Below are 57,671 nucleotides of genomic sequence, written 5' to 3' on the forward strand. Positions count from 1 at the left end.
TTGATTTAAGTCTTCAGGTGTTTTAATACTTTTAGCTGCTTCTTTAGCAAAAGCTTCAATATCTTTTATGTTCATGAGTATATGCCTATCCTTGACTCTTTTTAGAGTACAGTTTGATAAGCAGTTACACAAAGTTAGTTACAGTCTCCAGTACCGTTCTAGAAGTGAGCCTGTGAGCGCTCTATCTTTACGCTGTGAGCCTGCGAACGCCCTAGGACCTAGAACCTAGAACCTAGGACCTATCAGGACGTAGTCCGTCCTTTCTTTTAATAACAAAAAAGCCGCAGTTAAGCGGCTTTTTGTCATCTAAATTCAGTGAATTTATTTAGCAGTGCTGTGCATGCCTTCCCAAACGATTTGACGGTAACGGTCTGGGTTAGTGTCGCCTTCAGTGCTGAACAGCATGATAACCGCATCTTGGTCTAGGCCAAGCTGTGTACGGTACTCGCTGTACTCTTCTCGGCTTGCTAGCATGTAAAGTAGACCTAGCGTTAGTGCGCCTGACTCACCGCTAACCACTTTAGTATCGCCAGCTAGTGGGTTACCAAGCACGCGCATACCTGTTGCAGTCACTTCGTCTTCAACTGATGCGAAGAAGCTGCTGCACTGCTTTAGGATTGGCCAAGTCACAGGGTTAGGCTCGCCACATGCAAGACCTGCCATGATAGAGTTTAGCTCGCCAGTAACAGCAACCATTTCGCCTTTAATGCCTGAGTTGTAGATACAATCCGCTTTTGCAGGCTCTGCAATAATAGTCTTGAAGTTAGCTGCGCCAACTTTGTCAGCGAAGTAGCCTAATAGGCCGCCAGCCATAGCGCCAACACCAGCTTGTAGCATTAGGTGAGTCGGCTTAAGGCCCATAGCTTCAACTTGCTCTTGCGCTTCAACAGCCATAGTCATATAGCCTTGCGAGATCCATGTTGGGATCTTGTCGTAGCCTTCCCAAGCGGTATCTTGCACTAGCATCCAACCATTTTCAGTTGCAGTCTGGTTAGCAATACGTACCGTATCGTCGTAGTTACAGTCAGTAACGATACACTCAGCACCCAAGTTCTTAATGCGAGTCACACTTGCTTGAGATGAACCTTTTGGCATGTAAACAACAGCCTTTTGACCCATTTCACGTGCAGCCCAGGCAACACCTGTTCCGTGATTACCAGCAGTTGCTGTAGCGAAAACCAATGGCTCGCTTAACTTAGCTGCTACGGTTTTCATATCAATTTCACTGATATCTACATTTAAGTGCTCAGCAAGTTGCTTACCTAAAGCGTAAGAACCACCCAGTACTTTAAAAGCATTTAGACCGAAACGGTAAGATTCGTCTTTAACCAGAATCGCTTTAACACCAAGACGCGCCGCTAGCTGCTCTAGAGAGATAAGCGGAGTCGGTTGGTAAGCTTCGATCTGCTGGTGGAATTGACGAGTTTGTTCAGCGATCTGAGCTGTAAAAAGATCAGAAGTCTCGCCGTTAAAGAAATCATTTTGAGTCAGCTTTAGCATGGTAACCACTATAAATTATGAACAAGGAGGCATTTGTCCACTCACTAAAGGTAAGTGGACAGCAGGGCTTACTTTAAAACTAAATTATTTGATGAAGGCGATTGCTTCAACTTCAACTAACGCGTCTTTTGGAAGACGAGCAGCTTGTACACAAGAACGAGCAGGAGCTGCTTCAGTACCGAATACTTCAGTGTAAACTTCGTTGAAAACAGCAAAGTCTTCCATGTTAGCTAGGAAACAAGTTGTTTTAAGTACGGTGTCAGTACCTGCGCCAGCTTGCTCTAGAACCGCTTTAAGGTTCTTTAGAGATTGGTAAGCTTGCTCTTTAACGCCGCCTTCAACGAAAGCCATAGTCACAGGATCTAGTGGTAGCTGACCTGAGGTGAATACTAACTTGTCGAAAGCAAGAGCTTGAGAGTATGGACCAATTGCAGCAGGAGCATTTTCAGTATGGATTACAGTTTTCATAGCGTTGTTATCTCGATAATTAGGATTTAAATTCACGGATGTACTTGTACACCGCATGTTTGGTAATACTTAAATGGTTAGCAACAATGTTAGTTGCTTCTTTTAATTCAAAGATGCCGTTATCAAACAACACCTTAGTAATAGCTTTATTGCGACCTTTCAGGTTAACGCTGGTATCAGCTTCAACTTCTGAAATCGCGTGGTTTAGCGCTTGCTCAACCACATCTCCAGCTGATGCGCTGAAGTTTTCGGTCATATCAAAACTGTGATGCTGGCTTGTATCTGGCATCAGGGTCTTAATAATCTCAGGGAACGGATACGACAAGTTCATATTGACGCAAAACATGCCAATCGGTCTGCCTTTCTCACCCTGTAATATGCAGGTGCTCGACTTCAACATCTCGCCACCTTTGTTATTACTAAAGTAACTCTTAGGGGTCAGCTCGCCGGTTTGTTCGTACTGGCGCAGCATCTTTAAGCCTAAATCTGTTATCGGCGAGCCCACTTTTCGACCGGTGTGATGACCATTAACGATTTTCACCACTGACTGTTCAAAGCTTTCTAAAGAATGGATCACGACTTCGCAGTGAGGCCCTATTAGATCGGCCATGCTTTCAGCTAGATGGAAATAGCTTTGCAGTAGCGCACGATCTCTAGCTGTAAATTCTGTTTTGAATGCCTGTTCTGCCGCTTTGATCATTTCAGATTACTTTTGTGAACTATAGATGCTGTTATTGTCAACTTTTTGAGTTAACAATTCAACCCTTGAATCAACTTTATGTAACTATGGGACGTTTTTTAGGACTTTTACGCAAGTAATATTTAACTGTGGTTCAAAATATTTGACTTTGGTCATGAAATTTCAGTTTGATGATGCATCTTGAGTTAACAGATTTTGACTATGAGATATGTGTCACATTTTTAAATTCTGCAAACAGTATGATGCGCACCAAGTTAACGATAGTTGACTAAAACAGGTTTCCGGTCACTTTAGTGACCTTTTGGCAAATAGGCCAGTTGTGTGGGATGTGGAGATAAAAATGAAAAGCATATTACAGCGTGGATTTACAACAGCAGAATTTGAGATGCGTGCAACTAAAGCTCAGCAGAAGATGCGCGAGCTAGAAGTTGATGCGATTCTGTTAACTACTGAGCCTAATGTGCGTTACTTTTCAGGCTTCCACACTCAGTTCTGGCACAGCCCGACTCGTCCATGGTTTCTAATCCTACCTGCTGAAGGCAAGCCAATTGCCGTTATTCCTGAAATCGGTGCAAGCGGCATGGCAGGTACATGGGTTGATGACATCCGCACTTGGGCTTCACCACGTCCAGATGACGACGGTATCAGCATTGTAGCTAGCGTGCTTAACAGCCTACCTTCACGTTTTGGTCGTGTGGGTGCCACGCTAGGTATTGAGTCTCACCTACGTATGCCTGTTGCTAACTACTTACAGTTAACCACTTTAGTAAGCAAAGAGTTCGTTGACGTTTCACTAGCGATTCACGACATTCGCCAAGTTAAGTCAGTGACTGAAATTGAAAAGGTGCGTGAAATCTGCCGTATCACTAACGTCGGTTTCGACAAAATCCCAGGTTATGCCAAAGCCGGTATGACTGAGCGTGAAATTTGTAAGCAGTTCGGTATCGACATGCTGATGGAAGGCGCTGATGAATGTCCATACATCATCGCAGGTTCAGGCCAAGACGGTTACGACAGCATCATTATGGGTCCAACTGACCGCGTAATCGAAGATGGCGACGTGCTAATCATCGACACCGGTGCAGTACGTGACGGTTACTTCTCTGATTTTGACCGTAACTGGGCATTTGGCCACGCAAGTGAGCAAACTAAAGCCGCTTACCGCGCAACTTACGAAGCAACCACTATGGGCTTTGAAGCTGCACGCCCAGGTAACACCACTTCAGATATCTACAACGCAATGTGGAAAGTACTAGAAGCTAATGGCGCGCTAGGTAACGACGTAGGTCGTCTAGGTCACGGCCTAGGTATCGAGCTAACTGAGCGTCCATCAAACACGGCAACAGACAACACGATATTAGTACCAGGTATGGTGATGACACTAGAGCCAGGCATGGTTTACGCACCAGGCAAGTCTATGGTTCACGAAGAAAACATCGTGATCACCGAGAACGGTGCAGAGTGGTTAAGCAAGCGCGCTGAACCAGAACTATTGATTATTAAATAACTTAATATAGCCAATGATTTCTCCAAAGGGAGCTGGAGAAATCATACTGAAGAGAATCTCATTATGATGAGTTTTGAAGCCTTTACCTCGTTTGAACAGCCGCTTGAACACAAGCAGGCACCAAGAATTAACCGTGTACACATCGGCTTAGTGCAGTTAAGCACTGACCACAGTTTAGAAATGGACTGGGCTAAGTTACTCGGCACACAAGCAGGCGTATTTAGCTCTCGCGTCTACTACTCAAGCGAAATGACCCCTGAAGCACTTGATCAAATCGCTAGCGGAATCGTTGAAGCGTCTGACTTGATCGCAACAGGTCTACCTATGGATGTGATGGCATTTGGCTGCACATCAGCTTCAATCATTATCGGTGAAGAAAAAGTCGCAGATTTATTGACTCAAAACCGTGGTGACATCCCAGCGACTAACCCATGGACAGCAGCAAAAGCTTCATTCAAGCACTTGAATGCGAAAAAGATTGCTGTGTTCTCTCCATACCCAACTAGCGTTAACTACCCACTGTACCAGCAGTTAACTGATGCAGATTTTGACGTAGTAACACTAGGTTCACTTGGTATCGAACGCGATACCGACATCACTCTAGTCGCTAAAGAATCAATGTTCGCAGCGCTTGAGCAGATGCTAAAAGATTCTGACGCAGAATTAGTATTTATGTCATGCACTAACTTACGTGTACTTGATTATATTGAAGAGATCGAAGCGAAATTCGGCATCCCAGTAGTGTGCAGCAACTCTGCAATGTTCTGGCATGCAATGCACCTAACCGGCAACGTGGCTCAATGCCCAGGTTACGGCAAGCTACTTAATAACCAAACAGCTTAAGCTGTTGACTACCAATTACAAATTGTTGGAAAAATAATAATGACTAATACACAAAAAGGTTGGATGGCTGCTATTTTCGTAGGTCTACTTTGGGGTATTCCGTGGATTGTTGGTACGCCTATTCTTGAGGTGATGGATCCTCAAGTACTTGTTTGGTTACGTTACACTGTTGCATTTATTACACTAGGTTTGATTTTCAACATCGGTCTTGCAACGGGCAAGATGACTAAGAAAGCCGATTTCAAACTTAACTGGGAAAACCGTAAGGACATCTTCTGGGCTGCATGTTGCGGTATCATTGGTCAAGGTTCTTTCAGCTTCCTATCATTCCTATCTTTGGATTATATTACCGCCTCTGAAAACGGCGTGATCCAAGGTTTGATCCCAATCCTAATCTTAAGTGTTGGCTTCTTACGTCACGGTGAGCGTTTCACTGTTATGCAAATCATGTGTGCGCTAGGTGCTTTCCTAGGTGTGGCGATTCTAGTGATGGACCCACAGTCAGAGACTCAAGGCTTCAACATTGGTCACCTAATCTGTTTCGGCTCAGCAGCAAGCTTTGCAACAATGGCTTACGCTCGTGCCAAGCTAGCAGAGAAATACGGTTCAGTTGCGACTATGTTCCACCAGTTTGTATTCGCAGCACTAGGTTTTGGTTTGTACCTGCTAGTTGTAGGCGCTGACTTTAGCTCTGCATTGAATGTATTTAGCTCGCCACTACGCATTATGTGTATCGTTATCTTAGGTGTGTGTATCTCTGGTATGAGCTACCTAGTTTACATCTACGGTATGGAACGTGTAGGTGTTGACGGTACGGGTATGGCGCTAAACCTAATGCCACTGTCTTCATTCATCCTAGCGGTATTTGCACTAGGTGAGCAGGTAACACCGATGCGCTTAATCGCAATCGCAGTGGTTATCACTTCAATGATTGCCTTCATGAAGTTAGGTAACAAGAACAAGGTGAAAGCAGAAGAGGTTGAAGTTGAATTACCTTTAGCGCCAAAGCCTTGCCGCAGCCAATAACTGAGTTATTCAGTTAGCAAATAAAAACCATTTTTATCACCGGTGACCTAGTCACCGGTGCTTGTTAGAAGAGATAAAGAATATGAATATCGAACAGAAAGTTATCGAGTGGCGTCATCACATTCACCAGCACCCAGAGTTTGGTACCCAAGAGCACGAGACTGCAGCATTTGTAGCAAGCAAACTAGAAGAGTTTGGCATTGAAGTACACACAGGTATCGGCGGCACTGGCGTTGTAGGTATTTTAAAGTGTGGTGACAGCGAGCGTTCAATTGGTCTACGTGCCGACATAGACGCCCTGCATATTCATGAAGAAAATACCTTTGATTACGCATCAGTAAACGAAGGCGCAATGCACGCTTGTGGTCACGACGGACACACGGCAATGCTACTTGCTGCAGCGCACGAGCTGGCACAAACTAAAAACTTCGACGGTACGGTTTACTTCATCTTCCAACCTGATGAAGAGCGCGGCACAGGCGCTAAAGCGATGATCGCTGACGGCCTATTCACCCGTTGGAAAATCGACGGCGTGTACGCGATGCACAACCTACCAGGTATTGAAGCAGGTCACTTTGTGACGCGCCCACACTCAGTAATGGCAAGTGAAAGTAGCTTTGAAATCGAAGTACTAGCCACTGGCGGCCACGCGGCTATGCCACACATGGGCACTGACCCTATCGTTGTTGGCGCGCAAATCGTGACTGCAATCCAAACGATCGTATCGCGTAACCTAAGCGCGATTGATGAAACTGCAGTTATTTCGGTAACTGAGTTTGCCACTAACGGTACGGTTAACGTTATCCCAACTAAAGTGACTATCACGGGTGATACTCGTAGCTTTACTGATATCGCGTTAAACAAGATTGAAAAAGCACTTGAACGCGTCGTTGCTGGTCAGTGTATGTCTGCAGGCGTTGATTACACTTACAAGTTTAACAACAGTTTCTTATCGACTATCAACACCCCAGCTGAAACGGCTTTCGCGATTCGCGCGGCTGAAACAGTGGTTGGCGAAGATAAAGTTAACGGCAGCTGTCAGCCATTCACTATCAGTGAAGATTTCTCGTTCATGCTACGTGAAGCACCAGGTTGTTACATCCTAGTAGGTAACGGCGCAGGCTGTGATTGTGGTAGCGTAGCGCTACACAAGCCAACTTACGACTTCAACGACAATATCTTGGTATCTGGTCTGAGATACTGGCAGACGCTTGTTGAGCAGTGTTTGGCTAAGTAATTTGCACATTACTTGATGGTGCTGATTAACGCTTAAGGCTGTGTTTTGAGTTAGTGTCTTGAGGTTTAGGGTTAGCATTGTTAAGTAATCATGCTGAGATTAAGAAGGCTATGAGCTTAGGTTCATAGCCTTTTTTGTTGCTTGGTTTTTGCGCCAAGCGGGCGCAAGGGGAGGAGTTAGACTTCGTCTAACGACTAAAGCAATCAAACTTCGTTTGATAATTCTATCAGGCTGCGCTTGACCAAAGTCGTGAGCTTCCAGCTCACACTCGGGCAAAAGGAGGGTAACAGCTTCCCCCTCTTGGCCATTTCTTTCATAAAGAGTCCTAGCCGCCCCGACGAAGTTACATGCATTAGATACGGGCCTCATACTCCAATAAAAATCACCTAACGACTCAGATGGGACATCCATGCCCCCCCCGAGCCTGAACCATCATCCATGATGGCTCTACGGCATTCTTGAAAGTAAAAAGTTATCTACGTACTTCGGCAACTTCGATGGGGAATTTGGTATTTTCTGTTGCTTCAGTATGTACGTCAGTCTCGCATTTCTATTGAGAACTCAATGGGTGAAATGATTATGCTTTTCTAACTCGGTGCAGATACGGCTTAGGCCTTCGAAAACATGGATGTTTTCGCAGAGCGGTCAGGGATGACGAAAAGCGAGCCTAAGAAGTGTCTGCACATGCGCCGGCTGCAGGCCATTGGAACCATTGATGTTGGAAGATACATCAAATGCTTCCTAAGCATTGATGAAGAAAAGGTTCTCCGCTTTGGGTGAACTTCTAACCTCTGCACATGCGCCGGCTGCAGGCCATTGGAACCACTGATATTGGAAGATACATCAATAGTTACCTAAGAATTAATGAAGTAAAGGTTCACTGCTTTGGGTGAACTCCTAAGTTCTGCACATAAGGTCGTTAATTCACATCGATGTGATCACGACATTCGGGCACCCTGTCCAGTACCCGCTGCAGGCCATTGGAACAACAGGTGTTGTAAGATACATCAACAGCTGCCTAAGAGTTGATGAAGAAAATACGGCATTTTTATCTGCGTACTTCGGTAACTTCGATGGGGATTGGTGTTTTCTGTGAGTTATGAGTGAAACGGTAATTACACTTCCACTTTATATCCTAAGATTATGGTTGCATTTATTAATTCAATATCAACAAGTAAATGATTTTATTTCATCTGTTGCTGCGGGATATTAGCCTTAGTTGCTAGCTAAGGCAGTGAACGTGAATGTTTTTCATTATTACAGTGTTGCAGTAAATGTTTTTTTGCTTAGAATGTTGCCAAATTGTTGTGGCGTGTTTTGAGACGGATTTCAAACACTATAAATAATGTTTTAATACATGGAAGTTATATGTCAGGGTTATTTCGTCAGCAGGCCGTTGAGGCGCAAAAGCAAAAGTTACATGGTGATGTGTCATTGGCGCAACCAATAAGTATCTATGTGTCTGCTACTGTTTTGCTTTCTATTATCATCGCCATTATCTTTTTCCTCTCTTTTTCTCATTACGCTCGTAAAGAAACCGTTCGTGGTTATTTAGTGCCAGATAAAGGTTTAATTAAAACCTATGCTAATCGCAGTGGCAATATCGATGTATTGCATGTGTCTGAAGGCGACATCATTAAAAAAGGCTCGCCGTTAGCTACCATAGTGTTAAGTCGCAGCATGCTTTCAGGCGAAGAATTGAGTGAGTCGTTAATAGATGAGCTTAAGCTACAGCTTACTTTATTAACGACCGAGAAAAAAGTTAACCAGTCTTTATTAGCTAAAGAGACCCAGCGTCTAAAAAATTCCATTACAGATAATAAGCAGGCATTAAATGTGTTTGTAAATTTAGAGGCATTATTAACTGAAAAATTGGCGCTGCAACTTAAGCAACAGGCCCAGCATCAAAAGCTATTCGATGATGGTTACTTATCGACGCTAGATTATCAATCTCAACAACAAAAGCTAATCACTGTAAGACAAGAAATCGAAAACCTTAAATCGAACCAAGTACAAATACAAAGCCAACTTAATGGCGCTCTATCTGAATTAGATATTTTACCTAGCCAATACGCACTTAAAGGCGGTGATATTGAAAGACGCCGCTCTGAGCTAAAGCGTCAAATTGATGAAACAGAAAACAGCTATCGCTTTGTTATTCGTGCAGCTGAAGCGGGAACCGTTGCCTCAATTCAAATTGTCGAGGGAGAGTTTATTGCGACAAATCGCCCCTTAATGAGCCTTATCCCTCAAGGAGCGCAGCTAGTTGCTGAGTTACTGCTTCCTACTCGAAGCGCGGGTTTTGTTAAATCAGGCGATGAAGCAAGGCTGCGTTTCGATGCCTTTCCCTATCAACGTTTTGGATTTTTAGAAAGCCGAGTTTCTCGCATCGATAAAGCATTATTGCTTGATGGTGAGGCTAAAGTGCCCGTTGCTTTATCTGAACCGGTATACCGCATTAGAACCCAGCTATCTAAGCAAGATATGTTGGCTTATGGCGATAGCTTTCCCCTAAAAAGCGGTATGTTACTCGAAGCCGATATTGTGCTTGATAGACGTAGTTTGCTGGATTGGCTACTGGATCCAATCTATAGCTTGCAAGGGAGGGTTGGCTAATGGTTGCTAAGTCTACAGATAACATCAATCCTCCATCCGATCCTATAGAGCTATTAGAGTTTTCGGGGAAAAAGCGCGTACCACTCATTTTGCAGGCGGAAATGGCTGAGTGCGGCCTTGCTTGTATGGCAATGATTGCTAGCTTTCATGGTCACAAGCTCGATATGGCAGCGTTAAGAAAGCGCTTCACCGCAGACTTAAAGGGCATGAACTTACAGCAACTCATCGCGCTCAGTGACAATATGGGGCTAGCCAGCCGAGCACTGAAATGCCCAATAGAAGAGGTCGGTAAACTGTCTTTGCCTTGCGTGCTGCATTGGGACATGAACCATTTTGTGGTGCTTACAGGTGTGACCAAATCAGGTGTGACGATTAATGATCCGGCTCTAGGCAAAAGAAAGTTAACCCTAAAAGAGTTCACCGAGCACTTTACCGGTATTGCGCTTGAACTTACGCCAACAAAGGGCTTTCAGCAACAAGATGAGCGTCAGCAGATGCGATTATCGCAGCTGTGGAGCAAAATGACTGGGTTAACTAAAACCTTAGTCACCCTATTTGTGTTATCGATCTTGCTGCAAGTATTCGCCCTAGTCACACCTTACTACATGCAATGGGTGGTCGATGAAGTATTGATTAGCCACGATAAACCACTTTTAGTGGTACTCGCCATCGGCTTTGGCTTATTAGCCATAATAAATGTGGTAACGACAGGTGTGCGCAGTTGGTTGGTGCTTAGAGTCTCAAGCTTACTCAATATGCAGATGGGCGTGAACTTATTGCAGCACCTGTTGAAACTGCCAATGAGCTATTTTGAGAAGCGCCACATTGGTGATTTAGTTTCACGCTTTGGCTCGTTGGCTCAGGTACGTGAACGCCTAACAACAGGCCTAGTGGAAACCGTAGTTGACGGTGTTATGTCAATTGCCGTGTTAATCATGATGTTAGTTTATAGCGTGAAACTAACGTTAGTCGTAGTTGCAGCTATTGCCATATACGCAATATTGCGCCTTGCACTGTATCGACCATTACACCGCGCAACGGAAGAGTCGATTCAAGCAAGCGCCAAAGAGCAGACTAACTTTTTAGAAAATATTCGCGGTATACAAACCATCAAGCTATTCACCTGCGAGCCACAAAGACAAAGTGTGTGGCAAAACCGCTATAGCGAAGTGATAAATGCAGATATTCGCCTAGGCAAGCTCAATATTAGCTTTGATGCTGCCAATAAACTGCTATTCGGTATTGAGAACATTATCGTTATCTACCTAGCCGCAACCATTGTGATGAGTGGTGGCTTAACCATTGGTATGGTTTTGGCGTTTATCGCTTACAAAAATCAATTAACAGCACGTTTTGCCAGCTTAATTGAGCAGCTTATTTTGTTTCGTATGCTGCGCCTGCACCTTGACCGTATTTCAGATATCGCTCTGCACGACCAAGAAGCAAATCGTGATAGCAACCTGCAACTAAATGACGTGGTCGGTAAGCTAACGCTCGAGCGGCTGAGTTACAGTTATGCAGATAACGAGCCCAATGTCATTAACGATGTGTCGTTAACCATCAATGCCAACGAGTCGGTTGCCATTGTGGGCGAATCGGGCTGCGGTAAAACCACCTTAGTTAAATTGATGTTAGGGCTATTAACCCCGACCAAAGGGCGCATCTTGCTCGATGGTCAAGACATCACTCAAATCGGTTTAACTCAATACCGTCAACAAATTGCGGCGGTGATGCAAGATGACACGCTCTTATCGGGCTCTATCGCCGACAACTTAACCTTTTTTGACCCTGAGCCGAATTATTTACGTATGCAACAGTGTGCACAATTGGCTGCAATTGAATACGACATTAGTAAGATGACCATGGGCTATAACACGCTAGTAGGGGATATGGGCAGTCAGTTCTCGGGTGGGCAAGTGCAGCGGTTATTGCTCGCTAGAGCCTTGTATCAGCAACCAAGCTTACTGTTTATGGATGAAGCGACTAGCCATTTGGATATCGACAATGAAGCCAAGATCAGTGAACAAATTAAACAGCTTAATATGACCCGAGTCATCATTGCTCACCGGCCAGAAACCATAAAACAAGCGCAGCGAGTTGTCGTGATGCATCAGGGGAAGGTGTATACGCCCGAAGAAATGCAGCAATTAGCGGAAGGCGGGCAATAGCACATCTAAAGGGGAAAAGAATTTTAAACGATGGGGTATTTGGCTCAAAAAGAGCGAAATAAATGATCGGTTAAAAGCAAGGGCGCGGCAACTTTAGCGGGAAACCGCGCCCTTGGTCAGCCGCTTAAGGTTTGGTAACTCTTATCGAGCAGCTAAGCACTTAGGCAAACATAACGTTAAGTAGTTTAAATTAGGGAAGATATTATGCAAGAGTTAACACAAAAAGAGCTCCAAGAGGTTAATGGTGGTGGATGGTTTGGGTTTGGTAGTGGCTGGGGCTCTTTTTTTGGAACTAGGATGAGCTTATTACCAATGCCTGGTACCCCATCAGTTCCAATGGCTTAAATTATGAAACCTCCCTTTGATGATCAATGTCCTTCTTGTGGGTCTAGAGAGACTTATATCGCATGGAATATCACTACGATAGTGTTGTTTCCATTGTTGTTAATTATTTTCTTTTTTTTTGGTGTGCAACTTTTACCATTAAAAATGCACTGCAACAATTGTAAGAGTACATTTGATAATCAAAGGTGATGTTTTAAGTGAAAGCATATGCTCAGTTGTTTAAGGTTTGGTAACTCTAATCAAGTTGCTAATAACTTAGGCAAACATAACGTTAAAATTTAAATTAAGGAAGATATTATGCAAGAGTTAACACAGAAAGAAATTCGGAAAGTAAATGGTGGCTTTGTTGCTCTTTATTGGGTGGGGGTTGATGCCGTACATGCTTACAGGACATATAGCGCCGTACGATTTGTTACTCACGCAACAGCTGGAGGAGCGCTTTGGGATGAAATAAAAGAGATTGCTAAGGGAGAACCTGCTGCGAACTGATTCTTAATTAATTAATAAGTGTAAGGTCTCTATAGGAGCCTTACATTTATTATGCGAGGGATAGACAAATGTTAACTAATTATTGTCCAAATTGCGGTGACTCAATTAGCTTTAAACATAGACTTGTTTTTATTTATAGGGAAATAATTGAGTGTAATAGTTGTGGGGCTACAGTAACACCAACTATTACCGGCGGTTTTATTGGTGTGCCTTTTGGAGCTATAACTTGGTATTGGGTTGATGTTAGCCTGCAAGCTGTAGGTACTCCTTCAGTTTTATCTGCTTTTTTCGGATTTTTATCTTGTATGTTAATAATTAGGCTGGGTTATGTTTTTTCTACAATTATCACTTTCGATAATTGAAGAATAAATAAAGATAAAATAACTAAGACACAGGAAAATAACTAAAAATAACTAAGACACCCAGAATCGTGCTGGCTAGAGCTTTGTATCAGCAACCGAGTTTGCTGTTTATGGATGAAGCGACTAGCCATCTGGATATCGACAACGAAGCCAAAATTAGTGAGCAAATTAAACAGCTTAAAATGACCCGAGTCATCATTGCTCACAGGCCAGAAACCATTAAGCAAGCGCAGCGAGTCGTCGTGATGCATCAGGGAATAGGATCAATTAGGCCACCCATTGTTAATTGTGCATTTTTCACCTTACCACTAAACTTTAGTGATTGCTGAAATGGGAGGTGATTATGCCCCGTGCCAGAAACAATAATTAAAAACAATAATTAAGACACCCAGAATTGTGCTTACAGGTTTCCTCTACTAGGCTTTAGTTATGGCTGAATAGAGGAGCTTGTTATGCCTACACCAAGAAAGGCGTTAGTGAGCTTAGAGGATACGCCATTTTATCATTGCATATCTCGCTGTGTTAGAAAGGCATTTTTATGTGGTGTTGATAAGCATACAGGCCAATCCTATGAGCATAGGCGTGAAAATAACTAAGACACCCAAAATTGTGCTTACAGGTTTCCTCTACTAGGCTTTAGTTATGGCTGAATAGAGGAGCTTGTTATGCCTACACCAAGAATGGCGTTAGTGAGCTTAGAGGATACGCCGTTTTATCATTGCATATCTCGCTGTGTTAGAAAGGCATTTTTATGTGGTGTTGATAAGCATACAGGCCAATCCTATGAGCATAGGCGTGACTGGGTTGAACAACGTTTGTTGCAGCTTGCAAAGGTGTTTGCCATTGATATCTGTGCGTTTGCGGTTATGAGCAATCACCTGCATCTTGTATTACGGGTCGATGCAGAATTAGCGAAGTCTTGGTCAGATATCGAGGTTGTCACGCAATGGCAAAAACTGTTTAAAGGCGACAGCCTGAATCAGGCTTTTATCAAAGGTCAGCCACTTGAGTCCTATCAGCAAGCCATCATCAACAATCGGGTTAAAGAGTACCGTATAAGGTTGATGGACATCTCGTGGTTCATGCGAGCGTTGAACGAACCCATAGCCCGAAAGGCTAATGCAGAGGATAAGTGTAAAGGGCGCTTTTGGGAGGGGAGATTTAAGTCTCAAGCACTGCTTGATGAGGCTGCAGTCTTGGCTTGCATGGCATATGTCGACTTAAACCCTATTCGAGCCAGGATGGCTAATTCACCAGCAACCTCAGACTTCACTAGTATTCAATTACGTATAAAAGCAGCCTTGAAAGGGAAGCAGCCAGATTCGTTACTGTCTTTTGTGGGAAATGAACATCAAGACATACCTAAAGGATTAATGTTTAATGCCAAAGATTACCTTCAACTGATTGATGATACAGGTCGTATCCAACGGCATGATAAAAGAGGGTCGATCAGTCACTCCTCTCAGCAACTGCTTCATCGTTTGAATATTCCGGCTGAAAACTGGCTTAAAATGACCGCAGAGTTCACGACAATCTTCAAAGGTCCTGTGGGCAATACACAAGAGCTGACGACTTATTGTGAACACCTTGAACGTAAAAGGCGACAAGGTGCCGCCAATTGTCACCGATGGTTAGATTGTAGTTAGTCTTTTTTAACTTACTCAACTTTTCAAATTACCAAACAGTTGTTTGGCGTTTCTGCTGTGTGAAATTCACTCAGGTTGTCAATCGTCTACTCGTAAATCATGTTCAGCTCGTGCTAGCGTGCTTATGAGACAGCCATGGACGTTTTAGGTGAGTTGGAAACAACCAAGTTCAATGCTTAGTTCTAGCTAGCTGTGAAGTAAATAATAATGGATGTCTAAATTATATTTTTGACCTAGTAATGGAGTTTTACTCCATTAGCTTAAGCTGACTCTTACCGTATTCGGTGGCAAACGGCATCGCCTCTTGGGGGCTGAGTGTGAACTCGTTTTCACAGCCGCTGCCGTTAGGTGTTTCCCATAGCTCGATGCCTTTTGGGCTGAGGGTGAGGTAGAAATAACCTGAGCCGTCTGAGTTATCGCAATCCTCAAAAACTTCCATGTCGGCAAATAGCTTTTCGCGTAGGGCTGGTGGCAGTTGGTGACACATTTCATCAAGGGCTGCATCGTCTCTAAACCATTGCCATGGGTTGAATGGTTGGCCATCACTAAGATTGAAGCTAGTGAAAGTACGGTTGATGCCACCAGCGCCATAACCTGCTGCCCAGCGGTAAAATCGTACGCTTAGCCAATCTTGGTTAATAAAATCGATTTCAGCTCCAGTTTCATCTGTGATTGGCAGGCCGGTTTGCGCCAACATTCTGCGGCGGGTTTCAAAGGTTTCTGCAAGTTGAGTCTTACTCGTTAGTTTCTGCTTTAGCCACTGGTTAATCGCCGGTATGCCTGCTTGCTCGCCTTTAAGCTCCAAGCTGATTTCTGTGCCATAGCTGAGTTGGCGATAGCTAGTCTGCTGAGATCCTGATAACTGAGGATTAGCTTGGTCAGAAGTAGATGACTCAGAGTCTTCATTCTCAAATGGCTGCCATTTACCACGGCTAAGCTTTGGCGCTGTTTCTAGTGGCTGGTTGAAAGCATCGCTGCTGCAGTCATTGATGCCATCAGGACTGATTTGGCGTTCAAGCGTAATGGCTAATGATTTTGTGGGCTTATTTTGAGAGGGCTCAGTATTGGACAACTCTTTATTGAACCTCTCGGTTTTAAAGCGTTCTTTATTGAACCAGAGCCCCGTAAGTTGCTGATCGCTGACATTATCAAACTGCCAGAAGTCAGTTTGCTTGTCTTCTTGCCAATGGTTATCGACCTGCTCGAGTCTAATTGGCGTTAAGTAACGCTGATAGTAATAACTGCCTGTGCCGTATTCATTAAAGCAGACACGAATTTTGCTCTTGCCTAAGGTGCCTTGCCAGATCCCGCTTAAGTCATCGGCGGCGAATACTGGAAAAGCAATACTTGAAACTAGTGAAGCGAAAATACAAGGCAACATCCGAGTGTACATAGGGCTTGTCTCTGGGTGTGACTAAAAAAACGTCAATCAAGCTGAATGATAGGCTTGGATTTAAAGCGACACATTAGCGGATTAGTGATTTTAAATCAAAGTGTTCAGCAAGAATAACCAAGACGGCTAGAATCATATACTTCAATATTTCTCGTTAATGGACCCAATTCATAACATCAAGCCTTTTGCACTTTCATGTTCGATTTTGAGCTGAAAAGGTTTCATGATTTTGCTGGGTTAGCGTATGCAATAATGCATCGTCAAAGTCGCAATGCTTATCCTCGATAAACGGCTGCAGCGTCTTGACGCAATCAACATCTCGCTGCTGAACAGCACATCAAGATAACAATATTAGGATCTGTATATGAATAACAATGAGATCGCCGAACTTTACCCGCCAATAGAACCTTATCATCAAGAAATGCTGAGAGTGTCTGATGTTCACGAAATCTATGTTGAGCAATCAGGTAACCCTAATGGCAAGCCGGTGATATATCTGCACGGTGGGCCTGGTGCTGGTACCGATCCTCAGTGTCGACGTTTATTCGACCCTGCCTTGTATCGTATTGTTATTTTTGATCAAAGAGGTTGCGGTAAAAGTACCCCAAAAGGCTGCCTCGAAGATAATACAACCTGGGGTCTTATTAGCGATATGGAGCAGATTAGAGCGCATTTAGGCATTGATACATGGCAAGTCTTTGGTGGGTCGTGGGGCAGCACACTGGCGCTGGCTTATGCGATTAATCATCCACAAGTTGTTGATGAGTTGGTATTGCGTGGAATATTTTTGCTGCGCCGTAAAGAAATTTTATGGTTCTATCAGTGGGGGCACACGCTATTCCCTGATTTATTTGAGCAATATATTGGTTTTATCCCTGAAGATGAGCGTGATGATGTGATTCATGCCTATTACAAGCGCCTTACCAGTGATGATAAAGCGTTAAGAATCGCTGCTGCGCGAGTGTGGGGAAAATGGGAAGGCAGCATGTTATCTGTGTTACCCGATCCGGCTCGTGAAGAGCACTTTAGTTCAGATGAATTTGCCGAAGCATTTGCTCGTGTTGAGTGCCACTACTTTGAAAACCGTGCATTCTTTCCAAGCGATAATTATCTACTCGAGAATATCGATGTCATTCGTCACATTCCTACTGTTATCGTACAAGGGCGTTATGATGTGATCACACCTTTTGAAGCGGCTTGGGATCTACATAAAGCGTTCCCAGAGGCGAAGTTTTTAGTGATCCCAGATGCAGGGCACGCGGTTAGCGAGCCCGGGATCAGAACAGCATTGATAGAAGCGACGGATTTCTTTGCTAACAAGTAGCAATATCCATGGCTGAGTGTTTCGAACATATTAAACTATAGAGCTCTGAAACGAGCATCTTGAGGTCATTTGGGTATAGATGGATGCTCTGGGTAATCATATGCAAGATTAATTTCTAAAAGCTGAACCTAGCTTAAGGAATTTCTTATATTTTGCGCGTAGGATCCTGCGCCTGCTGCGCTCTTATATTGATCAAGATACATTGATTGAGAGAGAACAGTATAAACACAACAGCCATGCCTTATGCGTGGCTGTTGTGTTTTTACTGTTGGGCAACGTTGCTAGCTAGCATTGAATATGATTTAAGAGGATTGCACGTGAGCATTTTGTTTTCACCCAGCCATATTGGCAACATGACACTGAAAAACCGCTTTGTAAGAAGTGCGACGTGGGAAAATATGGCAACTGAAACTGGCCATATGACCGACAAGCTGTACTCGGTGTATGAAGAGCTGGCTAAAGGTGAGGTGGGATTAATCGTCACGGGCTACGCCAACATTGTGGCTGAAGAAAAGCCTAACGCTGGCATGATGGGCATGTATGACGACTCGTTTATCGCTGAATACCAAAAGCTAACTGAGCTGGTACATGGTTACGACTCGAAGATTGTTATGCAGTTGGCTTATGGTGGCACTAAGACCACTTACAATGTGGGTGAGCGAGTGATCTTTGCCCCGAGTGCCATTGCTGAGCGCGGTACTCAAACCTTGGGTAAGGCGATGACTAAAGCCGAGATCGATTACATCGTTAACGCGTTTGCACAGGCGAGTCGCCGCGCGCAAGAGTCTGGTTTTGATGGGGTTGAAATTCATGCTGCGCATACCTATCTAATCAATCAGTTTTTAAGCCCTTATTACAACCAGCGAGAGGATGAATACGGCGGCAGTCTTGAGAACCGCATGCGCTTTTTGCTGGAGATCTACGCTGAGATCCGCAAGTTGGTTGGCGAGGACTACCCAATTCTCGTTAAGTTAACCGCCTCTGAGTTTTTCGATGGTGGCTTAACTTTTGATGAGACCCGCAGCATCTGTAAGAAGCTGGAGTCCATTGGCGTCGATGCAATTATTATATCCGGTAACATTCACGGTAATGCTAATGCCGTGGTAGGTGAATCATTCGATGGTTATACCATACAAAGTGAAGGTTACTTCCGTGAATATGGCGCAGTGATTAGCCAGGAGGTAAACGTCCCCATTATTACCGTTGGCGGCCTAGCGGATATCTGCGCCATTGAAGAGATTGCAGCGAGTACTCATATTCAGTTCTTTGCTCTTTCAAGACCTTTACTTGCCGAGCCACACCTGCTTAAGCGTTGGTCTGAGGGGAGTACTGCAGAAGTGGATTGTGAAAGATGTTCAAAGTGCCGTACTAAGCGCGGTAATTTCTGTGTGGTGTATAAGAGGCGATAATTGCTTGCTGACGCTGTTAGCGTTAAGCGATTCTTGTTTTGTATGGCACGATGATATCGTGCCTGCTACTTTGACACTGTTCTAGCCGCTCCTGCCACACTCCTCTACAGGTACTTTTACAACTTCCCTTTATATCAATCACTCTCTCCCACCAGTTTCAATCAGCAGAATCGCACAGAAAAATCCACGTTACAGCTTGTTTGTTAGAGAGAACTGTCGTGTTGATTTAATGTGCTGGAACAACCTAATAAAGTGAATTATGCATGTTTAGGCTCGATTTTGCCCGAAAGCCTCATTTATATGCTTTTAACCTAAAGACGTGAGGCGTTATAACCATTTTATGCGTGTCCATAAAGCCTGTCTATAAAGGGGTTGGTTGTGTTTTGGTTGTTTTCTGAACGCCTAATTTTTGGCGGGTAAAACTATGTGAGAACTTGGTCACAATTCTGATTGATTCGAGAGATAAGTTTGTCGACAGTTAGGCTAATTAACATTATTTTATCCTTAGTCCATATTAATCGTAATCTGGATAACTTTCGAGTGTTATAAGACTCACAAAAAAAACCGTTCACACACAATACTCATACTCTTTAACTTAGTATCAAACCCGTCTGGTTCTCTCAGTGCGGCGAGCAGCCTGTGGCGTGCACTTAATCAAATCTGTTTTTAGGTTGTTGCGGACAATAAAAATGAAAAAGCACTTTGAGCTTATCGACAAGCCGACATTTTTCGGCGCGTTAGTATTACTGTTTTCTGTGGTTCTCCCCTTACTGGTATTTCCTGAACAAGGGGCGCAATGGATTGCGGTAGCTAAAACGTTTATGACAGACAAATTAGGCTTTGCCTATTTAGGTCTGGGATTGGCTGCTTTTTTCTTCATGATCTATATCGTGTTTTCAGATATCGGCCAAATCAAACTGGGCGATCCTGATGAAAAGCCTGAATTCGCACTGGCGTCTTGGGCGGCTATGCTATTTTGTGGTGGTATCGGTGCCAGTATTCTTTACTGGGGTACTATTGAGTGGGCTTATTACTACCAAAACCCACCTTTCCAGCTAGAAGCGGGAAGTGAAGAAGCGGTGCGTTGGGCGGCAACCTACGGCTTGTTTCATTGGGGACCAATCGCTTGGTGTATCTATATGATCCCAGCCATCCCTATCGCTTACTTCTTTTATGTGCGTAAACAGCCTGTACTTAAGGTATCAGCTGCGCTTATGCCTGTAATTGGCGAAGCAAATAGTTTTGGTAAATTGGGTAAAGTCATCGATATTCTATTTATCTTCGGTCTTTTAGGCGGCGCGGCAACCACGTTAGGTTTAGCGGCCCCTTTGATCAACGAAGGTATTAGCTACTTGTTTGGCATTCCAGCCTCGACGGGTAGTCAAATTGGCGTGTTGATGGTGTGTACGGCCATTTTTGCTTATTCATCTTATATGGGGATGGATAAAGGCATCAAGATCTTGAGTAATATCAACTTCTGGGGTGCGTTAGCTTTGCTGCTGTTTGTACTGATTTGTGGTCCAACTATTTTCATGTTGGAAACCGGTTTAGACTCAATCGGTCGCATGCTATCTAACTTCTTTGTTATGGCGACTTGGGCTGAACCTTTTGGTGGTATGGGAACCTTTGAGGATACACACTTTCCACAAGATTGGACCATTTTTTACTGGGCGTGGTGGTTAGTATTTGCACCGAGTATGGGTCTATTCGTTGCGCGTATTTCTCGTGGTAGAACAATCAAGCAGATGGTATCGGGTGCGGTATTCTTCGGTTCACTCGGTTGTTCATTGTACTTCATCATCCTAGGTAACTACGGTTTATCGTTGCAGCTATCTGGACAGCTTGATGTGGTTAGCATTCTTAATGCTGAGGGCGCGACTCGCGCGATCTTCGCGATTTTAGAAACACTGCCGTTTAGCACTGTCGTCATCGCACTATTTACGCTGTTATGTGTGATTTTTACCGCCACCACGTTTGACTCGATTTCTTATATTCTGGCGTCGGTTGTACAAACCAATGTGACCGAAGATCCGATGCGTTGGAACCGTTTGTTTTGGGCATTCACCTTGTCATTAATGCCGTCGGCCCTATTGTTTATGGGGGGCTTGGCAACCTTGCAAACTGCGGCTATTGTAGGTGGTTTGCCGTTATTGATTATCGCAGTTATGTTGATGATCTCTGGCGTTAAAGCAGCGACCTTAGACTTAGCGCATCAAGATGATTATGTCGATCCGGTGATCAATATTTCTGATCTGCCAGATGTTGATCCTTGGAGTAAGGAAGGTCAGGCATTGGCACGTTTTGAAGGACTGCGTGATAACGCGATTGAAGCGGCAGAGCTTGAGCGTGAAGCTAACGATGCTATCTGGGAGCTGAAAAAGCAATTGCGTAGAGAAGCGCTGGCACGCGGAGAGTCGAGTGTTGAGCTAGGTGACGCACCCGATGAGATTATCGAGCAGCTACGCCAGTTAACAGATGATTCGATGAAGGCTAAACAAACTAAGTTAGAAGCATCACAGCTAGCACAGGAAGCGCGAGTTGGCTTTGATACGCTTATGCGTGAGAAGGAGCAAGGGGAAGCCTTGCAGGCTCAGGAAGATGTTAAGTTAGCGATTCAAGCAAGATTGAATACACCTAGCTAAGTAAGCATATTGTTAGCGCTGTATAGCGTGTGAGTTCAATACCAGTTAAAGGATTTACTGGTATTGAGCGTCAAACTCAAGAGACAAAAAAGCCGCTGATTAGCGGCTTTTTTATTAATAAAGTATTGATAATGAACGGATTATCTCATTGTGTGAAAGTACTGCCACACGTGGAATCTGGAAGATTTCTGTAAAGCCTTTAACAGCAAGGCGTATGTGTATTTTCCAGAAAAATGAGTTTTGACAGTCATTTTTCCTAAAAATATAGATATCAACATATCATTTTCCAGACTATTTATCATTAATCGAATCAGCGTTTAGTATCTTTATTCCACTCAACTTGCTTCCAAAAACCGTTCTCTTTCCAAACAACTCCTTCTGCTCTTCGACCGCAAAAGTTTTTGTTGCTTCCATTAGGATAAGCGCTTCGTTCAGCAATCATCAGCCAAACTGGCTCGATTCCAAAGTTTTCAGAATAGGAGTTGAGAGCATCTTCATCAATGATGACTGAGGTTTGCTCCTCGAAAGAGCTATTAGATTGCACTACTATGCTGCCAAGATTATCTATCCATTGATAAGGGGTCTTTTCAGACATAGAAATTTTCAGCTCATCAGCAAACCACTTTTGTGGCATATACAGGGAAAACCCATCTGGAAGTGATTTATCAAGGTGGCTCTCCCAAAGGTAGTTAGCTACAGGTATTGCAAATTCACATCCATCAGATGAACGTTCTGTATATTTTTCAGATGACCAAGTTTCACGCCAATATGCTTCGTGTAAGTAAGGCCCATCTGTAAACTCCACTGGCCGATAAGAGTGACCATCTATGGACTGATTTGACTCCAGAAATGCCGCTAACTCTTTTGCTTTCCCTCGTTTCACGAATAAACAATAAAAGAATCTGAATTCTTCATACCGAAGTCCATGCTCTCCTGGGCAAGGCTCGTTATACTTTTGCTTATCTAAGTTGAACTCATACAATGCTAGCCAGCTTTTACCTTCCTTATCAACTTTTACAATTTTATTCTTCATAGACTGAGTTGGATCTTCGTCAAAAGGCCAGAGCTTTAGATATTCTTCATTAACTTTTGGAAGTTTGATATTAGGCTCTGTCATCCAGCTGTTAGAGTGAGCATTAGGAATTATGCTTTGATTCCCGTTTGGCAGAATTGTAGGCTCAATATTACGACGGAAATCTTGGTGGCTATACCGATAGATACATGGTTGCTCGGGCCAGTCTTGCAGATACCAGAAGTTATCCGCCAGACGAGCTTGTAGCTCATCTAGGGCAATACGTTGATATTTTTTGCCAATTCGCTCAAAGTCATTTTCATGTCTAGAGTTGGTAGAACCGTATCCATCTCTAGGGAACAGTTTAGAGCTCCAACCCAGACGATAAGCCCTCTTAGTGATCCACAGTCGGCACTGCTGAACATCAATTTTCTTAAATTGTTCTTGGTTGCCATCACCTAAATACTCAATCTTGAATCTTATTTTCTCCTCTTCGTTTAGAAGGTCTTCTAAACTACAGAGGGCATTATGTCTTTCTTCTTTACACTTATTTTCTTCTTGTAAAATTTCTTCTTCATTTTTATCTCCAGCAAATGACAAGAAAGCTACCATGCTAGAGGCATGGGATGCTTTTTTGAACTCCTCTAACGCCAGGGCTCGGCCGCTATAAGGTTGAATTACATCTTGGATAAAACGATGTTTACGTTTCTCTTTTGATATAGGTGCTGGCTTATCAAGTGCTGTAGTCAAAAAGCTATCGACGCGTCCAGGAATACTATACTTCCCGTAATCCCCCCACTCACTAGATGCGGAATCGAAGATTTGTTTCCCACCGCACGCTTCAGCAATAGCCTCAACTTCTTCATTATTCAGATCAAACTTAGGTACATCATTTTTAAATGGGGAGTAGCAATTTTCTAAAATAACTTCATCGCATAGGGCACCCTTTGCATCGGCTAGTTCAACTATCCCCAATGCGTAGTCTCTGGTAAGCAAGGCTACAGGTGGTTTTTTATCAGCAAAAATCTTTGTATAGGTGTTTTTTGAGTAGGTACTTAATCGTTCATTACTCTGTTCTATACAGCACGCACCAAATGCTGCAGCATACAGCCGCTCAATAACATATGGATCATTACAGTCATGCATTTTATCGAGTAAAAAGCCATATATTCCTAAATTTGATATAAATAGTTTGGTTAGTGCCTTTGTCGCTCGGTCTCGTAAGGTCATGTAAGATGATGACAGCGACCATACCAATACGATAGAAGCCAGCTCCATGTGTTTAACTTCAGTAGTTAGTTCAGAAACTGATAATGCCCAGGACACCACACGATCAATTTGGCTCAATTCTTCTCTCGAAGCCCAATTTACCCATTGAGTCCAGCGGTGATCTCTTTCTGGCATTGAGTACTGCTTTAGATGAGTATGCAAATGCAAAGCATTAAACGGATGCTCAATCGCCATTGAAACTTCCACTAGAAGTCCATATGGTTCGAGGTACCTGCCGTCTAGTTTTTTTGATAACTCGCTTGTTGAACCAGAAAAAGCATCAGGACTTCTCCATTTAAAACTTTCTCCAAATCCCACTTGAAGTAGTTGTTCTTCTTGCCAGTGTTGTTCCCAATTGGGCAATGTTTTGGCAAATTCTAATTTAAGCTTCTCTGGGTATACTGTAGATAACGCACTAACCAACCCCGCATATTTGGATTTAACACCATGAGCCAAGCTACCACGGTTAAACAAAAAATTAAGTGGACCATTTTTATCGAAGGCTATATGCGCTTGCTCAATAGTTATCTTCTGAGTCAGAGCTATAGCCATAAGATGATCTTGAAATCTTTGAAACGAAAAGCGTACCAACTCTGAAGGAGAATCGAGTGGATCTGCATTTTTAGAGTAAGGAGGTGGGTCTCGTCGAAACAAACTTGTTTGAATCAGAACCTCTAACCAAGTTTTTCCTTCTGGTGGGGTTCTATCTTTAAAGCTGTCCTTGGCAAGTGTTGTAGCCTGTTCAAGTTCTACATAGTCGCAAGCATCTGCTGCCATTTTATTTGCAATCAACCTGACACACTGCAAAATTGATTTTGAAATAGCACTAGAGTCAGCCGTTTCTACCCCTGTACGCCAACTTAAGGCATCTAAATAGAGCACCATAATTTGAGATATACCAGTTAGGCCACGTGGGAACTCCTTTTCACCTTTTGCATGCAAAGCTTCACAGGTACTTTTTAGAAATAATGGATTACTAAACTCTGGCGATAGCCATGGCGTATTCGGTCTAGCTATACCTTTACTATCAAGGTAACGAATCGCTGCTTGCTCCAGCTCTTTAGGTGTCGAAAATCCATTTATCTTAAATTTAGGTAAAGTTGCCTTGAGGGAGCTAGGGAGTGAGTATGTTAGATACTCTTCCCTACATGAGAACACTGCGGCCAAATAAGGAAACTTTTTAATTTCATTAACAAACTCGGCTAAGTGCTGTCTCCAATATTGTGAACCTACACCTTCGTTAATTGCATCAAATAGTAGAAGAGTCCGTTCACCAATTCGTTCACCTGCAGCGTTAAGCTGCCCCAGAACATCGTCAGCAGAGCTTCCTTCTATTCCTAGTAGAGCAGCGAGTTGCGGCCAAAATACTGAATTTGAAAAGCTCTGACCTAGAACTAGAACTGTTGGCAAGCCTTCGCTTTCTCGTTGCTCCGCGATCTGCCCAAGAATATGAGACTTTCCAGCTCCTGCTGGTCCATGAATCACCGCACATTGTTGTGCTTCAGCTTCAACATTAGGATGGCGAATAGTGTCACTCAATGCACTGCTAGCTGAAGAAACATCACGTAGGCTTTTAAAAGTGTTTTTCAGTCTCTGACTATCGCTCTCATTAAGTTCCTTTTTGTCGATTAAACTATATTGACTTTCGAGTGACCATACAGCTTCACGAAGAGAATTTAATGAACTGACTGTAGAGTTAGTGTCCCATTTTTGGCTAAAGTCACATTGAAATGTGTTTTTAAGCTCTACTAATTCACTCAACGCTTTAGTGGCTTGCGAAAATGCATCAGTACTTGATACAGGCTCTATTGATGAGAACTCAGCATTCGGGATTCTTGTTTTTTTTAGTTCATTAAAAGCATTTATTAACTGCTTAGTTATTCGAGGACCACGAGTTAAAGTATCAAATAAGGCTTCAATCGTTACTTCTACGTGGTCATCAGGGTTAAAACGATCGTCTAGTGTGCTTTTAGCAACATCGACTTGGTTTTGAAACCAAGCATCGTTTAAAACTACTTTGCCAAACCAATACTTGGCCAAAGCGGCGTTTTCAGCCCTGAGTAACATGTCTCTCAGATCGGTTTCTGACCAAAGTTTAAAATGAATTTCAATGGATTTTTCCGCAGCCCAACCTTTCCATGTTTGTACTCGATCGTTCCACTTCTCCCATTGAGACTTTCCTTTTGTTCCCTTATTTGGAGTAAGATCTTTTGGTAATGCGAAGACATATTCTTGAAGCTCAGGATGTACTTTTAATGCTTGCTTTACAGATTCATCCATTTGCTGCCATTGGGCAGTATCTAGTGAGGGAAAAAACTTCGCCTGATAACCTATTTTTTTTCCATTACTGAGAAGCCAGATTGCTTCGACTCCACCATCTCCGCCACAACCATCATTGGGTTGATACTCTATACCGCCTTCCGGGCATTCACGTCTGGCGAGTACACAAACGAGATCTTCAAAAGACTCTCTTTGACCTTTGTTAAAGGCATTGATGGTAGAAAAATCGATCAAAATTTTGGTTCCCTTATAGAAATCACATATGAGTAACTGAGGAGTTGCTTACTCTATTTATCAAGCTCTTTACTCTTTACTCATTACGAAGCAGTAATTGTTGTAATTCATTGGCGATGAGATCTAGCGAAGCAATTACACCGTCCATTACGAAATCAAGTGCCTTTCCATAACCGCTACTTAGGTTAGCTGTATCAAAACCAAGCTTTTGCAAGGTATCTATACACTTCTCCATTGCATCATGTGCATCAGCTATTCTAAGGTCATTGTTTAAAAAGAGGGGGGCTAATTTCGGGTTTAGATCTTTCCAACCTTCAGGTTCATGCTCGGATGGAAAGTCATGAACGGATTCAAGTTGGTTGTTTAAAGATTCCAGTGTGTTTAATAAAGATTGAATGAGCTTTAGACTGCCGAGATCTCTAATTTTAGCCCGAGGGCAGCCAGCTTTAATAAGAAGAGACTTAAGGAATCCGTTCGGAATTTTTTGTAATAGTTCGTGCATACTTTTACAGCGAGTTAAAAACATTTGTTGGGTCATATCGACAGGCGCTACTTGCGCTAGGCGGCTTAGCATTGGATATTTTAGCCACCCATTCGCTTCAAATTCTCTACGACTGAATCCTGTTAATTCTTCGGCAGAGTTCATCAGCCCTATACTATCTCCTAGTTGTGATAGGCCATCACCCAAATCTAGTAGTGCATCTAGTAACCGTTGCACCTTATTGACGATATGTTCTTCATCTAAGTCAATATGCTCCAAATCAGTGGGATCAATGACATGCTCGTATGCATGAACAATTTCACGGTCTGGTTTAGGCTTATATAATTCTCTCATTGGAATTTTTATGAGATTTCTACCGACCCGTTGGCATTCAGTGAAACTCCACTGTCCTTGATAGGAAGGGCTGCAATTCCATTTCGCCCATGCTTTGAAGGGGGTTGTATCGTAAAAAGTACTTTGTTCGTATTTTTCTAAAAATCTATCATTAAGATAAACTGGGTTATGAGATCTAAGAGAGTTTGCTCTAGCATGTGTCATTGGGGCTTTATCTCCTGGCCAAAGGAGATCATCAGCATTTTGCTCTGTACACAGTTCAGGCATTACCGCTTCTACAGATGCCCAAAGTTGTAGCAGAAGTCCATTGTTATGCTCACTTATGTCCAGTTCATACCATTTTATGCCCTCTGTTGGTTTGAGAACTATGTGTGATTTTCCATTCATTATTTCGCGAAGTTGGGGGGTATCATTTAGCTGTTTTTCATAAAAGAACACTCGAAAGCCTCGAGCCCCTCGTAACCACAAATAGCGCCTCAGATATTCGTTCGACATTCGCCAACATACATTTTTTTTCAGTGAGTAGTGGTATTGAGTCGAAATTTCACCATCTGCGACATCAAATTCAGGAAGACCTAAGTCATCGTAAACTAAGCGCTGTTCATCATTGCCAACACAGCGAGGTGATAATCCAAGAGCCATCCAGACTTTTTCAGACAAACTATACGAATAAAACGAGCTACTGCCCCATGCTGCAACAATGTAATCGTGACCTGATATTGAAGGCGTAAAATCTTTTATGCTGCCAACATCTCCGTGACATGGGACAGAATACTCAACAACACCGTTTCCAGCTTCTGTTAGAGTTTTCAACTGTTGGTTATCTGTTACAACGGCCATTTGCAGATGAAGGTGCTCAGCATTTGGACCATATTGATCTGTTTCTTGCATGGCAGCAACTTCTACTCTTATATTTGCTGATAGCCCAACAGGTGTTAACAGTTCACGAAGCTTTGACGGAAGTGATTCCTCTTGTATCGGAAAAGCGGCAAGGTAATCAAATTTCATTTTATAAGCCCATCTTTAATATTTTCATTTTATGGAATATAAACGTCACGAGAGAATATCGTAATCGTTTTAGCTCCACGTGAAAGTGCAACATACAAGTGGTTTGCGTTCATTCCTCGAGCTTGCGCATCAAGAATCATGCAATGATCGGCCTCTAAGCCTTTGAGCAAAAGGGTCGAACCAATCGCTCGACTTGGTATCCGTTTATCTCCTTGCTGGCGTAAGCGTTCTCTTATTGAAGACGCTGCTTCAAATATACTCATTGTTGGGGAAGTTACAGCAAGAGATAAAGAGTCCTTTAAAGCGTTGTATGCGCCTTTACGGTAAACACGAGTACCCGTTTTTAGCTCTATTTGCTGAAGAGCTTCAAGGATATTTGATCGAGAACTATCAATAACAACGTTACAAAGTGCTTGCTCACTATTTGTTGCAGGAGTCCTATTTCGACTATTGAGAATACTGTCTACTCGTTGCGATGTGGTTGCCATTTCGACATTAGTCATCATAGTACTAGCAACTTGCAAAATAGAGTCTGAAAGAGCTACCCCTGTATTGTCATCAAATTGCCTTGCGGCACCAGTCACGCTTGCAAGTTGAACTGGCTCAACGACTTCAATTCGCGAATTACCTTGAGCATAACCATGCCTTGAACGTTCATCCATTGAGCTACCAATTACTAATAGAGAATCTGCTGGGTAGTGATTTAAAATAGAGTGTTGTGCATTATGCTGATTAGTTATGTCTGTTCGGACTACGTCTGTCAGTGGGTGCAATATTACATGAGCGGGACATGTTCTAAGGTCAACTCTTGCCCCTTGTTTTAGTGCCTCCCTTGTTTCAAGTATCCACCGTCCAAGCAATGGTGCTCCAGCATTGTTCCAACGCCATGGTGTATTTAATTCACCTATAAGTGGAAATTGCTGCAGAACTCCGCCGCCCCAATCAGGCATTGGACCTCCGAAGTTAAAAATACATTGCATAGGGTCGCCAAAAATAACTGTCGGGAGAACTTCTGAAAGTGAAGCAATTAGATTGTGTTGGTTAACGTCACAGTCTTGATATTCGTCTACAAGTAGTCGTGAATATGATGCTCGTAGAATGTCACTAATGCTACCTGTAATGAGCAACCTCAATACTGATTGCCTGATTTCTGGATAGAAAAGCCGAGGAGTTTCTGGTGAAGAATGAATAGGACAGGTTACAGGGAAACTACTTGCTATACGAAGTGCCCAGCCATCAATGGTAGTTACAACGTAGTGCGACGTTGGCACTGAAAGCTTTCGGAGTCTTTTTTTTAGTGCCGAAACTCCTGCTGTGGTGTGTGTTAGCACCAATATAGGCTTGGTATTTTTTACGGATAATGTCTCTGTGATTAAATGGGTTTTACCGCAACCTGCAGGAGCAACAATTGCCCCCCGTTCTGCATCGAGAACGGCTTCAACTCTCATTATGCCTCACCTTGGCTACTAGCCCATAAGAGAAGGTTGGTTAGATTGCTAATGAGTATCGGGGAGAAACCTTGAAAGTTAGGGCCGATTATATATCGAGCCATATCCTCTGCGGGTTCAATGTCTTTAAACCAACCTTTTTTATTTGCCGCTTTTGCTAATACAAACCTATGGCTGTCATTGAAGCGTTCTCGACAGTCATCTAAGGTAATTTGGTTATTTGAATAGTTACTTATGTTTGCTCTAACTGAGTCTTCGCCCTTACGGCTGATTGCTAACGCTAATAGGTTTGGAATTATGTTTAATGGGCATGCTAAAAATAAAGCATCTTCAGTTGCATTGTCGTTAAGCCATTCGAAAATAGGTATTCCTATACCTACCATTTCAGCGGTTAGTTGCTGATGTTGTTGTGCTTTATCAGAATCTTTAAAAAGAGATATAGGATAACCAAGAGATTTGAACACTCTTGCTCTTGCGAACATGCTATCGCCACCGCCATCGGCACAATAAACTCCTTTTGCAAGAATTGTCGGATGATTGCTATCTTGATTGTATAGGTCAATCCCTCTTACTAATCCGATTTCAGTTTTACCTTCACAAACGATTACAGCTTTACTCAAAAAAGCTTCTGCACAGACTCTTAGTGTTGATTGTTGCTCTTCTCCATCATTTAAGGAGAAGATGGAGTGTGAGCATAACGGATGTGATGCTGGCACATTTTGTATCGGTGGAAGATGATTCAGTTTACGAACAACATGCAACTGACAAGCCTGTAACTCGCGCAAGACGTAAGGTGAGTGAGTTGTAATAAAAACTTGTTGCGTTGGCTCTATATCTTTTGAACCTAGTTCGTTAAGCAATCTAGTAATACGGTATGGTTCAAGACCATATTCAGCTTCATCTACGATAAGAATATTAGAACAACTAGCTGCCTTTTGTAGACCGCTAATGAGAAGGCGTGATGATCCTGTTCCTAATTGCCTTAGAGGTGTTCCATCATTATTGTGGAGGCTTATGGCACCATTGGACATGGATATTCCATTTACATCAAGAAGAGCGCTAAGCTGTCCAACTGGTACACCAAGACCATTGGCAATTTGTTGGACTTGGCTCAAAACCTCTGTGACCCCCTGTACTTGTTGTGCTGCAAAGGCTTGACGGGTTTGCCGCCCCAATTGAGCAAGAACTGAAGATACATCTAATGTATCTTCAGAAAGCTTGTTCAGTACTGACCGATTTCCCCATGCTAGGTTTTGATGTGAGGTAGTGCCAAGTCGGGCAGGTGATAATAGCTCTCGGTGTTTCCAAGGTAATCTACGTTCGAGACCATCAGCATCTGCACGGTCAGAATATAATCGCCAATCAGGCGCTAAGTCAGCATCTACGTGAAGCTTAACAGTAAGAACCGTTTCCCAATTTGGTTGTGGCTCATCGGAGATATCTTTGGTCTCAGAATTGAAACCTCGAAGAAAAAAACCGTATCGCTCAACATTTTTTAATTCATCATGAAGCTCGCCAATTGTGACCGTGATAGTTAATGGTGATGAAGTGTCTAGCTGATAGAAGTCAGCATCGTTGAAAGAGTATGAACGTCTTGCACCTAGAGCAAGATCTATAGCATCTAAAATTGTCGATTTCCCCGAATCACCAGGACCTATGAGACAATTCAGTCCAGGCTTGGGAAACCAAGATAGCTGCTTAATTGCTCTAAAATTTTGTATTTCTATGTGGCGAATAACAGACATGCCAAATCCCTTAGCTCAAAGTCAAAATCATGACTAAGATATCAGCTAATATAGGATTAAGGTATGTGGTGTATCACTATTTATCGTAATTCTTATTACAATAGCCAGAGGGTCAAGTTGATTTGAGATCGATATCTAATAGAGGATAACTATATGGAATTAATAGTTTAAAAACAAAAAAAGCCCACACTTGGTGGACTTTTTTGTAATTTGTTAATGTGTATCAGTAGTCATAGATTTGAACTAAAAAGCACAAATAATTAACTAGTCGTAATAGCAGGTTGATACGCCCATCGCTAAGACCATGCTGTAAAGATAGTCAATTTTGACGCATCTGTCAATTAAGCTTTGATATTTCAAGCATCAGATCATCGAATGAGCCTTCAAGATCGAGGTACTGGGCAGCAGATCTAATCGAAGTCTTATATTGTTCATTTTCAGCATCTTTAGTTTTAATACTTTCTTTGAGAGATTCTAGATTTTGCAATAGCTTCTTTTTTTCATTAGTCATTGATTCCAATCGTAACGCCAATGCGGAAGCCTCTGATATTATTGCTTTTGCGTATGTTTTACTTAGGATGTCAATTAAAGCACTTTTATCGATTTTGCATAATTTATGTTTAGTAAAATCATTTGAATAATTCCCATCTTTGTTTCTCATTGGGAAGATTCGATATACTGAAACAGTTTGTACCATTGAGATTAAAGCACTACTATCATTTTTTTTGTAGCGACTTGAGAGGCCATTGAAGCTTTCTCGGCTTATAGGTAATTGCTTTGGATGTCCAGGCGATGGTCTAGTCGTTAAGGGGATGATTTGAGCTTTTTCATCTTCACAATGTATCACTATACATGGTCGTTTTTTATGTAATTCACCAGGCATCAATGCAATTGAGGAGTTCTTATTCTTCCCTTTTAACTCTGAGCTGAAAATATGCTGCTGAAAACCAAATTCAACTTCAACTAGTTGGTATTGATTAGAACGAAGTATTGTAGAAGGCTTTTTAGAAAACTGGTTTTGTGCAAAATTCCCTAAAGATTCTGGGGCTGAAACACCTAAGAGGTGTATGGTTATCTTTGTTCCATTTATGACCAAGTCTATAACTTTCCACACAGTCGTATCTGGCTTGCTTTTAAAGCAATAACGCATATAAACGTCGTGTTTTTCTACCTTAAAATCAGGAATTAAAATCTCGGAAATATCAGTGAATACAGCGTTACCAAGTGCAATCCCTGCATCGTCAATGTACTCTACTGTTGTTGTCATATTTACGGCTTCTAGAAAAAGACACTATGATACTTAACAAATACTGCGTTTGAAAGTCATTGAATGGTTATTATCGCCTCCTCGATTCCGTTCTAAAATAGCCATGGGTAAAAATTCGGAGGTTTTATGGACACTTACCAACCGACCTGCAAATGTTCAGGAATATCTAAAACACCTTGATGATGGTAACCCCCTAGTTTTTTTAGACACTGAACTGTTTTTCAAATTGCAGATTCTGACTTATACAACAAGGCCTGTTCCGGTGGCTCAATGAGACAAGTGTTGTAATGGTTGAAAAGGTTATGTTCACTTTAACGACTCGCTAAACGATTAAGTAACTGTAAATAAAGCACTTTAAGTCTAGCCGTAACAGATCTGTAATGTTTTATGTGAATTTATTCAAAGCTTACAAAACTAGGTAAATTATCTCATCTATTTATATATGATTACGGGTACAAATAAATAGATGTTTAGCTACCAAATATACAGATCTGACGATTCTTAGTAACTATCAAGAAGTGGTAGTTGATGAATAATCCTCACCTGAATAGAAGCAATAATATCGCCTCTATTTTGGCGTGGTATGGCAAAGTTGTTAACATTAATCTGTGTATCTACAATTTCATGGTTAAGGTCTTTGAATACATAGAAAGTAAAAGTGTTGAATTATCCGGAGATGAGTATTTAGATTGTGCTGACTCACATGAATTCGAAACTAAAATTTGATTAAACAATGTGGCTTTGGGACCTTTTTATAAGTTTCATTACAATCTTAACTGATAAGATAATAATTTTATTAACCTAAACCCTCCCCCAATAGGTGAGTCACGCGTAGTTTGAATATTAGCACTAGTCTAGTTTTATTTTATACTTGAGTCTCTCAGGTAGAATTTCATCAAACTCACAGTCAAGTGCATTAACTATTTTGTATAAAGTTTCCAGCCTGATGTTGACGCAACCCCTTTCCATTTTTCCATAGTTCCCCCTTTCAATACCGACATATGCTGCAAATGCCTCTTGAGAATAGCCAGCATTAACTCTGAGATATCTTAATTTCTCACCAAATTCATTTACTAAATCACTCACCTATCAACACTCCAGGTAAAATGATTAGATTTTCATATTGAGGTGGAAGGCACCACGCCCTATAATACCCATTCGTGATAAATTATTAGGATCTGTTTTTGATGTTAGACCCATTCGTAGCTCAAATCATTGAAGCAGAAAACTTTGATAAGTTCACAACAAGTGATGTCCGGTCAGCATATATTGCATTAAAAAAAGACCCCACTTTGGAAAGCGCAGAGGTCAGGAGAATGATTTATGCAGAATTAATGAAGTTAGTAAAAAAAGGCTGGTTAGAGAGGAATATTCCCAAACAAAAGGGACTGACTCGATTCAAAAAAACAGTTCATTTTGATGCCAAAAGGCTCCCTGTCAAGCCTATAGCTTTATTACCTATTTCTAATGAATACGGCATTGATGAGCATAAGAAATTGAGCGCAAAACTAAACTACTATAAATCAGAATTATTATTGAGTTTAGGTGAATCAGAGGCATACAAAGAGATATACCTAGAGTTGCCTGATTTAGCTGAAGAGTTACAACCTAAGTACAATTTAGCTAGGGAAAATAGCACTAAGTTGCTGGGGAAAATCAAGGCTATTGAAGCGATCATCGAACAGAGAAATATATGAGACTTAGACGTTGGCAAAATGCATGTATAGATTCGTCTTTAAAACAATACCTTAATGGACAGTCTCATTTCTTAGTTTTAGCTACCCCTGGTTCGGGAAAGACTCTGATGGCCTCAGTTTTATCTAACCACCTATTGAAGAATGACCTTGTTGATTTAATCTTTTGCTTTTCCCCATCCTCGATAGTTTCTATGGATTTTGCTGAGTGCTTGCAATTAAGTTCAAATGAACGTTTTGACGGGCTAATTGGTTCCAAGGGCAGAGCTTTTACTTATCAACATTTGCAGTACTTAGATGGTGCTTTTTGGGAGCTTTTTGAAAAATATCGAGTATTCGTTATTTTCGATGAAATCCATCATTGTGCGGGGTCTACTGTCGATAATGCGAATTCATGGGGAGAGCATATTATTCTAAACATTCAGAACAAAGCTAAATTCACCATGGCATTAACCGGTACTCCTTGGCGCTCAGATACAGCCCCTATCGTTTTTTCTAGCTATGCCTTACCAGATGGTCAAATCTCATGTGATTACGTTTATGGGCTTTATGAGGCTATTTTAGACGGTGTTTGTCGCGTACCTCAGATAATCGCTGTTGATAACAATCATATTTCAGTAATAGAAAATAATGAAACCGCCGTATTTGAAAGTTTTGATGATCTACTGTCTAACTCCCAAGTGGCATACCAGGACGTAATCGAAAATGAGGATGTAATCAAACACATCATCACTTCAGCTAGTAAAAAGTTGGATTTTATACGACTAGAAAACTCTAAGGCCGCTGGCCTAATCGTAGCTTCATCGATAGAACAGGCAAATAGAATTTCAACATTAGTCAAAAAATGGTTTCATGAAGAAACTGTTGTCGCTACTTATAAGGAAAGTGAGCCAACAGCTATTATTCAACGATTCAGGCACTCAGACTCCAAGTGGATTATTGCTGTAGGGATGATTAGCGAGGGAACAAACATCCCACGTTTACAGGTGTGTTGTTATCTCTCAAACATAAGAACTGAAATGTGTTTTAGACAAACACTTGGACGAATACTTAGAGTTACTGACGCTATTAACCAGGAAGCGATTCTTTATATGCCAGCGGAGCCAAAACTGCTTGAGTATGCCTATAGGGTTAGACATGACGTGCCTTTTGAAGCTGATACTGTAAGGTTTGAAACAATGGGTTCACTGCTTGTCGGCGATGAGATTAGTAGTAAAAATAGAGCTATTGCTTTGAATGAACCTAGCATTGATTTGGTTGACAAAGAGATCAAACTTAATGAGTTCAGTGAAAGCACCGATGGTTTGTTGGATGAAGATTTTTTATCTACTTCATATGACCAGGTGATGAATATATTTGGTCGCTTCAAACAAGAAACTATAGCCCTAGGACTAGAGTTGGGGCGTTGAAATGACTTTACTTGATTCAACTCTGATTATTGGTGATTATTCAGCTTGATACTGTAACTTAATCAAGCCTTTGAAACTGGATCAACCATAATAGTTATCTTTTGTGGTTTGTCTTGAAGGGATCGAATGAAAACAGGCTCGGACCTCACACCGGTGTTGTTTTTATCTATCATTTCGCAATCATCTAAATGCTGAATTAACATTTTGATCGCGGCTCTATATTTTTCTGGAACTCTCATAACGACAGTTTTTTCATATTTAGTTTTTCTACCAGCCCCGGTTCTAAATCCGCCATGCGTTACCTTGTATTCAACTTTTTCTTCAGACATGTAAACCCCAATTTTGATTATGTTACAAAATCAATTAGCCTTGAATAAGTTACATATTCAAGAGGACGTCGATACTTTTAATGATAAAGGATAGCTTTACATGCTGTTAAGTTAGGAGAATTGACAAGTATGTGTGACTGTAATCCTTAGATGAAAATTTCACTTTCATTACACATTAATCTAGCAATCGTTTGTATATTTGGGAACCTGACATATTAAGTTAAAACTTATTCATTTATCGTGTTCATTGTATCGCAGTGACTTTCCCTCTTCTTAATTCGACTACCTGACTTTTTAGCTCTGTATTTTCATACTCCAGATCATCAATTCGTGCTAATGCTTTCACTAATTGGTCATTCAAATGGTGTTGAGAGGCTGCAATCAGCGATAGCTTTTCCCTTGCATCTTCATATTTTTGTTTAAAGTTACTTTTGATTCGTTTTTGCTCATTTAGCTTATCACGAACCGCATCCACTTCTGGTTTGGTATATTCACCATTGTCTTTGGCGATGTCCGCCTTTATTTGTTTCACTTTCTCAACAAAGTCAGGGTAGTAGTAGCCACTGCCGTTGCCGAGTTTGGCTTCCTCTTCTACTGCCCTTACGCTTAATTTTCTAGTTGTAGGGATGTATTTGGGTTTACCTTGAACAATGCGCTCAAGAGCCGCTTCTAATGCAAGTAAGGTATTTTCACTTTTGCCCATTATTTAAACCCTAACAATGTTTAGCTCTGCCTCAAAAGGCACGAATTCGATATCAAAATCACACATGACTTTTTCTGCGGCTCTCACCTGAGTTATATAATGACTGCGCTCACTCACTTCAATGTCATTACTTTCAGCATTCATGTAAGCGGTTAAGCTGCTGTGCTTTCGCTTCCACCATTGGGCTTGCTGCTCATCAATGATACTACTCCCAGAACTGCAATCTACGCAAAATTGAGGGGCAACCACACCATCCATATCGCAATCATAACCGGATTTGCAATAGCTGTGTAAGGAGCCATGTAGCGTTAGCTTTCCGTCTTTAACTGCTCGATAGATCACTTCCCAAGAGCTATAAATGGTTGGCACATTATCACGCATTTTCACTATCGCTTTTCCGTGTGATCCGGATAGTTTGTCATCGGAATGCCATTGTTTAAATATTTTATTAGCGGTGGTTTCAGCGTTGATGTTATTAAGCATCGCTTTTATTTTGTCATCCACGATAAGGCTACGATAACTGGCTAGTTTGCCACCGTTAGTGTACCACTCTGTCATTGCAAGATAGAGGTGTTTAAATTGCTGCTTAAGAGCAACTGTTGTGCCCAAACGGTTCTTGATGCAATAGAACGCCAGAGTTCGTCGAAATTGGTGGGATGTTAAATGCCACAGCTCCCCGACTTTTATAGTTTTTTTAATTTTCTCATGAGACTGAGGGTTGGAATCTAGACACTCTTGATAATCTTCTTCTGCCACAATGAAATTAAATTGCTTGCAGAATCGATGAAGGCGTTGATTCCAATTATGTATTAATATAGGCGGCTTCGAGCGAAAAGTTTGATTGACCCAGATGGAATTGGTGTATTTTTTGTCTGGGTAATTTGCTTCTTGTCGCCTCTTATCGGTCAGTGTTGTCATTAGCTCAATTGCTGTTTTTGATGAGCTTGCTGTTACCCATGTTTCTCGCCTTTCACCAAGTTTAAAGGTATGAGATTGAAGCATGTGATAATCTCGACCTTCAAAGGTATCTTTGTAATAGCTGTTAGGTGTCAGTTTATCTAGCTCTGAATCTCGCATACCACTAAAGCCTCCACACACGATGTAGCTTGATGTGATTAATTGACTTAAATACCTCTGAAAATCATTGCTGTTTTTAAGTGGTGTATTAGGCAGTTTTTGTGCAAGAGGCGCAATAATATTACTCGCTTTTTGTGGTTGACTGAGGCTAATTGCCTGTGCGTATTTTTGGGTATCTATCTTGCCATTAGGTAGCATAGGATTGAATGTAGAGCCGTTTTTAATTTTTTCATCAACAGTTCGTTTCCGTTCAAGGTAGTTCTCTTGGAGAGCATTTTCAGTTTGGGCAATCAACTGCCTATATGGGTGCGCTTCTTCAATCAGTTCAATGGCTTTGCCGTAAATAGCATGACACAACCGCTCTGGTATCGTGAAGGTTTGCTGGCTTTCTATCTCGTTCAATTTTTTAGCTAAAACTTGACTTTCTATTGTCTTATTGAACCCATGATTGACCTTGTGCCATGATGTAAACTTAATCACAGCATTGATACTGACAAAACACTTCACTATTGAGGATTGGGCAAATTTACTTTCCACTAAATACGTTTCAAAATCATCCCAAATAGAGGGTTTAGAAAGAGACTGTATGGAGTTGCAATTCTGCTCCGCTAGATAGCGGTATGCTTTATTAATGTCACTGACTCTGGAGTTAAGCCCTGAAAACTTGAGTGCTTTTCGACCTTGTGGGCTTTTATTGAATAACCACCCATAGGTGAATAATTTTAATTCTCGTTGCAACTCTGGGTGGCTATCTAAGTGTTTAAAATTAAGTTTGTTCTTGCTTTTTTTTCGAGAAAACGGAAGGCAATCCCAATCGCTGTCGCTGAAAGTGGCCGTCACCTTTCCTGATTCATCCTTGCAAATAACAACCGCATCCAACTCATCAAATCGTCCCTCATGATAAAGCGTGACAACATCAATTTGTAGCACTTGATTCTTCTTGGGAAAGTCACCTGAATATAAGTGTTTTACTGGCATTATACGCTCTCATTTTTGCTGTTAGTAGCTAAATAAAGGATCGATTCAGGCTCATCCCATGCCGGGTGAAGGCCATCATTATTCAGTTTTTCTTCTGCCTGTTTCAAGATTTTGGTATTAATATTGGGGAGAATTTTAGAGTCGATAAACGCCATGACCTCTTCAAAGTTTTTACGGTAGTGATGTGCATCTAAATGCAAGTAAAGCGATTCTTCAATACACGTTCTGAACGACAATAAGCACCATATATCCGCAACTGATTGGACAATAACTTGACTAGGACAACCAAAACATCCCAGTAAATTTGCACAAGCCAATCGCTCACCTTCTTTTGCTAACCCTTGTTTCTTAGCTTTCAGGGTGTACTTTTCCGATTGACTTCCAAAGGGGGTGCTGCAACTCCCCCCGTTGAGGGTGCGGCTGATATTAGGCATGTTAATAGCGCTCTCTTTGTCAATGACAAGCACATCAATGCCAATGTTATCTTTAGCCTGTTCTGTATCGACACTACTTCTTATTTGCTCTTCACGAATCGATAGGGTGTCTTGCATCATCCCATTATTGTTGTGTTTGTTTCCTTCGCTGTAATGTTTGCTTCGCACCTTCGGAGAGTTTCCAAGCATGATATCGTTTGTGACTTCGCTTTGGTGATAAGCAGTCAGTTGTGTGCCCGTTTCTCGAAATCGGCTTACAACAGGGCGCAGCCGTCGTCCTGTTTGGTCGATAAAGACAAAATGCTTTTCCATCCATTTTTTTAAAAAATCTTGCAGAGTAACGTTTTTGATGGGTTGCACCTTTTTCGAGGCTACAGTTTGCAGTAAAAGGGCACTTGCATCATCAGAAATCAACTTTGAAGCTTGAAGTAATTTCTCAAAGAAGTCTATTGAGTATTTCGGGATTTCCAGCTCATGTCCCCCCATTTCTATACGGATTGTTTTAAAGGCTCTGCGCTTAAAGGCTGGCATGGTATACCAGACTTCCCCTAGCGTTATGGAGGCATTTTCAGGTTGTTTCAACTTGAATAAGTCACTCGTATTTGCATAGGTGTAATACGCCATTAGAAATGTGCCTGCAACCATCATTTTAGAGATAGCTGCACAAAGCTTATAATCGCGGCCGTTCCAGTGAAAAATCATGGTCGCGTGACTTTTTTGCGCCTTGATATGCTTCTCTGGGTTACTCACAAATTGTTGATGAGTCTGTTTAAAAAGCGCTCGTAAAAAAGGAAGCATCTGCTTTAAATCGCTTCGTGTGTATGCTTCAAAGGGGGTTATGTCACTATGGTTTCGAACCAGAATATTTTCAAAATATGAACGAGGTAAATCCAAGTGCTGGGTGAAAATTGTCACCATTGTTGAGTGAGTCTGAGCATAACTTGAGCTTCGTATTTGCCCTAACATCACTCGTTCATTTTGGTGATCCATGTAACTTTCAAGTGAAGATTTGGTAAAAGCAGTAACATCCTCTTTGTCACACCATCGTAGATAATGGGATGTCTTGATAAATAAAGTGTAGAGAAAAGAGTGGCTCCCACCTTCCTCGATAGCTTCATCAAATTGAGCTTTCATTTGAAGGATAAAGCCTTCTCTATCAGAACCTTCAAAATCCCCCGCTTGTTGAAGAGCTTGGGTTGAGGGGATGTGCTTGAACAAAAAACGATTGAAATCTGCTTTGACGTTATCACCAGTATCGAGCTGAATGCACAGATCAGGATTCCACTTGTGTAAATATGTTACATTACTCACTGTCCACCTCTAACACTTCATGCATGATGCTATCTAAAATGCCAAATTTAACTTTGAATGCTTCTTTTCGTTTTAGGTAGCGCAAGTATTTCCAAGTGGTTGACTCGTTTTTATGCCCCATCCAGCTCATTAACAACTCCATAGACTCAACGATAGGCAAGCCAGCTTCAAGAAGGTCATGAAGTCGATATGTACCGTATGTCGAGCGAAAATCATGAAAGCGATGTTCAAATGTAGGATGCGCTTGTTTAATTTTTTTTCTTAGCTCAGACCACCTTGCTTCAATGGACTTTGGTGAAACGGGGTTGCCTTGCTCACTGACAAATAAAGGCTCATGGTTTAAGCAAAACTCTAACTTTTCGACCATTCCATGAGTCAATCCTTTTGTTGACGTTTCAAAATTATCTAGCTTGGCATTAAGCTTGTTTACTCGCTTTAATCGCCGGTTGGATGTACGGTAATCCTCTAATTCATTTAGTAGTGTTTTGGATATTTCGATTATTCGCTCTTTGGCGTATTTGGTTTGAACACCATTTCGATATGGAGATACAGTTATCTCATAGCGATGTTCAGATTCGGCAAGCGGTTTAGCAATATCAAGCGCATCGAGAGTTAATGTAGCAACCTCTTGAATTCGTAACCCTGTATCTATGGATATTAGGACTTGTAACCTGACTTCTTCCGATGCAAAAGGCAAATAGCTTATTAGTATAGATAAATCATCTTGGCTGAGTGGAGATAAAGGACGGATGTTTTTACTGTCACTATCTCTTGGTACTTTGATTCGTAAATCACTTGTTTGTACTGTGAAGCTTGGGGCGATATGTGCGAGCATGTCAGTACGCTTGATCGACACAAACTCCATCTTGAAAGGGGCTTCTTTTTCATTTTTAATCTTCAAATAACCATCGTGCATTAACCATTTATAAAAGTTAACGATTTGGTTTATTCGGACGCTAGCTGTGCTGTGTGCAAGCGCCCCCTTCTTGATTTGTTTTAATAAATGAGCTCGGAAAAGGTAAGTCGGTTTAAGTCTTTTGATGGGGGGGAATTTATTCCACTCCAACCCTTCACTCTCAAGGAACTGATAATAGGCTTGCAAGGCCTGAGCGCAAGGAGATAGGTCTTTAGCATCCTTTACTGCTTTTTGATAGAAAAGGTAGCTATTGGCTTCGTGATTGAATGAGCCATCTTGATTAAAAAGAGTTGGAAGGGAGCCAATGTTGCCATTAATGGGGGCACAGTGACAGTCGCTATTATTGATTGACAACTCTGTCTTTTTGTAGACATTGCTCGATTGAATTAAAAATGACATAAATCCACCTAGAAAGCCACTGGTTATACATACAGCATAGCCAGTGGTTAAATATTTTCCAGATTTATTTACGTGTGGAAGATGTTTTTCCTACACTAACCCGTCATAGTAACGAACTCTTCAGCACCCGTTGGGTGGATAGCCACAACAGCATCAAAGTCCGCTTTGGTTGCGCCCATCTTCATCGCAACGCCAAAACCTTGTAAAATTTCATCCATGCCGTAACCAATACCGTGAATACCCACAACTTTTTGGTCGTCGCCTGCACAAACTAGTTTCATCTTGCACGCTTGGCGATGAGCCGTTACCGCAGTGTACATTGAAGTAAAACCTGAGGTATAAACTGTCACATTGTCTTCGCCGAATTGGGCGTTAGCTTCTGGCTCGGTTAAGCCCATAGTGCCAATGGCTGGGTGACTAAATACTACGGTTGGAATTAGGTTGTAGTCCATCTTGGCATCTGTCATACCATTGAATAAGCGCTCTGACAGTAGACGACCCGCTTTAACGGCAACTGGGGTTAGCTCAACACCGCCAGCCATAATGTCGCCCACACAGTAGATGCCAGCGTCTGTGGTGTTTTGCTGCTCATCGGTGATTACATAACCTTTGGCATCTAACTTAACGTTAGTGTTTTCAAGGCCGATATTGCCTGTCGACGGTAGGCGGCCAATAGCCCAAATGAGGCAATCAACATCGTAGCTTTCGCCATTTTCAATCTTAAGCGTTAAACTGCCATCATCATTTTTGGTGACCGACTCTGGCGTGCTGTGAGTGTGTAGAGTTGGGCCGTCAATCGCCATCGACTCCATTAATGCTTCGCTTAGCATTGGGTCGAAATTACGTAGTGGTGCATGCTTACGTACAAATAGGTGGGTGTCGCTGCCAAGTGCTTGCAGTACGCCTGCCACTTCAACCGCAATGTAGCCTGCGCCGACAACGGCAACACGCTTAGGCTGCTCTGCTAATGCGAAGAAACCGTCAGAGTCGATACCGTGCTCGGCACCAGGAATATTTGGAATGGTTGCTGCGCCGCCAGTGGCGATCAAAATGTTATCGGCCGTGTAATGCTCACCGTTGACTTCGATGGTGCTTTTATCAACGAAACGACCGTAACCGCGTACTAGGGTAACGCCGTTACTTTCAAGGCCTCTGTCGTAAGAGCCATGAATACGGTCGATATAGGCTTCGCGGCTAGCAACTAATGTGCTCCAGTCAAACTTGTTGACGGTAACGTCAAAGCCATAGTCTTTGGCGTACAGGTGCATGGCTTCAGCGACTTGCGCGCCGTACCACATCACTTTTTTAGGCACACAACCCACATTGACACATGTGCCGCCGAGCTCTTTGGCTTCGATAAGCAGAACCTTGGCGCCACGCATAGCCGCTCTGTTAGCCGATGCAATACCGCCACTACCAGCGCCAAGACAGATATAATCAAAATGTTGAGCCATGTGTATCTCCAATAAAGTTGCGAACTGTTGGACAAAAGCAGATGAGTGGGGCTTTTGTACCTGTAATTATGATTAATCCGTGGGTTGTTTAAATCCGATAAACAAGCAATCACGAATTAATTTATTGGCTTTGTGCCAGTTCAAGAACGAACCATTGTAGAGGGAAAAATTTGATCCAGCTAGCCCTATAAATTATGAGCTAGATGACTTAAGTTTAGCGTTTTGAAAGCCCGCATCATTGGCAATGCTATCGGGGGCGGTGGCTGCGTTTAAGTTGTTTGTGTTAGCGTTTATGCTGACAGTTTCCGTGGTCACTCTGATCCGGTCCCTCGGCGCCGCATTTCATGCATTCCCATTCGCCTTGTCTGACGCTTAACTCTTGTTGGTAGTGGCGATTGCGTGAGTTGACTCCAGAGCTTAAGTTGCGTTCTAGGCTGTTCATGCGGCCATTAAGCCAGCGACAACCAGGATCGTTGGCTACCTTGCTGCGACTGGCAAGTTGTTGTTTACGGCTTTGAGGTTTGGCTTTTTTTGTTTTTGTTTTGTTAGTCTTGCTGTTTTTAGCATTGGCTGGCGAAGAGGCTGCAATGGCGGGGGCTGAGTAATTAAAGTGACTCTGGGTTTCGCTGGGGACAGTTATCGGCTGTCCTTTATCATTAAGCACGCTGCCTAAGTCGAGTGAAGGCCTATCTTGTTCATTGTGAGAATTAGGCTTATTGCGAGAGGTTGGTTTACTGCTAGAGATAAGCTCACTGCAATAGCTTGTCTGGCTATATAAGATGATAAGTGTGGCTATCAATAGACGAGATAGAAGTAACATTCCCTGTTCCTCTGTAGCAAGATTAGCGTCCGTGTAATCTCATATGTGTTTGTATCAGTGTTCGTATCAGGATATTGAATTGCTCCAGCTTGAATAAGTGTTATCAAGCAAGAGCACAAGCGGTTAGCTGCTCAGTAATGAGTATAGCTGACAATATTTTTTCAGTGCGGCTTGCTTGGGTTTATTCATAGCGACCCGCTAGGTGTTATTAACGGTATCGCCTAGAAATTCCAGCTCAGGTGCAGGCCTGCAAAGGTTTCATCTAGGCTGCCCGTAATGCCATCATTACGCGCTTCTAACTTTATGTCTTCTTGAGCTATGGTGTGGCTGATATGACCTGATAAGACAAGGTTATTAGGCAGTTGGTATTCGGCTTCAACACCAAACTGAAAATGGTTCGGGCCATCATGTTCTTCGGTGACGTATTGAAAGTCAAAGCTTTGGGTGACATATGGACTAACCGTTAAGCCTTCGGCCAACTCCCAATTGCTATGCAGGCTGACTTCAACAAAATAGCCTGCAGCTTCGGTAGAATAGGTGTAACTCACAGAAGGAATTAACCACTCAACAGCTGTGTATTCCAATGAGCTAAACAGTTCATTGTCATGGGCGCGCTCGTCGCCATAAAACTCTAAACGCTGATAGCCGACGCTACCGCTTAAGTTTTCGCTGAGCTGAAAACCATATTCAATACCAAAGTTCCATTCGATATAGTTTTGGCTGTCCCCACGACCTACGCTGGCATACAGATTAAGGTTATCTTTTTGTACTGCGGCAGTCGCCCAGTAAATGCCACCTTTGTCTAGGTTATTACGGCCTTCTGAGATGTATTTTGAGTCCCAGCCTAGATCGATAAGCCCCTGAACTTGTCCGCTATCATCAAGTGCTCGCTTTTCGATGATTTTAGTATTGTGCGAATCATCGATATTGGGCGCTTCATCAGCAAAGGCAGCAGTACTGATTAATAACGACAATAAGACTGTGCATCGGCTCGTTTTTATCATGTGTGAACTCAAAATTTTGGCGAAAGAAATTGACCTCTCGCATACTAGATTTAAACGCAAGAATGTAAATGATAATGGCTCGTATTTGCGATCTGGTTTGCAGTATCGTTAGCGCATAAAATTTGTGCTGAAAAGTTTGACTTTCGTCATGGTAAATCGATTTTCCAGCTGTTAGAGCTGACAATCTTTACAAAGAATTATGGGCTAAATATTGAATAAGGCCTCATTAGCCCTTATCTCTTAAGTATCAACATAGAATGTTAAGGAATCATCAATGAGCAATCCTTTGCTAAACAGCAACAAGCTACCGCCTTTTTCAAGTATTAAGCCAGAACATATTCAGCCAGCTGTCGAGCAAGGTATTGACGATTGTCGTCAAAAGATCGAACAAGTATTGGCTAACCAAGATCCGTTTACCTGGGACAATTTAGTTGCACCGCTAGAAGAGGTTGATGATCAACTGGGTAAAATCTGGTCACCTATTTCGCACATGAATTCGGTTGTTAGCAGCGAAGAGTGGCGTAAAGCCCATGATGCTTGTCTACCATTACTGTCTGAGTACGGTACATTTGTGGGTCAGCATCAGGGGCTTTATGAAGCCTACAAGTCACTTGCTGAGTCGGCAGAGTTTGCTCACTACTCCCAGGCGCAGAAGAAGTTGATTGAAAATAGTCTGCGCGACTTTGAATTATCAGGTATTGGCTTAAGCGATAGTGACAAGTTGCGTTACGGCGAGCTTGTGAAGCGAATGTCAGAGCTAACCAGTCAGTTTTCTAATCAGTTATTAGATGCCACGCAAGCTTGGACTAAGCTTATCACCGATGAAGCGCAGCTTAACGGTTTGCCTGAGTCAGCTGTTGCAGCAGCAAAGGCAATGGCCGAAGCAAAAGAGTTAGATGGTTGGTTATTTACACTAGATTTTCCATCATACCTACCTGTGATGACTTACAGTGAAAACCGCGAACTGCGCGAAGAGTGTTATCGCGCTTTCGTTACGCGTGCATCGGATCAAGGTCCAAATGCTGGTGAGTTTGATAATGGCCCATTAATGGATGAAATTTTGGCTTTGCGCCATGAGCTTGCAAATCTGCTTGGTTTCGACAGCTACGCTGATAAGTCATTAGCGACTAAGATGGCAGAGTCTCCTGTGCAAGTACTCGACTTTTTAACCGAACTTGCAGCTCGCTCTAAGACTCAAGGTGAGACTGAGCTTGCAGAGCTAACTGAATTTGCAGAGAAAGAGTGCGGTGTAACTGAACTTGAGGCTTGGGATCTAAGTTTCTACGCTGAAAAGCTTAAGCATCATAGATATGAGATCTCGCAAGAGTTACTGCGCCCTTATTTCCCTGAAGACAAAGTCTTATCAGGTTTGTTTTATACCGTATCGCGCCTATTTGGCCTAAAGGTTGAAGAGCAAAAAGAGTTTGATACTTATCATAAAGACGTACGCTTTTTTAATATCACTGACAGCAATAATGAGCATCGTGGTAGTTTTTATCTCGACCTTTATGCTCGTGAAGGTAAACGTGGCGGTGCTTGGATGGATGATTGCCGAGCGCGTCGCATGACAGAAAATGGCTTACAAGATCCTGTGGCTTATTTAACCTGTAACTTCAATGCGCCAGTGGCAGGTAAGCCTGCACTGTTTACCCATGACGAAGTCACGACTCTGTTCCATGAGTTTGGCCATGGTATTCACCATATGCTGACTAAGATTGATGTGGGTGGCGTGTCGGGTATTAGCGGTGTGCCTTGGGATGCGGTTGAGTTGCCTAGTCAGTTTATGGAGAACTGGTGTTATGAGGAGGAAGCCTTAGCTGAGATCTCTGGTCACTATGAAACAGGCGAGCCTTTACCAAAAGCCATGTTAGATAAGATGCTAGCGGCGAAGAACTTCCAGTCAGGCATGATGATGTTGCGCCAGCTTGAGTTCTCACTGTTCGATTTTAAGATGCACCTTGAGTTTGACCCAGCTAAAGGCGCTGAAATTCAACAAAAGTTAGATGAAGTACGTGAGCAAATTGCAGTGATCAAGGCCGCTGAGTTTAACCGTTTCCAGCATAGTTTTGCCCACATCTTTGCCGGTGGTTATGCGGCAGGTTATTACAGCTATAAGTGGGCCGAAGTCCTTTCTGCTGATGCATTCTCACTGTTCGAAGAGCAGGGGATCTTTAACCCTGAAACAGGTAAGCGCTTCCTAGAAAATATCTTAGAGATGGGCGGTAGCGAGGAGCCTATGGAGCTATTTAAGCGTTTCCGTGGTCGTGAACCGCAAACTGACGCTTTGCTTAGACATAGCGGTATTACCGGTTAGTCATTAACTGGCAAGATTATTAAAGGCGCTTTTAGCGCCTTTTTTATTTGAGCTGGTTCACACTTGTGATCTGGTATGACCTCTGTTAGCCTTTCGGCTCTTTCCAAGGATGTTAGGTGGTATTGTCAATGAATCTGTATTTTAGGCTATTTTGGTTATTTTTATGGCGTACGCGTCATTGTCAAAAAATCGGATTTTTAGACACCAGCACATTGTCATATCGCGCCCTGCCAAGTGACTGCGATGTTAACTTTCATCTTACCAATTCTCGTTACCCGGCTTTTATGGATCTTGCTCGCACCTACATGATGGCGGAGATGGGATTTTTGAAACGATTTTTAAAGTTAGGTTGGATGCCGATCGTCAATGCGGCGGAGTTCACCTACATTCGCGATATTAAGCCGTTCGCTAAGTTTGAAATTGAAACCAAGCTGGTGGGCTGGGATGAAAAGTATTTTTATATTGAGCAGCGTTTCGTTAGCGAGCGAGGCTTACATTGCATTGCCCATGTACGCGGAGTGTTTGTCTGTAAAGGTAAGCAAGTTGCCATAACCACCATGCTGGAAGAGGTTGGCTTTACGCAACCGGCGCCGCCAATGCCAGCAGAGGTGGTCAAATGGAAAGCATTTTTACAGCTTAAGAAAGAATGTAATTTACCAGTTAAGCCGAGTGAGACGATAGAATTTAAAGCGGCCAGCTAAGTGCCGTTAGTTGTTAGCTACTAAGTGCTGTTAGTCGCTAACTGCAGTCAGCGCCACTGAGCTAGGTATGACTAAAGCGCTCACTTTGGCCTAATGTGGCGTGAGTGAGCTCTATCTCTTCGATGGTTTGCACTACAGACCCCCTTAGTTTTGCCTGGATCCAGTAGCGACCAATATGCTGATAATCGAGCAGGTGTAGTTTCTTTTCTAAGGTTTTCAAGCAGGGGATCAGCGCGCAGTCTGCCAAGGTAAAACTGTCACCACATACCCAATGGTTGCTCGCGAGTCGCTTATCGAACTCTTCCAATATCGCAAGCACCGCTTTTTCTAAATGTTTGGTGTAAATCTGATCATGGCTGGTCTCGCGGGCCTGTAACCACTCTTCAATGCTTCTGTCTAATCGATTATCGCTGAGTCTGTCGTAGAACCTGACATATAAGGCTTGCATCTTGTCGATAGGAATAAGCTGGGTGCCAGAGCTGATATAGTTATCCAGATACTCGATAATGATGCTGGCATCGCTAAAAGACTCCCCAGACTTGAGTTGCAAAGTAGGGAGCTGCCCTGACGGGTAAAGACGAATAAAATTGCGTCGATGAAAAACATCAGTGAGATCTATGACGTGCGGATAAAAATTTGCCTGTTTTTCATAGAGGGCGATAAGTGTTTTTTGTGACTGGCGCGCCAGTGGGTGGTAATACAGATCCATATCCAATATCGGTTCGTAATTTTAAGGATTACTATTAACCTTAGTCGCTAACCCTTGGACTCTCAATGCTGCAGACTCTGGCTTGAGGCCGATAGCTGTGTGATTGGGATAAAGCATCGGGTCACATCGATCGTTTAGTGAATATAAGCAAAAGGTTAATCCGTTAGCGATAGAGTTTAAATAACGAGAGAGAATATGAGCCAAATCGAAAAGTTTGCCGCTATTTACGCTAGAGCATCACAGCGAAAGGGCGGGGATGAAGGACTAGAAGCGCTGCTACCAGGCAGTTTGTCACCTCAAGAGTTGACTCAATATAGTGATGCACAATTGCTATCTGAACTCAGCAAAAAGGTGTTTCAAAGTGGCTTCGTATGGCGGATTGTAGAAGCTAAGTGGCCTGAATATGAGCAGGCCTTTTTCGGTTTCGAGCCCTTTAAGGTATTGATGTTGTCTCCAGAGCAGCTACAAGAACGCGCCAGTGATCCCAAGTTAATACGTCACCTTAAAAAAACCATGGCGATCTATGACAATGCTCATATGGTCAACGATCTTGCGGCTATACACGGCAGTTTTGCCAAGTATATTGCAGACTGGCCGAGCGATAATATCACCGGACTCTGGGCTGAACTTAAACGCAAAGGCACTCGTCTTGGGGGCAACACCGGTCCTTATTTTTTGCGCGCTATGGGCAAAGATACCTTTTTGTTAACCAATGACGTACAAGGCTATTTAAAGAGTCAAGGTCTAGTGGATTATGGCTTTAGCTCAAAAGCTGGATTAAAGCAGGTGCAAGATGTGTTTAATCATTGGCAACAAGAGTCAGGGCGCAGTCTAGCCGATATCAGTAGAGTCTTAGCTTGCAGTGTTGGCGATAATCGAATTTAAGCTTCAACCTGATTATTTTTGATTTAATCTTGTTGACATAAAATCCTTATAAATTAAATGTTAATGCTGTTCCGATGTTAATGTGGCCCGCGATGCACAGGCTTGCCTTAACCTGGGGGTAACATGTTTTGCTTGTTATTACTCTTGTTAACATCTGGTAAACACATGCAGCTGATTTCATGCGTAAATTTTCATTAACTTACAATTTAAACTGGGAGTTTTTCTTGTTGACTCGCGGACATTGTGAGATAAAGGTCCGTTATATATTTGACAAAAAATTATGCTTCCAAAGGTGGGTTTGACGGCACTTTCTGCTTTCAAAAATTTGATTACCGAGTAGATGGCTTTTATTAGGAGTTCTCATGCGGCAAATAGTGAAAATTGCCTCTGTTTTAAGTGTGGCGTTATGGATAAGTGGCTGTGAGCAAAAACCTGAACAAGGGCCTCAGCAGCGTGGACCAATGGAAGTCGGTACGATAACTATCGCCACTAAACCTCAATCAATTATGGTTGAATTACCGGGCCGTAGTAAGTCTTATTTGGAAGCGGAAGTACGTCCACAGGTAAGCGGTATTATTATGGAACGCGGCTTTGTTGAAGGTAGAGATGTCGAGAAAGGACAATCTCTATATCAAATAGAGCCATCGACCTATGAAGCTGCACTGGTGAGTGCCAAGGCTGATCTTACTAGTGCAGAAGCTGGCTTAGTATCGGCTAAAGCAAAGGCACAGCGTTTTGAGAAGCTAGTAGAGCTTAATTCAATCAGTGAACAAGATTATGATGAAGCAGATGCGGCTTACAAAGAAGCATTAGCGCGTGTAACGGTTGCTAAAGCGGCAATCAATACTGCACAAATTAATCTAGAGTACACCAAAGTAACAGCACCAATCTCTGGTCGTATTGGTAAGTCTGACGTGACTGCTGGTGCACTTGTTACTGCAAATCAGAGCCAAACATTGGCGACGATTCAGCAACTTGACCCAATGAATATTGATATCGCTCAATCGAGCACGCAGATGTTGCGTCTTAAGTCTCAACTAAAGCGTGGTCAAATTGAAGCAGCAGCTAATGCCAATGTTGAGCTGATCCTTGAAGACGGTACGCCTTATGGTCAAACCGGTGTGTTGCAGTTCTCTGAAGTGACAGTAAACGAAAACACAGGTTCAGTAATTATCCGTGCAGAGTTTCCTAACCCTGACGGTGTGTTGATGCCAGGCATGTATGTGCGTGCGGTATTAAACACAGGTACCGATCCTGAAGCGATTTTAGTGCCGCAAAGAGCGATTACCCGTAATACCAAGGGTGAAGCCGTTGCTATGGTTATCGAAGATGGCAAGGTTGCTGCGCGTATCGTTACTACGGCAGAGGTTATTGATAACCAATGGCGTATTACCAGCGGTCTTAAAGCCGGTGATGAGCTAATCGTTGAAGGCCTGCAAAAAATTCGTCCGGGTGCCCCTGTTAAAGCGGGTCCTTTGGTTGCTGATAAGAAACCTGAAACACAACAGAAATAGGGCAGAGTTATGGCACGTTTCTTTATCGATCGCCCAATTTTTGCATGGGTGATCGCTATTATTGTGATGCTGGCAGGTGTGCTCTCTATTGTGGGCCTACCCGTATCTCAGTACCCGAGTATTGCACCGCCGTCGGTTGTGGTTAGTGCTGTTTATCCTGGTGCGTCGGCTAAGACAATGGAAGACTCGGTAACTCAGGTTATTGAGCAGCGAATGACTGGTCTTGACAACCTTCGCTACATTTCATCGACCAGCGATAGCTTTGGTAATGCGCAAATTACCTTAACCTTTAACGCCGAAGCCGATCCTGATATCGCGCAGGTACAGGTGCAAAACAAGTTACAGCTTGCTCTGCCTCTACTACCGCAGGAAGTTCAGGCGCAAGGTGTTAACGTAACTAAGTCGAGCGCGGGTTTCTTGATGGTAGCCGCCTTCGTATCTGAAGACGGTTCACTGGATAAAAACGATATTGCCGATTACGTGGGCTCTAATATTCAGGATCCGCTAAGCCGTGTTCCGGGTGTGGGTACCATTGAGCTATTTGGTGCCCAGTACGCGATGCGTATCTGGCTTGATCCATTAAAGCTGACGCAATATAACCTAACCAGCCAAGATATTATTAGCTCTATCAGAGAGCAAAATGCGCAGGTATCGGCAGGTCAGTTAGGTGGTGCGCCATCGTTACCAGGCCAAGAGCTAAACGCGACTGTATCGGCTCAGAGCCGACTACAAACCGCTGAGCAGTTCCAAAAGATCATCATTAAAGCCGATACATCGGGCGCGAAAGTGTTCCTAGAAGATGTGGCTCGTGTTGAACTGGGCGCTGAAAGCTATGCAGTTGAGTCATTTTATAATGGCAAACCTGCAGCGGGTATCGGTATTCAGCTAGCAACGGGTGCAAACGCACTGGCGACTGCTGAAGGTGTACGTGCCAAGATTGCAGAGATGATGCCTTTCTTCCCTGAAGGGATGGAAGTGGTTTATCCCTACGACACCACGCCATTTGTTGAGAAATCAATTGAAGGTGTTGTGCATACGCTGCTTGAAGCAGTGGTATTAGTGTTCTTGATCATGTACCTGTTCTTACAGAACTTCCGTGCAACACTGATTCCAACCATTGCGGTACCAGTTGTACTTTTAGGTACCTTTGCGGTGTTGGCTGCAGCCGGCTTCTCTATTAACACCTTAACCATGTTCGCTATGGTACTGGCTATTGGTCTTCTGGTAGATGACGCGATTGTGGTGGTGGAGAACGTTGAGCGTGTGATGCAAGAAGAGGGCCTCAGTCCAATTGAGGCCACTAAGAAGTCGATGGATCAGATCACCGGTGCGCTGGTGGGTATTGGTCTAACACTGTCTGCAGTATTCGTACCTATGGCATTTATGTCTGGCTCAACGGGTGTGATTTACCGTCAGTTCTCAATCACGATTGTGTCGGCGATGGCATTGTCTGTGATGGTTGCGATTATCCTGACTCCTGCACTTTGTGCCACCATGCTTAAGCCGATTGCTAAAGGTGATAGCCATGCAAAAACCGGTTTCTTCGGTTGGTTTAACCGTAAGTTTGATGCGCTAACCTCTCGTTATGAAGCGAGTGTGGCGGCGATGATCAAGCGTGTAGGTCGAACTATGATGGTGTACCTAGCGATCACGGTTGCTGTGGGTTGGATCTTTATGCGTATGCCTACAGCATTCCTACCGGATGAAGACCAAGGGATCTTGTTTACTCAGGCTATTTTGCCAGTTAACTCGACTCAGCAAGAAACGAAAGAAGTACTTGAAAGAGTGTCTGACTTTTATCTAGAAGATGAAAGTGCCAGCGTTAAATCAGTATTTGCGGTTTCGGGCTTTAGTTTCGCCGGTAATGGCCAAAACATGGGTATTGCGTTCGTTGGTCTTAAAGACTGGTCTGAGCGTACTGAGCCTGGTCAAGACGTACAGTCGGTTGCAAATCGTGCCATGGGCATGTTCTCGCAGATGAAGGAAGCTTTCGTGTTTGCCTTCGTACCGCCAGCGGTAATCGAATTGGGTACCGCTAACGGTTTCGACTTCTACCTGCAGGATAAGAATGGCCAAGGTCATGACAAGCTAGTCGCAGCGCGTAATATGTTGCTGGGTATGGCGGCGCAGAATCCAAACCTAGTGGGCGTTCGTCCAAATGGTCAAGAAGATGCACCACTTTACCAGGTACATATAGACCATGGTAAGTTGCGAGCTTTAGGTATCGATATTGAGTCGGTTAACAGCGTGCTCGGCACTGCCTGGGGTGGTAACTACGTAAACGACTTTATTGATCGTGGCCGTATTAAGAAAGTATACGTTCAAGGTGAAGCTGAATATCGTATGCAGCCAGAAGATCTTGATTCTTGGTATGTACGCAACTCTAAAGGCGAGATGGTTCCTTTCTCAGCCTTTGCTTCAGGCACCTGGGGCTATGGTTCTCCACGTCTAGAGCGTTTCAACGGCCTACCAGCGATGAATATTCAAGGTGGTACAGCGGAAGGTTACAGTACTGGTGCGGCGATGGATGATATCGAAGCCATGGTTAAGAAGCTGCCGCCAGGATTTGGTATCGAGTGGAACGGTCTTTCTTATGAAGAACGTCTATCTGGTAACCAAGCGCCAATGCTATATGCTTTGTCGATTGTGGTGGTATTCCTCGTACTAGCAGCGCTTTATGAAAGCTGGTCAGTTCCATTTGCGGTTATCCTGGTTGTGCCTCTGGGTATTATTGGTGCGCTACTTGCGATGAATGGTCGTGGTTTACCAAACGACGTATTCTTCCAGGTGGGTCTACTGACAACCGTAGGTCTAGCGACCAAGAACGCCATCTTGATTGTAGAATTTGCTAAAGAGTTCTACGAGAAAGGCGCTGGTCTTGTTGAAGCAACACTACACGCGGTTCGAGTGCGTCTACGTCCAATTTTGATGACGTCTCTAGCATTCGGTTTAGGTGTTGTGCCGCTAGCGATTAGTAATGGTGTAGGCTCTGGTAGCCAGAATGCTATTGGTACATCGGTACTAGGCGGTATGATGAGCTCGACCTTTATGGGGATCTTCTTTATCCCAATCTTCTTCGTGATTGTTGAGCGTATCTTCAGTAAGCGCGAACGAGATGCAGCTAAAGCGATTAAAGCAGAAGGCAGAGCAGCTAAAGCGGAAGCTAAGGCAGCGAAAGCTAACAAATAACCTTAGGGTTATATCGTTAACGCGCTAAGACTAAAAAGCCCAGCATCTGCTGGGCTTTTTGTTGTCTTAAAGATAGAGCGCTCGCAGGCTCGCTGCGAGGACCTAGGTTCTAGGACGCCAACAAGTTGGCTGCTAGGAAAGCTAAAAGATAGAGCACTCGCAAGCTCGTTGCGAGGACGGTGCTGCGCACCTACGAGGACCTAGGTTCTAGGACGCTAACAAGTTGGCTGCTAGGAAAGCTAAAAGATAGAGCACTCGCAAGCTCGTTGCGAGGACGGTGCTGCGCACCTACTAGGACCTAGGTTCTAGGACGCCAACAAGTTGGCTGCTAGGAAAGCTAAAAGATAGAGCACTCGCAAGCTCGTTGCGAGGACGGTGCTGCGCACCTACGAGGACCTAGATTCTAGGACGCCAACAAGTTGGCTGCTAGGAAAAGCTAACAGCTTAAAAGTTAAAGCCTACTCGTAGTACTTGGAATCTTTTGGTTGTTGCTTTCCTAGGGCCTAGCACCTCGCACCTAGGACCTATCTTTTAATCTTTCCGTCTTGGCCTTTTCTAGAAGCGACAAGGTCGCGCTCTCGCAGGGCGAAGCCCGATCTCGTTTCTGCTTTTCCTACAATCTGTGTCGTACCGGGCAGCTTAGTAACAGCTCATCGTTATCGAGTGCGCGCACTTGGCACTCGGTGTCTGTGATTAAGCCGTATGAAGCTCGACCATCATTGCGTGGAATTGTGGTTGAACCGGGGTTGAACAGCAGTATATTGTCGCGATATTCAGCAACCGGTATGTGAGTATGGCCATAGACGAGTCCATCACCCGTTTGAAGTGCTGGCAGTTTGTCAGGGCTATAAATATGGCCGTGGGTCAGGAATAGACGCATTTGTGGTAGTAATACCTGAGCAAAGCTTGCGCTCATTGGAAATAGCAGCAGCATCTGGTCGACTTCACTGTCGCAATTGCCGCGAACTGCGATGATTTTATCTGCATAGAGATTCAGCGCTTCAGCTACTGCAACGGGATCATAGCCTTCTGGAATGGCGTTACGAGGGCCGTGATTAAGCAGATCTCCAAGCAAAACAAGATAACGTGCGTTGGATTGTTCAAACCGGGCCAACATGGCTTGTGTGGCTGAAAGGGAACCGTGTAAATCAGAGGCGATAAAGAGTTTCATAAACTATGCCTAGAGAGATAAAACAGCTGCTAAATATAACCTGTTACTCGATAAATCTAGTAATTAATTAGATTTAATGACAAAAAAGCGATGGATCAATTTGGGTGAACTAAAATAACAACTAACTATTATGGTGAAGCCGTTTTCTTCCTCCTTAGCCGTAATGATTAGCGCTAGCCAACGTTGTTACCGTAGTAAATGTTCCCGAATTAATAGAGGCAATATGATGCAGAGTTTCTTTGAACTAATCTTGCATGTTCTTAGTACCTTAAGTGGTATGGTGTGGCAAATTTATTGGCCGCTGGCCTTTGGTTTAATGCTGTCGTCTGTACTGCGTAATATTTTGCCCCTTGATGTCGTTGTAAAGCACTTAGGCAGAACCAATGGAACCAGTCTCCTGCTTACCACGCTTTTGGGGATGGTCTCGTCTTCTTGTTCATATGCTGCGGCCTCACTGTCTAAAACACTACTGATTAAACACGCTACATTGCCTAATGCCATGGCTTTTTTAGTGGCAAGTACCAATCTGATTTTGGAAATGTTTATCGTCTTAGTGTCGTTGCTTGGTTGGCAGTTTTTGTGGGGTGAGATAATCGGCGGCCTGTTACTTATTGTCATAGTGGGCTTTATTTTCCGTTTCTATCCTAAAGAGCAGTCTCGGGCATTACGTGACAAGTTGTTGGCTGAAGAGAAAGGTGTTTCGACTGAAATGAAATGTGGTGAGACCATGCCCGGTATGGCTGCTGCAAGTTCAACATCAACCTCAGCCGCTAACCCAAGTCCAATCGCTAGTCCAGCCCCTAGCTCAAGTTCAAGCTCAAACGTAAACAAGAGCGCTACAGAGATGAAGTGCGGTGCAGATATGCCTGAAATGGCTAAAGCAGACCCAAGCACTGGGCCTACTCCAAGCTCAACCCCTGGTTCAAACGCAAACAAGAGCGCTAAAGAGATGAAGTGCGGCGCAGGGAAATGTGGTGCGGATATGTCAGGCTCTAGTGCGGCACATAATGCGGCGGAGCCGAGTTATATGGACAAGGTTCGTCGCAGTGCGGGTTACTTCTGCATGGATATCGGCATGATAGGTAAAGATATCGTTATTGGGGTGGTCATTTCTTCGGTATTGATTGCCTTAGTGCCTGCAGACTGGTGGCGAGAGTTGTTTATCAGTAGTCAGACTAGCCTGCCCGCATGGATACATTCCTTATTAGATGTACTCATAGGTATCTTTGTGGCTGTGATTGCCTATGTATGCTCTGTTGGTAACTTATTATTGGCGGCAGCCTTGTGGCACGGCGGTATTTCATTTGGTGGTGTAATGGGCTTTATTTTGGCAGATGTGCTAACTATTCCTATGCTGCGAGTGTATGCCAAATATTACGGCACCAAACCTGCACGTTGGATGGGAGCGCTGTTATTTTTGAGCATACTGGCGACAGGGCTTATTATTGATTTAATTTATATGCATGTGGATTGGTCAGCGTCGAAGGAAGCCATTCGTACTTTGCATCAAAGCGGCTTTGGTTGGAATTTCACTACCATGATGAATGTTATTTTTGTCCCGCTATCGATTTGGTATTACCGTTTAGGTAAGAGCTAGGAAGGTACTAGGTTCTAGATACTAGGGCGTTCGCAAGCTCACTTCTAGGAGATAGATCCTAGGACGTTCGCAAGCTCACTGCGAGGACGCCAACAAGTTGGCTGCTAGGAAAAGCGTAAAGATAACAGCGTTACATCTTTGCTTTACTGTCTCAGCTTTTCCTAGGGCCTAGAACCTCGCACCTAGGATCTATGTTTTAAGCTTTACTGTCTCAGCTTTTCCTAGGCCCTAGAACCTCGCACCTAGGATCTATGTTTTAAGCTTTACTGTCTCAGCTTTTCCTAGGACCT

The 57,671-nt window shown here is 43.0% G+C and carries 41 protein-coding genes and 2 pseudogenes; 23 read left to right on the forward strand and 20 right to left on the reverse strand.

The genetic code is table 11. The annotated features are described in order from the left end of the window. Positions 1-321: 321 nt before the first annotated feature. The 3 genes from ACVBIO_RS03610 to ACVBIO_RS03620 form a co-directional block, all read right to left on the reverse strand. Positions 322-1,500 (reverse strand): diaminopropionate ammonia-lyase, encoded by a 1,179-nt coding sequence (locus ACVBIO_RS03610; protein ID WP_447163085.1) that lies wholly within the window; start codon positions 1,498-1,500, stop codon positions 322-324. A gap of 84 nt (positions 1,501-1,584) precedes the next feature. Next, positions 1,585-1,968 (reverse strand): RidA family protein, encoded by a 384-nt coding sequence (locus ACVBIO_RS03615; protein WP_012157267.1) that lies wholly within the window; start codon positions 1,966-1,968, stop codon positions 1,585-1,587. A 19-nt stretch (positions 1,969-1,987) separates the two neighbouring features. Continuing rightward, on the reverse strand, positions 1,988-2,668 hold the full coding sequence (locus tag ACVBIO_RS03620) for a helix-turn-helix transcriptional regulator (protein ID WP_447159040.1): 681 nt from the start codon (positions 2,666-2,668) through the stop codon (positions 1,988-1,990). Between the two features lie 340 nt (positions 2,669-3,008). Between ACVBIO_RS03620 and ACVBIO_RS03625 the strand changes: the two genes are divergently transcribed. The 12 genes and pseudogenes from ACVBIO_RS03625 to ACVBIO_RS03680 all read left to right on the forward strand — a co-directional run bounded on the left by ACVBIO_RS03625 (position 3,009) and on the right by ACVBIO_RS03680 (position 14,907). Then, complete coding sequence (locus tag ACVBIO_RS03625; protein WP_447159039.1) at positions 3,009-4,175, forward strand: M24 family metallopeptidase; 1,167 nt, start codon at positions 3,009-3,011, stop codon at positions 4,173-4,175. A gap of 63 nt (positions 4,176-4,238) precedes the next feature. Continuing rightward, positions 4,239-5,018 carry a maleate cis-trans isomerase family protein gene (locus ACVBIO_RS03630; RefSeq protein WP_220782605.1) on the forward strand — a complete coding sequence of 260 codons (780 nt, stop codon included), beginning with the start codon at positions 4,239-4,241 and terminating at the stop codon, positions 5,016-5,018. Positions 5,019-5,057: 39 nt separating this feature from the next. Then, on the forward strand, positions 5,058-6,044 hold the full coding sequence (locus tag ACVBIO_RS03635; RefSeq protein ID WP_447159038.1) for a DMT family transporter: 987 nt from the start codon (positions 5,058-5,060) through the stop codon (positions 6,042-6,044). An 82-nt stretch (positions 6,045-6,126) separates the two neighbouring features. Beyond that, positions 6,127-7,281 carry a M20 aminoacylase family protein gene (locus tag ACVBIO_RS03640; RefSeq protein ID WP_447171991.1) on the forward strand — a complete coding sequence of 385 codons (1,155 nt, stop codon included), beginning with the start codon at positions 6,127-6,129 and terminating at the stop codon, positions 7,279-7,281. A gap of 1,368 nt (positions 7,282-8,649) precedes the next feature. Next, positions 8,650-9,897: an HlyD family secretion protein gene (locus ACVBIO_RS03645; protein ID WP_447171992.1), complete on the forward strand. Its 1,248-nt coding sequence runs from the start codon at positions 8,650-8,652 to the stop codon at positions 9,895-9,897. Further along, a complete protein-coding gene (locus ACVBIO_RS03650) occupies positions 9,897-12,065 on the forward strand; it encodes a peptidase domain-containing ABC transporter (RefSeq protein ID WP_447171993.1) in 2,169 nt (722 codons plus the stop codon). The genes ACVBIO_RS03645 and ACVBIO_RS03650 overlap by 1 nt, the downstream gene beginning before the upstream one ends. 204 nt (positions 12,066-12,269) lie before the next feature. Beyond that, positions 12,270-12,410, forward strand: a complete 141-nt coding sequence (locus tag ACVBIO_RS03655) for a bacteriocin (protein ID WP_447171994.1) — start codon at positions 12,270-12,272, stop codon at positions 12,408-12,410. Between the two features lie 297 nt (positions 12,411-12,707). Next, entirely contained in the window at positions 12,708-12,899 is a 192-nt protein-coding gene (locus ACVBIO_RS03660) for a hypothetical protein (RefSeq protein WP_447171995.1), read from the forward strand. A 68-nt stretch (positions 12,900-12,967) separates the two neighbouring features. After that, on the forward strand, positions 12,968-13,261 hold the full coding sequence (locus ACVBIO_RS03665) for a hypothetical protein (protein WP_447171996.1): 294 nt from the start codon (positions 12,968-12,970) through the stop codon (positions 13,259-13,261). Between the two features lie 62 nt (positions 13,262-13,323). Continuing rightward, a pseudogene (locus tag ACVBIO_RS03670) lies at positions 13,324-13,590 on the forward strand (hypothetical protein); the annotation flags it as partial. Positions 13,591-13,713: 123 nt separating this feature from the next. Continuing rightward, a pseudogene (locus ACVBIO_RS03675) lies at positions 13,714-13,848 on the forward strand (transposase); the annotation flags it as partial. 78 nt (positions 13,849-13,926) lie between these two features. Continuing rightward, a complete protein-coding gene (locus ACVBIO_RS03680; protein ID WP_447171997.1) occupies positions 13,927-14,907 on the forward strand; it encodes a transposase in 981 nt (326 codons plus the stop codon). Between the two features lie 247 nt (positions 14,908-15,154). Here the strand turns inward: ACVBIO_RS03680 and ACVBIO_RS03685 are convergent, their stop codons facing one another. Then, entirely contained in the window at positions 15,155-16,300 is a 1,146-nt protein-coding gene (locus tag ACVBIO_RS03685; RefSeq protein WP_447171998.1) for a hypothetical protein, read from the reverse strand. Positions 16,301-16,664: 364 nt separating this feature from the next. Here ACVBIO_RS03685 and pip point away from each other — a divergent pair, with 364 nt between their 5' ends. From pip to ACVBIO_RS03700, 3 genes are all read left to right on the forward strand, one after another. Then, the gene (gene pip, locus ACVBIO_RS03690; protein ID WP_447159033.1) at positions 16,665-17,624 is read left to right on the forward strand and encodes a prolyl aminopeptidase; all 960 of its coding nucleotides are present in this window, start codon (positions 16,665-16,667) and stop codon (positions 17,622-17,624) included. 317 nt (positions 17,625-17,941) lie between these two features. Continuing rightward, positions 17,942-19,033, forward strand: a complete 1,092-nt coding sequence (locus ACVBIO_RS03695; protein ID WP_447171999.1) for an NADH:flavin oxidoreductase — start codon at positions 17,942-17,944, stop codon at positions 19,031-19,033. A 689-nt stretch (positions 19,034-19,722) separates the two neighbouring features. After that, positions 19,723-21,675: a BCCT family transporter gene (locus ACVBIO_RS03700; RefSeq protein WP_447172000.1), complete on the forward strand. Its 1,953-nt coding sequence runs from the start codon at positions 19,723-19,725 to the stop codon at positions 21,673-21,675. Positions 21,676-21,985: 310 nt separating this feature from the next. Here ACVBIO_RS03700 and ACVBIO_RS03705 read toward each other — a convergent pair whose 3' ends face one another. The 6 genes from ACVBIO_RS03705 to ACVBIO_RS03730 all read right to left on the reverse strand — a co-directional run bounded on the left by ACVBIO_RS03705 (position 21,986) and on the right by ACVBIO_RS03730 (position 33,859). Then, positions 21,986-26,470 (reverse strand): hypothetical protein, encoded by a 4,485-nt coding sequence (locus ACVBIO_RS03705; protein WP_447172001.1) that lies wholly within the window; start codon positions 26,468-26,470, stop codon positions 21,986-21,988. A gap of 76 nt (positions 26,471-26,546) precedes the next feature. Then, positions 26,547-28,313, reverse strand: a complete 1,767-nt coding sequence (locus ACVBIO_RS03710) for a hypothetical protein (RefSeq protein WP_447172002.1) — start codon at positions 28,311-28,313, stop codon at positions 26,547-26,549. A gap of 29 nt (positions 28,314-28,342) precedes the next feature. Further along, a complete protein-coding gene (locus ACVBIO_RS03715) occupies positions 28,343-29,761 on the reverse strand; it encodes a UvrD-helicase domain-containing protein (RefSeq protein WP_447172003.1) in 1,419 nt (472 codons plus the stop codon). Further along, positions 29,761-31,506 (reverse strand): ATP-dependent nuclease, encoded by a 1,746-nt coding sequence (locus ACVBIO_RS03720; protein WP_447172004.1) that lies wholly within the window; start codon positions 31,504-31,506, stop codon positions 29,761-29,763. Before ACVBIO_RS03720 ends, ACVBIO_RS03715 begins: the two co-directional genes overlap by 1 nt. A gap of 337 nt (positions 31,507-31,843) precedes the next feature. Beyond that, positions 31,844-32,773: a hypothetical protein gene (locus ACVBIO_RS03725; RefSeq protein ID WP_447172005.1), complete on the reverse strand. Its 930-nt coding sequence runs from the start codon at positions 32,771-32,773 to the stop codon at positions 31,844-31,846. Between the two features lie 849 nt (positions 32,774-33,622). After that, positions 33,623-33,859: a helix-turn-helix domain-containing protein gene (locus ACVBIO_RS03730; protein ID WP_447172006.1), complete on the reverse strand. Its 237-nt coding sequence runs from the start codon at positions 33,857-33,859 to the stop codon at positions 33,623-33,625. 101 nt (positions 33,860-33,960) lie between these two features. Between ACVBIO_RS03730 and ACVBIO_RS03735 the strand changes: the two genes are divergently transcribed. Both ACVBIO_RS03735 and ACVBIO_RS03740 read left to right on the forward strand, forming a co-directional pair. Beyond that, positions 33,961-34,470: a hypothetical protein gene (locus tag ACVBIO_RS03735; protein WP_447172007.1), complete on the forward strand. Its 510-nt coding sequence runs from the start codon at positions 33,961-33,963 to the stop codon at positions 34,468-34,470. Beyond that, the gene (locus ACVBIO_RS03740; protein ID WP_447172008.1) at positions 34,467-35,876 is read left to right on the forward strand and encodes a DEAD/DEAH box helicase; all 1,410 of its coding nucleotides are present in this window, start codon (positions 34,467-34,469) and stop codon (positions 35,874-35,876) included. Before ACVBIO_RS03735 ends, ACVBIO_RS03740 begins: the two co-directional genes overlap by 4 nt. Before the next feature lie 62 nt (positions 35,877-35,938). On the opposite strand, the gene ACVBIO_RS03745 is transcribed toward ACVBIO_RS03740, so the two are convergent. The 8 genes from ACVBIO_RS03745 to ACVBIO_RS03780 form a co-directional block, all read right to left on the reverse strand. Further along, complete coding sequence (locus ACVBIO_RS03745) at positions 35,939-36,205, reverse strand: hypothetical protein (RefSeq protein ID WP_447172009.1); 267 nt, start codon at positions 36,203-36,205, stop codon at positions 35,939-35,941. A gap of 244 nt (positions 36,206-36,449) precedes the next feature. Beyond that, on the reverse strand, positions 36,450-36,908 hold the full coding sequence (locus ACVBIO_RS03750; RefSeq protein WP_447172010.1) for a hypothetical protein: 459 nt from the start codon (positions 36,906-36,908) through the stop codon (positions 36,450-36,452). A gap of 3 nt (positions 36,909-36,911) precedes the next feature. Next, on the reverse strand, positions 36,912-38,963 hold the full coding sequence (locus ACVBIO_RS03755) for a hypothetical protein (protein ID WP_447172011.1): 2,052 nt from the start codon (positions 38,961-38,963) through the stop codon (positions 36,912-36,914). After that, positions 38,963-40,708 (reverse strand): hypothetical protein, encoded by a 1,746-nt coding sequence (locus tag ACVBIO_RS03760; protein WP_447172012.1) that lies wholly within the window; start codon positions 40,706-40,708, stop codon positions 38,963-38,965. The genes ACVBIO_RS03755 and ACVBIO_RS03760 overlap by 1 nt, the downstream gene beginning before the upstream one ends. Then, on the reverse strand, positions 40,701-42,023 hold the full coding sequence (locus ACVBIO_RS03765; RefSeq protein ID WP_447172013.1) for a tyrosine-type recombinase/integrase: 1,323 nt from the start codon (positions 42,021-42,023) through the stop codon (positions 40,701-40,703). The genes ACVBIO_RS03760 and ACVBIO_RS03765 overlap by 8 nt, the downstream gene beginning before the upstream one ends. A gap of 95 nt (positions 42,024-42,118) precedes the next feature. Next, positions 42,119-43,477: a glutathione-disulfide reductase gene (gene gorA, locus ACVBIO_RS03770; protein ID WP_447172014.1), complete on the reverse strand. Its 1,359-nt coding sequence runs from the start codon at positions 43,475-43,477 to the stop codon at positions 42,119-42,121. A 283-nt stretch (positions 43,478-43,760) separates the two neighbouring features. After that, positions 43,761-44,297 carry a hypothetical protein gene (locus ACVBIO_RS03775; RefSeq protein ID WP_447172015.1) on the reverse strand — a complete coding sequence of 179 codons (537 nt, stop codon included), beginning with the start codon at positions 44,295-44,297 and terminating at the stop codon, positions 43,761-43,763. Between the two features lie 221 nt (positions 44,298-44,518). Next, positions 44,519-45,301: a hypothetical protein gene (locus tag ACVBIO_RS03780; protein WP_447159028.1), complete on the reverse strand. Its 783-nt coding sequence runs from the start codon at positions 45,299-45,301 to the stop codon at positions 44,519-44,521. 274 nt (positions 45,302-45,575) lie between these two features. On the opposite strand from ACVBIO_RS03780, the gene prlC reads away from it, so the two are divergent. Beyond that, positions 45,576-47,615, forward strand: coding sequence for an oligopeptidase A (gene prlC / locus ACVBIO_RS03785; protein WP_447172016.1), 2,040 nt, complete (start codon positions 45,576-45,578; stop codon positions 47,613-47,615). 128 nt (positions 47,616-47,743) lie between these two features. Beyond that, positions 47,744-48,316 carry a thioesterase family protein gene (locus ACVBIO_RS03790; protein ID WP_447159026.1) on the forward strand — a complete coding sequence of 191 codons (573 nt, stop codon included), beginning with the start codon at positions 47,744-47,746 and terminating at the stop codon, positions 48,314-48,316. A gap of 61 nt (positions 48,317-48,377) precedes the next feature. Here ACVBIO_RS03790 and ACVBIO_RS03795 read toward each other — a convergent pair whose 3' ends face one another. Next, positions 48,378-49,025: a glutathione S-transferase family protein gene (locus ACVBIO_RS03795; RefSeq protein WP_447169137.1), complete on the reverse strand. Its 648-nt coding sequence runs from the start codon at positions 49,023-49,025 to the stop codon at positions 48,378-48,380. A gap of 195 nt (positions 49,026-49,220) precedes the next feature. Here ACVBIO_RS03795 and ACVBIO_RS03800 point away from each other — a divergent pair, with 195 nt between their 5' ends. The 3 genes from ACVBIO_RS03800 (at position 49,221) to ACVBIO_RS03810 (ending at position 54,613) form a co-directional block, all read left to right on the forward strand. After that, positions 49,221-49,910 carry a DNA-3-methyladenine glycosylase I gene (locus ACVBIO_RS03800; protein ID WP_447172017.1) on the forward strand — a complete coding sequence of 230 codons (690 nt, stop codon included), beginning with the start codon at positions 49,221-49,223 and terminating at the stop codon, positions 49,908-49,910. A gap of 362 nt (positions 49,911-50,272) precedes the next feature. Further along, on the forward strand, positions 50,273-51,424 hold the full coding sequence (locus tag ACVBIO_RS03805; RefSeq protein WP_447163071.1) for an efflux RND transporter periplasmic adaptor subunit: 1,152 nt from the start codon (positions 50,273-50,275) through the stop codon (positions 51,422-51,424). 9 nt (positions 51,425-51,433) lie between these two features. After that, positions 51,434-54,613, forward strand: coding sequence for an efflux RND transporter permease subunit (locus tag ACVBIO_RS03810; protein ID WP_447159023.1), 3,180 nt, complete (start codon positions 51,434-51,436; stop codon positions 54,611-54,613). 613 nt (positions 54,614-55,226) lie between these two features. Here ACVBIO_RS03810 and yfcE read toward each other — a convergent pair. Next, positions 55,227-55,784 carry a phosphodiesterase gene (gene yfcE, locus ACVBIO_RS03815; protein ID WP_447159022.1) on the reverse strand — a complete coding sequence of 186 codons (558 nt, stop codon included), beginning with the start codon at positions 55,782-55,784 and terminating at the stop codon, positions 55,227-55,229. Between the two features lie 223 nt (positions 55,785-56,007). Here yfcE and ACVBIO_RS03820 point away from each other — a divergent pair, with 223 nt between their 5' ends. After that, a complete protein-coding gene (locus tag ACVBIO_RS03820; RefSeq protein ID WP_447159021.1) occupies positions 56,008-57,381 on the forward strand; it encodes a permease in 1,374 nt (457 codons plus the stop codon). Positions 57,382-57,671 lie beyond the last annotated feature (290 nt).

It is taken from the genome of Shewanella sp. 0m-8, assembly GCF_052977265.1.

Bases quoted from the DNA above. Each gene is read 5' to 3' on its own strand.
- ACVBIO_RS03765 (WP_447172013.1), bottom strand. From the start codon at position 42,023: ATGTCATTTTTAATTCAATCGAGCAATGTCTACAAAAAGACAGAGTTG.
- ACVBIO_RS03700 (WP_447172000.1), top strand. From the start codon at position 19,723: ATGAAAAAGCACTTTGAGCTTATCGACAAGCCGACATTTTTCGGCGCG.
- ACVBIO_RS03755 (WP_447172011.1), bottom strand. From the start codon at position 38,963: ATGCCAGTAAAACACTTATATTCAGGTGACTTTCCCAAGAAGAATCAA.
- ACVBIO_RS03655 (WP_447171994.1), top strand. From the start codon at position 12,270: ATGCAAGAGTTAACACAAAAAGAGCTCCAAGAGGTTAATGGTGGTGGA.
- ACVBIO_RS03635 (WP_447159038.1), top strand. From the start codon at position 5,058: ATGACTAATACACAAAAAGGTTGGATGGCTGCTATTTTCGTAGGTCTA.
- ACVBIO_RS03710 (WP_447172002.1), bottom strand. From the start codon at position 28,313: ATGAAATTTGATTACCTTGCCGCTTTTCCGATACAAGAGGAATCACTT.
- ACVBIO_RS03615 (WP_012157267.1), bottom strand. From the start codon at position 1,968: ATGAAAACTGTAATCCATACTGAAAATGCTCCTGCTGCAATTGGTCCA.
- ACVBIO_RS03680 (WP_447171997.1), top strand. From the start codon at position 13,927: ATGCCTACACCAAGAATGGCGTTAGTGAGCTTAGAGGATACGCCGTTT.
- ACVBIO_RS03775 (WP_447172015.1), bottom strand. From the start codon at position 44,297: ATGTTACTTCTATCTCGTCTATTGATAGCCACACTTATCATCTTATAT.
- ACVBIO_RS03740 (WP_447172008.1), top strand. From the start codon at position 34,467: ATGAGACTTAGACGTTGGCAAAATGCATGTATAGATTCGTCTTTAAAA.
- ACVBIO_RS03660 (WP_447171995.1), top strand. From the start codon at position 12,708: ATGCAAGAGTTAACACAGAAAGAAATTCGGAAAGTAAATGGTGGCTTT.
- ACVBIO_RS03795 (WP_447169137.1), bottom strand. From the start codon at position 49,025: ATGGATCTGTATTACCACCCACTGGCGCGCCAGTCACAAAAAACACTT.
- ACVBIO_RS03800 (WP_447172017.1), top strand. From the start codon at position 49,221: ATGAGCCAAATCGAAAAGTTTGCCGCTATTTACGCTAGAGCATCACAG.
- ACVBIO_RS03725 (WP_447172005.1), bottom strand. From the start codon at position 32,773: ATGACAACAACAGTAGAGTACATTGACGATGCAGGGATTGCACTTGGT.
- ACVBIO_RS03610 (WP_447163085.1), bottom strand. From the start codon at position 1,500: ATGCTAAAGCTGACTCAAAATGATTTCTTTAACGGCGAGACTTCTGAT.
- yfcE (WP_447159022.1), bottom strand. From the start codon at position 55,784: ATGAAACTCTTTATCGCCTCTGATTTACACGGTTCCCTTTCAGCCACA.
- ACVBIO_RS03715 (WP_447172003.1), bottom strand. From the start codon at position 29,761: ATGAGAGTTGAAGCCGTTCTCGATGCAGAACGGGGGGCAATTGTTGCT.
- ACVBIO_RS03790 (WP_447159026.1), top strand. From the start codon at position 47,744: ATGAATCTGTATTTTAGGCTATTTTGGTTATTTTTATGGCGTACGCGT.
- ACVBIO_RS03620 (WP_447159040.1), bottom strand. From the start codon at position 2,668: ATGATCAAAGCGGCAGAACAGGCATTCAAAACAGAATTTACAGCTAGA.
- ACVBIO_RS03630 (WP_220782605.1), top strand. From the start codon at position 4,239: ATGATGAGTTTTGAAGCCTTTACCTCGTTTGAACAGCCGCTTGAACAC.
- ACVBIO_RS03820 (WP_447159021.1), top strand. From the start codon at position 56,008: ATGATGCAGAGTTTCTTTGAACTAATCTTGCATGTTCTTAGTACCTTA.
- ACVBIO_RS03735 (WP_447172007.1), top strand. From the start codon at position 33,961: ATGTTAGACCCATTCGTAGCTCAAATCATTGAAGCAGAAAACTTTGAT.
- pip (WP_447159033.1), top strand. From the start codon at position 16,665: ATGAATAACAATGAGATCGCCGAACTTTACCCGCCAATAGAACCTTAT.
- prlC (WP_447172016.1), top strand. From the start codon at position 45,576: ATGAGCAATCCTTTGCTAAACAGCAACAAGCTACCGCCTTTTTCAAGT.
- gorA (WP_447172014.1), bottom strand. From the start codon at position 43,477: ATGGCTCAACATTTTGATTATATCTGTCTTGGCGCTGGTAGTGGCGGT.
- ACVBIO_RS03745 (WP_447172009.1), bottom strand. From the start codon at position 36,205: ATGTCTGAAGAAAAAGTTGAATACAAGGTAACGCATGGCGGATTTAGA.
- ACVBIO_RS03750 (WP_447172010.1), bottom strand. From the start codon at position 36,908: ATGGGCAAAAGTGAAAATACCTTACTTGCATTAGAAGCGGCTCTTGAG.
- ACVBIO_RS03665 (WP_447171996.1), top strand. From the start codon at position 12,968: ATGTTAACTAATTATTGTCCAAATTGCGGTGACTCAATTAGCTTTAAA.
- ACVBIO_RS03780 (WP_447159028.1), bottom strand. From the start codon at position 45,301: ATGATAAAAACGAGCCGATGCACAGTCTTATTGTCGTTATTAATCAGT.
- ACVBIO_RS03640 (WP_447171991.1), top strand. From the start codon at position 6,127: ATGAATATCGAACAGAAAGTTATCGAGTGGCGTCATCACATTCACCAG.
- ACVBIO_RS03720 (WP_447172004.1), bottom strand. From the start codon at position 31,506: ATGTCTGTTATTCGCCACATAGAAATACAAAATTTTAGAGCAATTAAG.
- ACVBIO_RS03625 (WP_447159039.1), top strand. From the start codon at position 3,009: ATGAAAAGCATATTACAGCGTGGATTTACAACAGCAGAATTTGAGATG.
- ACVBIO_RS03650 (WP_447171993.1), top strand. From the start codon at position 9,897: ATGGTTGCTAAGTCTACAGATAACATCAATCCTCCATCCGATCCTATA.
- ACVBIO_RS03810 (WP_447159023.1), top strand. From the start codon at position 51,434: ATGGCACGTTTCTTTATCGATCGCCCAATTTTTGCATGGGTGATCGCT.
- ACVBIO_RS03805 (WP_447163071.1), top strand. From the start codon at position 50,273: ATGCGGCAAATAGTGAAAATTGCCTCTGTTTTAAGTGTGGCGTTATGG.
- ACVBIO_RS03685 (WP_447171998.1), bottom strand. From the start codon at position 16,300: ATGTACACTCGGATGTTGCCTTGTATTTTCGCTTCACTAGTTTCAAGT.
- ACVBIO_RS03645 (WP_447171992.1), top strand. From the start codon at position 8,650: ATGTCAGGGTTATTTCGTCAGCAGGCCGTTGAGGCGCAAAAGCAAAAG.